Genomic DNA, 56,555 nt, shown 5'->3' with positions numbered 1-56,555 from the left:
CTTGCACTGGGCAAAGGTGTCGAACTTCTCCAGTGTCCCGGTCAACGCCTCGGCCATGATCTCGCCCATGATGTGGCTGGTGGCAATGCCGTGCCCCGAATAACCCTGGCAGTACCACACGTTGTCCGACAGCTTGCCCAGCTGCGGGATGCGGTTGACCACGATGCCCATGGCGCAGCTCCACTGGAACTCGATCGGCACCCCCTTCAACGCCGGGAAGGTGCGCTCGATGCACGGGCGCAGTTCGCCTTCGATGTCGCGTGAATCCTTGCCTGAGTAGTTGGCGCCACCCCCGAGCAGCAGGCGTTTGTCGGCGGTCAGGCGGTAATAGTCGAGCACGAATCGGCAGTCGTACACCGCCAGGTCCTGCGGGTTGATCTGCTCGGCCAGCTCACCCAACGGCGCGGTGGTGACGATGCCGCCCATGGCCGGGAAGATCTTGCCCTTGAGCTGGCGCTTTTCCAGTTTGTGGTACACGTCGCCGGCCAGCATCACCTGGCGTGCCTCGACCCGGCCGTGGGCGGTAACCACCGCTGGTCGCGGGCCGTGGACGATGTCCAGCACCTCGGAGTTTTCGAAGATCAGTGCACCCAGGCTGTGGGCAGCGCGGGCCTCACCCAGGCACAGGTTGAGCGGGTGCAGGTGCAGGTTGCGCAGGTTCTTCAACGCACCCAGGTACAGCGGGCTTTGCAGGTGCTCGGCCACCGCCGCGCGGTCGAGCAGTTGCACCTGCTCGCCCATGCCCCGGCGCTGTGCCTCGGCCTCGAATGCGCGCAGCTCGTTCATGTGCGAGGGCTTCATCGCCGCATGCAGGTGGCCGTGCTTGAGGTCGCAGTCGATGCCATAGCGCGCCACGCGCTGTTCGATCACCTGGTGCCCGCGCCAGCGCAGGTGCCAGATGAAATCGTCGACTTCGGTGCCCAGGTGGCTACGCATCTGCGTGCGCATGGCCTCGTCGCCCGACAGGCTGCCGGTGACCTGGCCGCCATTGCGCCCGCTGGCGCCCCAGCCGATGCGGTTGGTTTCGACGATGGCCACCTTCAGGCCACGCTCGGCCAGCTCCACCGCCGTGGCCACGCCGGTGAAGCCGCCACCGATGATGGCCACATCCACCTGCACCGTGCCCTTGAGCTGCGGGTACTCGGTGTGGTCGTTGAGGGTGGCGCTGTAGTAGGACGGCGCACGCTGCGCCGGGCCTTTGTTCAATGCTGCGTTCATGGATGTTCCTTGTTATGTAGGGGCTCAGGCCTGGTGCAGGTACCAGCGCCAGTCCTGCTCGCTGACTTCGGCCATGAACTGGCGGTACTCGGCGCGTTTGACCTTCAGGTACACGCCAAGGAAGTCTTCGCCCAATGCTTCGCGGGCCCAATGGGAATGGTGCAGGGCGTCGAGGGCGGTCAGCCAGTCGGTGGGCAGGTGTTCGGTGGCCTGGGCATAGCCGTTGCCTTCCACCGGTGCGCCCGGGTCCAGCTGTTCGCGAATGCCCCGGTGGCTGGCGGCGAGGATCGCCGCGGCAGCCAGGTAGGGGTTGGCATCGGCGCCGCAGATGCGGTGCTCCACATGCCGGCTGTTGGCCGGACCGCCTGGCACGCGCAGGCTCACGGTGCGGTTGTCCACGCCCCAGGTCGGCGCAAGCGGCGCATAGCTGTTGGCCTGGAAGCGGCGGAACGAGTTGGCGTTGGGGCAGAACAGCAGCAGCGACTCGCGCAGGTGGCGCAGCATGCCGGCCACAGCCTGGCGCAGCAGCGGGGTGCCGGCTTTGTCTTCACTGGCGAACAGGTTGTTGCCAGCGCTGTCGGCCAGGCTCAGGTGCATGTGCATGCCGGTACCGGCCAGGTTGGCAAACGGCTTGGCCATGAAGCAGGCCTGCATGCCGTGGGCATGGGCCACGCCTTTCACCAAACGCTTGTAGCGCACGGCCTGGTCCATCGCCTGCAGCGCATCGCCGTGCTCCAGGGTAATTTCCACCTGGCCGGGGGCGTATTCAGAAATAGCGGTACGCGCCGGAATGCCTTGGGCCTTGCAGGCGGCGTACAGGTCGGCGAGGAACGGTTCGATCTGCTCCAGCTCCCGCAGGCCATAGACCTGGGTGGAGCGCGGGCGGCCACCGTCGTTGTCCAGTGCCGGTTGCGGGCGGCCCTGGGCATCGCGTTGCTGGTCGAGCAGGAAGAACTCCAGCTCGCAGGCCATCACCGGGTGGTAGCCGTCGGCTTTCAGCGCTTCGATGGTGCGCAGCAGCACATGACGCGGGTCGGCGATGCTGGCCGGCAGGCCCTCGCTCGGGTGCATGCTGACCTGCACGGCAGCGGTGGGCACCCGGCGCCAGGGCAAGCGCACCAGGCTGCCTTCAAGCGGGTAGGCGCGGCAGTCGATGTCGCCCACGTCCCACACCAGGCCCGAGTTTTCCACGTCGTCGCCGTTCAGGGTCAGGCCAAGGATGGTGCTGGGCAGCGGCCGGCCGGTCTGGTAAACGGCCAGCAGTTCATCACGGTGCAACAGCTTGCCGCGCGGTACGCCATTGGCGTCGAGGATAAACAGTTCGAACAGCTCGATATCGGGGTTTTCGGCCAGGAAACGGGTAGCCTGCTCTACGGGTGCAAAGTGCATGATTGATTCGCTCACGGGCGCACAGGGCCACCGCACAAGCAGGCGGCCCAGTTGAGTCAAACGGCCAGAAGGAGGCCGGGTTTGGTCACAATGGCGTGAGCGAGGTGTCTGGTGGGCGCGCGTGGCGGCAGTGCCACAGGGCCCAGAAGGCGAGGATGATGTGCACCAGCGGATTTTCCCCGGCACGGCTCCGGGCCTTCGGTAGCGAAGGGCGGGACGACGGTGGGGCGATGGGCTGGACGGGAGTCATGCCTTTGATACTCACATGCGGCGTAAGGTTGATTAAAGCAGTGAATGGCAACCTTTACATATGCCCTTGCTAAACTTTCAGCCTCTACACGATCCCTGTAGGAGCGGCCTTGTGTCGCGATGGGCTGCGATAGCAGACCCGGCAATTTGTGCTGGGGCGCAGATCCTGGGGCTGCTGCCGCAGCCCATCGCGACGCAAGGCCGCTCCTACAGGGACCGTGCCAGCCATGACAGCAAAGTAGGCCCAAATCTGCGACAATCGCGCATCCTTCGAATGCCGATCATGAAAAAGCAGGCTCACCTGCATCACTAAAAAGCCCCATGACTGACCACGCCATCGACAAACTGCTGCAAAACCTCGACCACGCCATGATCGCCGACCGCCATCGTCTGCGCCGGCAACTGCACGAACTGCGCAAGCGCCCCGACGAGGCGAAGCTGGCGCAGTGGGTGGAGAAGGTCCAGGCCTCCTGCGCCCAGGTCACCGCGCGCCAGCAGAGCGTGCCGACCGTGCGCTACGACGACAACCTGCCGATCGCCGCCAAGCGTGATGAAATCAAGAAGGCCCTGGCCGAAAACCAGGTGCTGGTGATCGCTGGCGAAACCGGTTCGGGCAAGACCACCCAGCTGCCGAAAATCTGCCTGGAGCTGGGCCGTGGCAGCCATGGCCTGATCGCCCACACCCAGCCGCGCCGGATCGCCGCGCGTAGCGTGGCAGCGCGGGTTGCCGAGGAACTGGGCACGCCCTTGGGCGGGCTGGTCGGCTACCAGGTGCGTTTCGAAGACCAGAGCGATTCCAATACCCTGGTCAAGTTGATGACCGACGGCATCCTGCTGGCCGAAACCCAGCACGACCGCCTGCTGGAGCGCTACGACACAATCATTGTCGACGAAGCCCACGAACGCAGCCTGAACATCGACTTCCTGCTTGGCTACCTGAAGACCCTGCTGCATCGCCGGCCAGACCTGAAGCTGATCATCACCTCGGCGACCATCGACCTGGAGCGCTTCTCCAAGCACTTCGATAACGCGCCAATCATCGAGGTGTCCGGGCGCACCTTCCCGGTGGACACCTGGTACCGCCCGCTGACCAGCGAGCAGGACGAGGAAGGCAACCAGATCGAGGACGACCTCACCGTCGACCAGGCCATCCTCGCCACCCTGGATGAGCTGGCGCACCATGAGCGCAGTGAGGGCAAGGGCCCGGGCGATGTGCTGATCTTTTTGCCGGGCGAGCGGGAAATCCGCGATGCCGCCGAGATCCTGCGCAAGGCGCAACTGCGCCACACCGAGATTTTGCCGCTGTACGCGCGCCTGTCGCCGGCCGAGCAGCAGCGCATCTTCCAGCCGCACACCGGGCGCCGCGTGGTGCTGGCCACCAACGTTGCCGAAACCTCGCTGACCGTGCCTGGCATCCGCTACGTGATCGACACCGGTACCGCGCGCATCAGCCGCTACAGCTACCGCGCCAAGGTGCAGCGCCTGCCCATCGAGGCCGTGTCGCAAGCCAGTGCCAACCAGCGTAAAGGCCGCTGCGGCCGGGTCGAGCCCGGCATCTGCGTACGCCTGTACAGCGAAGAGGATTTCAATAGCCGGCCGGCGTTCACCGACCCGGAGATCCTGCGCACCAACCTGGCGGCGGTGATCCTGCAGATGCTGCACCTGCGCCTGGGCGCGATCGATGCCTTCCCGTTCATAGAGCCGCCGGATGGCAAGGCCATCAGCGATGGCTTCAACTTGTTGCAAGAGCTGTCGGCGGTCAACCGCGAGAACCAGCTGACCCCGATCGGCCGCCAGCTGGCGCGCCTGCCGGTCGACCCACGGCTGGGCCGCATGCTGCTCGAAGGCGCACGCCTGGGCAGCCTGCAGGAAGTGCTGATCGTCACCAGTGCGCTGTCGGTGCAGGACCCGCGCGAACGCCCGCCGGAGCGCCAGCAGGCTGCCGACCAGGCCCACGCACAGTGGAAAGATGTGGACTCCGACTTCGCCGCGCTGGTCAACCTGTGGCGTGGTTTCGAAGAGCAGCGCCAGGCGCTGACGGCCAACCCGCTGCGCAACTGGTGCCGCAAGAACTTCTTGAATTACCTGCGCCTGCGTGAATGGCGCGATGCCCACCGCCAGCTGGCACTGATCTGCCGTGAGCTGCAGTTGACGGTGAACAAGGAACCTTCTGACTACCAGAAGATGCACAAGGCCATCCTCAGCGGGCTGCTCAGCCAGATCGGCCAGAAGACCGAAGAGGGTGACTATCAGGGTGCCCGCCAACGGCGCTTCTGGGTGCACCCGTCGTCGGGCCTGGGGCGCAAGCGCCCGCAGTGGGTAATGGCCGCCGAACTGGTCGAGACCACCAAGCTGTACGCGCGCATGGTGGCCAAGATCGAGCCGGACTGGATCGAGCCGCTGGCCGGCCACTTGATCAAGAAGAACCACTTCGAACCGCACTGGGAGAAGAAGCGCGGGCAGGTGGTGGCCTATGAGCAGATCACGCTGTACGGCCTGATCCTGGTTGGCCGCCGCCCGGTGCACTACGGCCCGATCGACCCGGTCACCTCGCGCGAGCTGTTTATCCGCGAAGGCCTGGTGGGGGGCGAAATCCAGTCGCGGGCCAGGTGCCTGGCGGCCAACAAGCGCCTGCTTGAAGAACTCGACGAGCTGGAGGCCAAGGCCCGTCGGCGCGACATCCTGGCCGACGAAGAAACGCTGTACGCCTTCTACGAAGCGCGCCTGCCAGCGGAAATCCACCAGACTGCGACCTTCGACAGCTGGTACCGCATGGGCAGCCAGAAAGACGCCAACCTGCTGATCATGCGCGAAGAAGACGTGCTGGCCCGCGAGGCCAGCGAAGTAACCGCAGCGCAATACCCCGACAGCATGCAGGTGGGCGAGCTGCGCTTGCCGCTGAGCTACCACTTCGAGCCCGGCCACCCGCGTGACGGCGTGACCGTGCGGGTGCCGGCACCGCTGTTGCCAAGCCTGCCCGGCGAGCGCCTGGAATGGTTGGTGCCCGGCCTGCTGGAAGCCAAGTGCGTGGCGCTGGTGCGCAACCTGCCCAAGGCCCTGCGCAAGAACTTCGTGCCGGTGCCGGACTTCGTCAAGGCTTCGCTGGCGCGCATGACTTTCGGCCAAGGGGCGCTGCCGCAGGCCCTGGGCCAGGAGCTGTTGCGCATGACCGGTGCGCGGGTGTCCGATGAGGCCTGGGACGAATCGGTCAAGCTGGTCGAAGGCCACCTGCGGATGAACATCGAAGTGGTCGATGGCCAAGGTAAGTTCCTTGGCGAAGGCCGCGACCTGGCCGAACTGACTGCACGCTTTGCCGCTGCCAGCCAGGCAGCGCTGGCGGTGCCGCGTGATGCCAAAAGCGAACAGCCGGTGCAGGCCAAAGCCTTCAGCGAAGTGAAACAGACTGCCCAGCAGAAGATTGCCGGCCTGTCGATGACCGTGTACCCGGCGCTGGTGGAAGACAATGGCACTGTGCGCGAAGGGCGCTTCTCGACCCAGGCCGAAGCCGAGTTCCAGCACCGCCGCGCGTTGCAACGGCTGTTGCTGCAGCAACTGGCCGAGCCGGCCAAGTTCCTGCGCGGCAAGCTGCCGGGGCTGACCGAACTGGGCCTGCTGTACCGTGACATGGGCCGGGTCGAGGCGCTGGTCGAAGACATTCTGCTGGCCAGCCTGGACAGCTGCATCCTCGAAGGCGAACAACCGCTGCCTCGTGATGGCGCGGCCTTGGCCGGGCTGGCTGAACGCAAGCGCGGCAGCTGGGCCGAGCATGCCGAGCGCCTGGCGCGCTTGACGTTGGAGGTGCTGAAACTCTGGCATGGCCTGCAGAAGCGCTTCAAGGGCAAGATCGACCTGAGCCAGGCGGTGGCGCTGAACGACATCAAGCAGCAGCTAAGCAACCTGGTGTACCCGGGTTTTGTGCGCGAAACCCCCGGGGCCTGGTTCAAGGAGCTGCCGCGTTACCTCAAGGCGGTGGAACTGCGCCTGGAGAAGCTGGGTTCGCAAGTGCAGAAGGACCGCGTCTGGTCCGGCGAACTGGCCAACCTGTGGGCGCAGTACAAGGCCCGTGCCGACAAGCATGCCCAGGAGGGCAAGCGTGACGAGCAACTGGCTTTGTACCGCTGGTGGCTGGAGGAATATCGGGTGTCGCTGTTTGCCCAGCAGTTGGGGACCAAAGTGCCGATTTCTGACAAAAGATTGAGCAAGCAGTGGAGCCAGGTGGAGGGCTAAACTGCTTCATTTGTGGCAATATTGATGCAATTCGGGGCCGTGCTGCGGCCCCTGTGGGAGCGGGTTTACCCGCGAACGAGGGCGCAGCCCTCGCCCTTAAATTGGCACTAAAGTGCCATTATCCTGTCATATTCCCAGCCAGCGCCCCGTGGCGATGGCCTTTGACCAGAGGAACGACCGTGCATAACGTCGTGATCAGCGGCACCGGCCTGTACACCCCGGCCCAGAGCATTTCCAACGAAGAACTGGTGGCCTCTTTCAACGCCTGGTCGCAGCAGTTCAACCAGGACAACGCCGCCGCCATCGAGCGCGGTGAGGTCGAAGCGGCGCCGGTGTCTGACGCGGCATTCATCGAAAAGGCCTCGGGCATCAAGAGCCGCTTCGTCATGGACAAGGCCGGCATTCTCGACCCGCAGCGCATGAAGCCATGCCTGCCAGAGCGTTCCAACGACGAACCGTCGGTGCTCTGCGAAATGGCCGTGGCCGCCGCTCGCCAGGCCCTGGAGCGCGCCGGCCGCACGGCTGCCGATGTCGACGGGGTGATCGTCGCCTGCTCCAACTTGCAGCGCCCATACCCGGCCATTGCCATCGAAGTACAACAGGCGCTGGGCATCCAGGGCTTTGCCTTCGACATGAACGTAGCCTGCTCGTCGGCCACCTTCGGCATCCAGACCGCCGCCAACAGCGTGGCCCTGGGCCAGGCGCGCGCGGTGCTGATGGTCAACCCGGAGGTGTGCACCGGCCACCTGAACTTCCGTGACCGTGACAGCCATTTCATTTTCGGTGATGCCGCCACCGCGGTGCTGATCGAGCGTGCCGACCAGGCCACCTCGGCGCACCAGTTCGAGATCGTCAGCAGCAAGTTGTGGACCGAGTTCTCCAACAACATCCGCAACAACTTCGGCTTCCTCAACCGTGCGGCGGAAGAAGGCGAAGGTGCGGCAGACAAATTGTTCATCCAGGAAGGCCGCAAGGTGTTCCGCGAGGTGTGCCCGAAAGTGGCCGAGCTGATCGGTGAGCACCTGCAGGAAAACGGCCTGCAGCCGAGCGATGTGAAGCGCTTCTGGCTGCACCAGGCCAACCTCAGCATGAACCACCTGATCGTCAAGAAGCTGCTGGGGCGTGAAGTGGCCGAGGAAGATGCACCGGTGATTCTCGACCGTTATGGCAACACCAGTTCGGCGGGGTCGGTGATTGCCTTCCACCTGTACCAGGATGACCTGGCCAAGGGCTCGCTGGGTGTGTTGAGCTCGTTTGGTGCGGGGTATTCGATTGGTAGCGTGATTCTGCGCAAGCGCTGATTGCCTGGTCTGATCCGAGATAGCCGGGGCCGCTTTGCGGCCCATTCGCAGCACAAGGCTGCTCCTACAAGGGATCGCGTCCCCCTGTAGGAGCAGCCTTGTGCTGCGAATGGGCTGCAAAGCAGCCCCTTGCAATGTCACAGGCAAAAAAAAGCGGGAAACGCCGGATGGGGTCGGCATTTCCCGCTTCAGAGTGAAGCAGAGGAGGGTGTCGCTTAGAACTTGGCTTCCAGGTCCACCTGCAGGGTGTCTACGTCAGCATCGCTGTTCGGCAGGTTGGAATAATCGGTCTTGGCCATCATGTAGGCCGCGCCCAGGGCGAAGTTCTTGTCGATTTCGTAACCCACCTTGAACTTGTGGCCACGGGAACCGGTGAAGCCGTTACCGAAGTCGGAGTCGGTGAACAGGCTGACTACACCGTTACGCTGCACGTCGCGGTAGTTGTAGTCCAGGCTCCAGGCGCCGATCTTGCTTTTCAGGCCGGCCAGCCAGGCCTTGTCCTTGCCGTCGGTGCTTTCGGTGTTCTTGACGAACTGGCCGTAAGCCGACAGCGGGATGGCGAAGCCAGTAAAGTCGACCTGGCCGAAACCTTCCACCAGCTGGAACTCGTTGGTGGTGTTGCCCAGCGAAGCCAGGGCAGCCGAGGCCTTGTCGTTGTCGTAGCCGTAGATGCTGCCGCCAATGGTGACCTTGACGGTGTCAGCCGCATTGAACTTGGTACCCAACTGGGCCGCATACAGCTGTGCGTCGTGCTTGTACTGCACGCCGTCGCCGTCGACGTTGTCCTTCAGGTTGTAGTGGCCGATGCTGCCGAACACTTCAGCCGGGCCGAGGTTGGTCTTGTAGGTGGCCGCCACACCTTCCGGGTTGATGTCGCTGTCCCAGATGATGTCGCCCATGCTCACCCAGGGCTGCATCATCTTGCCGCCGATCAGGTGCAGGTTTGGCACGGCAGTCGGGTGCCAGTCGAGGTAGGCCAGGTCGACCCACAGCGATTTCTTCTCGAAGTAGTTGTCCAGGCTCTGGTTGGTCGAGCGAGCATCGGCGCTGCTGCCGGTGGCCACACGTACACCGGCGTCGACCTGCGGGTTGATCTCGCTATAGAAACCGACACGGGCACGCACGCGCTCACGGTCCTGGTTGCCACTGCGGGAGATCGGATTGTCGACGTTGACGTCTTCGTAACGCAGGCGCACGTCACCCTTGATCTGGGTCTTGGCGGCCCATGCCACTTTTTGTTCAAAGGAGCTCATACGTTCGGACTGAGCTTTCTGGTCGGCCTTTTCCTTGGTTTCTTTTGCCAGGTCGCCTTGCAGTTCGCTGTACTGCGCCTGGTTGATCGAGCCATTGGCGCGGAGCATTTCGAGCAGCTTGGCGTCGACAGCAGCACTGGCCGGGGCGCTCAGAGCCAGCATCATGCCGGTGAGGCTCACTCCGGTAAGTGTAGAAACAAGACGCATAAGGTTCTCCCTACTGAAAAAAAATGGGGGAGGCTCAAGCGCCTGCCCCTGCGTTGGCATGTCTTCGGAAAGGGCCTGAATAGACAGGTTCTGGGGTTCCGGAAAACAGGCGCAAGTATTGCGGGGGCCAATGACAGATTAATGTCTAATTAGTGGCACTGTTGTTAAGTAATTGAGAATAAAAGGATCAGCACGGCGTTCGTCATTTGAGTGCCGGGCGTTCCTTGGGGATACTGAACGCCTTCAGACAGCGAGCCGAAACCGTGACCAGCCTGTATAGCCTTGCCCATCTGCGTGATCTTCCGGCGGCCACCTGGGATGCCCTGGTGCCGGCGGGCCAACCGTTCCTGCGCCATGCCTTCCTCAGCGCCATGGAAGACAGCGGCAGCGTGCAGCGCAACACCGGCTGGGCCGCCGAGCACCTGGTGCTGGAGCGTGACGGGCAGGTGCGGGCGCTGTTGCCGGCGTACCGCAAGTGGCACTCGTTTGGCGAGTATGTGTTCGATCATGGCTGGGCCGATGCTTGTGAACGGGCTGGTATCGCCTACTACCCCAAGCTGCTCGGCGCTGTGCCGTTCAGCCCGGTCAGCGGCCCACGCCTGCTGGCGGCCGATCCGGCCGACGGTTTGTTGATGCTGCAGGCCCTGCCGGAGTACCTGGGCAAGGGCGGCCTTTCCAGTGCCCACATCAACTTCACCGACCCGGCGCTGGACGCGCAGTTGGCCGGCCTGCCCGGGTGGATGGAGCGCCTGGGTTGCCAGTTTCACTGGCAAAACCGGGGCTATCGCGACTTCCAGGATTTTCTCGACAGCCTGAGCTCGCGCAAGCGCAAACAGATGCGCAAGGAGCGTGAGCAGGTGGCGGGGCAGGGCATCGAATTCCGTTGGTACCGCGGTGATGAACTGGACGAGGCACAGTGGGATTTCGTCTTTCAATGTTATGCCAACACCTATGCGGTGCGCCGACGCGCGCCTTACCTGACCCGCGAGTTTTTCAGCCTGCTGGCCGAGCGTATGCCCGAGGCGCTGCGGGTGGTGATGGCCCGCCAGGGTGGGCGTGATGTGGCGATGGCCTTGAGCCTGGTGGGGGGCGACAGCCTGTTTGGCCGTTACTGGGGGTGCCTGGATGAGTTTGACCGGCTGCATTTCGAAACGTGTTTCTACCAGGGCATGGACTTTGCCATTGCCGAGGGTTACCAGCGTTTCGATGCCGGGGCGCAGGGCGAGCACAAGCTGATACGCGGGTTTGAACCGGTGTTGACGCGGTCCTGGCATTACCTGCTGCACCCAGGGTTGCGGCGGGCGGTGGAGGATTTTCTGCTGCAGGAGCGAGAAGGGGTCAAGGGGTATGCCGAGGAGGCCAGGGGGATGTTGCCCTACCGTCGGGACTGAGCATTTTGTGTTGCCTGTACCGGCCTCTTCGCGGGCTTGCCCGCTCCCACAGGTATTGCACAGATCTGATGGCCTGTGGTGAACCTGTGGGAGCGGGCGAGCCCGCGAAGAGGCCGGTGCAGGCGTCAGTCGACCCCGACAAAGCCCCCGGTCTGGTGATGCCACAACCGGGCATACAGCCCTTGCTGCTCCAGCAACTCGGCATGGCTGCCGCTCTCGACAATCCGGCCCTTGTCCAGCACCACCAGCCGGTCCATCCGCGCGATGGTCGACAGCCGATGGGCAATGGCAATCACGGTCTTGCCCTGCATCAGCGTCTCCAGGCTTTCCTGGATGGCTGCCTCTACCTCCGAGTCCAGCGCTGACGTGGCTTCGTCCATGATCAGGATCGGCGCATTCTTCAACAGCACCCGGGCAATGGCGATGCGCTGGCGTTGGCCGCCCGACAACTTGACCCCGCGCTCGCCCACATGGGCATCGAAACCGGTGCGCCCCTGGGCGTCCGACAACTGCGGGATAAACTCGTCGGCGCGGGCGCGACGAACCGCCTCGTGCAACTCGGCCTCGCTGGCGTCGGGGCGGCCATACAGCAGGTTGTCGCGGATCGAGCGGTGCAGCAACGAGGTGTCCTGGGTGATCATGCCGATCTGTGCGCGCAGGCTGGCCTGGCTGACTTTGGCAATGTCCTGGCCATCGATGAGGATACGCCCGCCCTGCACGTCATACAGGCGCAGCAGCAGGTTGACCAAGGTCGACTTGCCCGCCCCGGACGGGCCGATCAGGCCGATTTTTTCGCCCGGGCGAATGTTCAGGTCGAGCCCTTCGATCACATTGGCAGCCTTGCCATAGTGGAAGTCGACATCATCGAAATGCACCGCGCCGCGGCTGACCTTGAGCGCTGGCGCGTTGGGCTGGTCGGTGACGGTAACCGGTTGGGCGATGGTCTGCAGGCCGTCCTGGACCATGCCGATGTTCTCGAAGATGCCGTTGACCACCCACATGATCCAGCCCGACATGTTGACGATGCGGATCACCAGGCCGGTGGCCAGGGCGATGGCGCCAACGGTGATCATTGACTGGCTCCACAGCCACAGCGCCAGGCCCGTGGTGGCGACCACCAGCAGGCCGTTGAGGGTGGTGATGACCACATCCATGCTGGTGATCACCCGCGAGGCCAGCTGGGTTTTCTCGGTTTGCTCGCGGATCGCTTCACGCGCGTACTGCTGCTCGTAGTCGGTATGGGCGAACAGCTTCAGCGTGGCGATGTTGGTGTAGCCATCGACGATACGCCCCATCAGCTTGGAGCGGGCGTCGGATGAGACCACCGAGCGCTCCTTGACCCGCGGCACGAAGTAGAACAGCGCGGCGATGTAGCCGGCGATCCAGACCAGCAGCGGCAGCATCAGGCGCCAGTCGGCCTCGGCGAACAGCACCAGCGAGGTGATGGCGTAGATCAGCACGTGCCACAGCGCGTCCACCGCCTGCACGGCAGAATCACGCAGCGAGTTGCCGGTCTGCATGATGCGCTGGGCGATGCGCCCGGCGAAGTCGCTCTGGAAGAAGTTCAGGCTCTGCTTGAGCACATAGGTGTGGTTTTGCCAGCGGATCAGGCTGGTCATGCCGGGGTTGATGGTCTGGTGCACCAGCAGGTCGTGCAGGCCGAAGAACAACGGCCGCAGCAGCAGGATCACCACCAGCATCCAGATCAGTTCACCGCTGTGCTCGCTGAAGAAGTTTGCGTTTGGCGTGCCCTGGGCCAGGTCGATGATGCGGCTGAGGTAGCTGAACATCGCCACCTCGATCAGCGAGGCGAACAGGCCGACCACTAGCAGGGCGAGGAAGCTTGGCCACACCTGGCGCAGGTAATACAGGTAGAACGGCCACACCGTGGACGGCGGTGACTCGCTGGGCGCTTCGCGAAAAATATCGATCAGTTGTTCGAAACGGCGGTACAGCATGGGTGACAACACTCCTGTTCAACCCGACCCTCAGGCGGTTTCACGTCCTTGTGAAGCCTGCGGTCAGTCGATGCGTTTGGCCGACTTGATGTAGACCGGGTCGGCCGGTACATCGCGCATGCCTTTTTTGATGGTGGTTGGCGAGTTGACGATCTGGTCGACCACCTCCATGCCCTTGGTCACTTTGCCGAACACGGCGTAGCCACGGTCACGCCCCGGGTTGAGGAAGTCGTTGTCGGCCACGTTGATGAAGAACTGGCTGGTGGCGGAGTTCGGGTCCGAGGTGCGTGCCATCGACAAGGTGCCGCGGGTGTTCAACAGGCCATTGCTGGCCTCGTTCTTGATCGGGTCTTTGGTGTTCTTCTGCGCCATCTGGTCGGTAAAGCCGCCGCCCTGGACCATGAAGCCCGGGATCACGCGGTGGAAGATGGTGTTGTTGTAGAAGCCGCTGTCGACGTACTCGAGGAAGTTCTTGGTACTGATCGGCGCCTTCTCGGCGTTCAGCTCGATTTCGACCTGGCCGAAGCTGGTGTCGAGCAGGACGTGCGGGGTCTTGTCGGAGGCCATGACGCTGGTGGCGAAGGCGACCGAGCAGGCGGTGAGCAGGAGTTTTTTCAGCATGGGCTCAAAGATCCTTGAGAGGTGGAAGCGGTTGCGAGGAACTGCAGCAGGGTCTGATTGAAGACCTCGGGTTGATCGAGGGGCGTAGCGTGCCGGGAATCGTCGACGACGGCCAGCGTGGCGTTGGGCATCAGGGCCACGTAACGCTCTTTTAGTTGTATCGGGGTGTAATCGTGGTCGGCGGCGATCACCAGAGTTGGACAGTGGACCTGCCCGATGCGTTCCTGCACGCCCCAGTCGACGATGGCGTCGAAGCTCTTGAGGTAGGCGCGTTTGTCATTGCGTGCCCAACGCTGGGCCATCTTCTGCCGCAGGTCTGCTTGATGGGGCTTGGGGAACAGGCGCTCGGCCAGGCCCTTGCCGACGGTTTCGACGCTGAGCAGGCGCGCCAGGCCCCAGCGCTTGAGCCACCAGAGCCAGTCACTGCGGGTGCGGCGCTTGACCTCGGGGGCGCTGTTGACGATGCACAGGCTGCGCAACCACTGCGGGTGGTCGACCGCGAACTGAAAACCGACCATGCCACCCATGGACAGGCCGACGAAGTGCACGGGGCCTGTGTGCAGGTGTTCGAGCAGGGCCAGCAGGTCGGCACTGAAGGTGGCGATCTGGTAGCCGTCGCGGGGCTTGTCGGAGCGGCCGTGGCCGCGTATGTCCATGACGATCACCCGGTAATGACGGCTGAGCACCGGCACCTGCAACTCCCAGTCCTGGCAGCTGGAGCCCAGGCCGTGCAGCAACACCAAGGGTTCGCCCTGGCCATATTCCTCGTAATGCAGTGCGCATCCTTCGTGTTCGAAATAGGCCATGGGCGCGGTCCTCTCAGGCTTGCGGGGGGGCTGCGAAGGGCACGTCCAGTGGCGCGGTGTCGAAGTTGCGCAGCAGGTCGATGAGAATCTGCGTGGCCGGGCCCAGGGTCTTCTCTTTGCTCGAATAAAGGTAGAACAGTGGGTGGCGGCTGCCACCCTGATCCAGCAGCAGCGGTTTGAGTACGCCCTCAGTCAGCTCGCGCTCGATCATGTGCCGGGGCAGCCAGGCAAAGCCCAGGCCACTGCTGACAAAGGTGGCGGCGGTGCCCAGGCTGCCGACGGTCCAGCGCTGTTCGGCGCCCAGCCAGCCGACGTCGCGTGGCTGCGCGCGGCCGGAGTCGCGGATGACCACCTGCAACTGGCTTTCCAGGTCCTGGAAGGTGAGTTCCCGGCCCAGGCGGTGCAGGCTGTGTTCAGGGTGGGCGACGGCGACGAACTCCACCGCGCTCAGTTCGGCGCCCAGGTAGCCGCCAATGCTGTAGCTGCTGATGGCCAGGTCGGCGATGCCTTCGTGCATCACTTCTTCTACGCCAGACAGCACTTCTTCACGCAGGCGCACCCGGCAGCCGCGGCTTTGCGGCATGAACGCGGCCAGGGCACGTACCAGGCGGGCACTGGGGTAGGCGGCATCGACCACCAGGCGCACCTCGGCCTCCCAGCCTTGCTCCATGTGGTGGGCAAGGTCTTCGAGCTGGCTGGCCTGCTTGACCAGGTGGCGCGAGCGGCGCAGCAGCACGTTGCCGGCCTCGGTGAGCACCGCCTTGCGGCCGTCGATGCGCAGCAGTGGCACGCCCAGTTGTTCCTGCATGCGGGCCACGGTGTAGCTGACCGAGGACTGCGACCGGTGCAGTGCCTCGGCGGCCTGGGCAAACCCGCCGTGATCGACCACTGCTTGCAGGGTTCGCCACTGGTCAAGGGTTACGCGCGGCGCTTTCATCTTTCGCTCCTGTTGTCCTAAGCTGCGCTCTTTCAAGGAGAGCGGCCCATGAAGAAATGTTGTGCGGCAATACTGATGTGCCTGCCCCTCGGGGCCATGGCTTATCCCATCGATGTGGAGAAGGAGCTGACCGGGGTCAAGCTCGACTACACCGCCTATGACACGGCCTACGACATTGGCGCCATTACCCTCAACAACTATGGGCAAGTACCGGCGGCGTGCAAGGTAACCTTCCGCAACGGCCCGGAAGCACCGCGGGTACGCCGGGTGAACGTTCCGGCCGGTAAAAGCGTCGATGTCACTGCCAAATTCAATCGGCAGATCATCAAATTGCGGATCGCCTTGAACTGCAGTGCGGAATAAAACTGATTAATCGATTGATTGAACCCACTTTTTACGCTTTTTTATCGATAGGTCAAGCCTTAATCTCACCTCCATCGAATCGCACCCTTTTTGCCGATGGAGGCACCCCATGTCCCGCGTACTGATCATCGAAAGCAGCGCCCGCCAGCAGGATTCCGTTTCCCGTCAGCTGACCCGTGATTTCATCCAGCAATGGCAGGCCGCTCACCCGGCCGATCAGATTACTGTGCGCGACCTGGCCGTGAACCCGGTACCGCACCTGGACGCCAACCTGCTGGGTGGCTGGATGAAGCCCGAAGAACAGCGCAGCGCAGCGGAACTGGATGCCCTGGCCCGTTCCAACGAATTAACTGATGAATTGCTGGCTGCCGACGTGCTGGTGATGGCTGCGCCGATGTACAACTTCACCATCCCCAGCACCCTCAAGGCCTGGCTGGACCACGTGCTGCGTGCCGGCATCACCTTCAAGTACACCCCCACTGGCCCGCAGGGCCTGCTGACCGGCAAGCGCGCTGTCGTGCTGACTGCTCGCGGCGGTATCCATGCCGGCGCCACCAGCGACCATCAGGAACCGTACCTGCGCCAGGTGATGGCTTTCATCGGCATTCATGACGTGTACTTCATCCATGCCGAAGGCCTGAACATGAGCGGCGAGTTCCACGAGAAAGGCGTCAACCAGGCCAAGGCCAAACTGGCGGCGGTGGCCTGAGGTTTACTGAATTCCCAACCCTGACACCTGTTTTTGCTCCTTTGGGTGTACCTGCCCGGCCATCAGCGCCGGGCTTTTTTTGCCTCGAATTTGCTGGTTGCCTGTGCGGGCCTCTTCGCGGGTAAACCCGCTCCCACAGGTAAATCACAGGTCTCAGGTGCTCTGATATCCCTGTGGGAGCGGGTTCACCCGCGAAGAGGCCGGCACAGCCCCTACATTCCTCATGGTTGAACTCATTTACCGCAACCCGCTAAGGTCGCGGCCTTGATTCATGAGAGGCAACCATGGGCTACCTGATAATCGTCGCGCTGATCCAGGCGTTTTCCTTCAGCCTGATCGGCGAGTACCTGGCCGGGCACGTCGACAGCTACTTCGCCGTGCTCGCACGGGTGCTGCTGGCGGGCCTGGTGTTCCTGCCGTTGACCCGCTGGCGCCAGGTCGAACCGCGCTTCATGCGTTCGATGCTGTTGATCGGTGCCCTGCAATACGGCATCACCTACGTCTGCCTGTACCTGAGCTTTCGCGTTCTTACCGTGCCAGAGGTGCTGCTGTTCACCATCCTCACGCCGCTGCACGTGACGCTGATCGAAGACGCCATGAACCGGCGTTTCAACCCATGGGCGCTGCTGGCTGCGCTGGTGGCCGTAGGCGGTGCTGCGGTGATCCGCTTCGACAGCATCAGCGGCGAGTTCTTCATCGGCTTCCTGCTGCTGCAACTCGCCAACTTCACCTATGCCGCCGGCCAGGTGCTGTACCGCCACCTGGTCGCACGCCACCCCAGTGACCTGCCGCACTACGCCCGCTTTGGCTACTTCTACCTGGGCGCCTTGCTGGTGGTGCTGCCGGCCTTCCTGCTGTTCGGCAATGCCCAGCACCTGCCGAGTACTGATGTGCAGTGGCTGGTGCTGCTGTTCCTGGGCCTGTGCCCGACGGCGCTGGGCCTGTACTGGTGGAACAAGGGCGCCTGCCTGGTTTCTGGCGGCACGCTGGCGGTCATGAACAACCTGCATGTGCCGGTGGGGTTGCTGTTGAACCTGCTGATCTGGAACCAGCACGAGCCGCTGGGCCGGCTGTTCATCGGCGGCGGGATCATCCTGGCGTCGGTGTGGCTGAGCCGGTTGGGCGCACGCGCGCAGGCACCGCTGGCCAACAAGGCCTGACATGCACACGATCTTCGTCATTGTTGCGCCGATCTTCGCCCTGATCCTGGTCGGCTATCTGTGCCGCAAGACCAACAAGCTGGGCGACAAGGCCGCTGCCGAGATCAACAAGATGGTGGTCTGGCTGTGCCTGCCGGCATTGCTGTTCAAGGTGACCGCCACGGCCACCTGGAGCGAAATCTGGCACCCCGGCTTCATCGTCGCCTTTGGCGCAGGCGCCCTGGCCATGTTCGTGGTCACGCTGCTGTGGCGCCTGTACAGCGGCCATGGCCTGGTGGCGGCGAGCATCGACGGGCTCAGTGCGGGGTATGCCAACACCGGCTACATCGGTATTCCGTTGTGCCTGCTGCTGTTCGGCCAGGCGGGCTTGCAGCCGGCGCTGATCTCGTCGTTGATCGTGGTGTGCCTGGTGTTCGCCATATCGCTGACCTTTATCGAGGTCGGGCTGCAGGAAGAGCGTCAGGTCGGCCGGGCGATGCTGGTGGTGAGCAAGGCGTTGGCGAAGAACCCGCTGGTGATTTCACCGCTGGTGGGGGCAGGCTGGGCCATGAGCGGTTTGGGGTTGGCCGAGCCGGTGCTGCATTTTCTCGACATGCTGGCGTTGGCCACCACGCCGTGTGCCTTGATATCGCTGGGTGCATTCCTGGCCGAAAAGCGCCCGGGCGCGCAGGCCAGCCCATGGCCGCTGGTGGCCATGAAACTGGTGGGGCAGCCAGCGCTGACCTGGGTGCTGGCGTACAAGGTGTACAGCCTGCCGAGCATGTGGGCGGCTTCGGCGGTGCTGTTGGCGGCACTGCCGACCGGCACCGGGCCGTTCATGCTGGCGGAGTACTACAACCGCGAGGCGGGACTGATTTCGCGGACGATCCTGTTGTCGACCGTGGCGTCGCTGGTGACCTTGACCGGGTTGTTGTACCTGTTGGGTTACGCGGGGTGATTCGGGGGCGCTTTGCGCCCCATTCGCAGCACAAGGCTGCTCCTACAGGGAACGCGTATCTCCTGTAGGAGCAGCCTTGTGCTGCGAATGGGCTGCAAGGCAGCCCCGGCAATCTCAAGCCTCGCTCATCTCTTCCAGCCGACGCGACACAGGCTCTTGCGCCACACGCCCACTCAACCCCACCCGCATGTCATTGCCACTCGGCTGCTGATACAGGCTCAACCCGAACTCCGGCAACACCGCCAGCAAATAATCGAAAATATCCCCCTGAATCCGCTCATAGTCCGCCCACACCGTGGTAGTGGTAAAGCAGTAGATCTCCAGCGGCACGCCTTCGGCCGTGGTCTGCATCTGCCGCACCATGCAGGTCATGTTCGGGTGCACGTTGGGGTGGTTCTTCAGATAGGCCAGGGCAAACGCGCGGAAGGTGCCGATGTTGGTGAGCTTGCGGCGGTTGGCTGAAAGCTCTGCCACCGGCCCCAGCGCTTCGTTCCAGTTCTGCAGCTCCTGGCGCTTGCCGGCCAGGTAGTCGCCCAGCAGCTGCACCTGGCTCAGGCGCTGCTCCTCTTCGCGGGTCAGGAAGCGCACCCCGGCCGCATCGATGAACAGGCTGCGCTTGATCCGCCGGCCACCGGACTGCTGCATGCCGCGGTAGTTGCGGAACGACTCGCTCATCAGGCGCCAGGTGGGGATGGAGACAATGGTCTTGTCGAAGTTCTGCACCTTCACCGTGTGCAGGGTGATGTCCACCACGTCGCCATCGGCACCCACCTGGGGCATTTCGATCCAGTCACCCACATGCAGCATGTCGTTGCTGGTCAGCTGCACGCTGGCGACGAACGACAGCAGGGTGTCCTTGTACACCAACAGCAGCACCGCCGACATGGCACCCAGGCCCGACAGCAGCAACAACGGCGAGCGGTCGATCAGGGTGGCGACGATGACGATGGAAGCGAAGATCCACAGCATCATCTTGGCCAGCTGCACATAGCCCTTGATGGAGCGGGTGCGGGCGTGTTCGGTGCGGGCGTAGATGTCGAGCAGGGCATCCAGCAGGCACGACAGCGCCATGGTCATGAACAGCAGGGTAAAGGCCAGGGCGACATTGCCGAGGAAGTGCTGGGCAGTGTCGGACAACTCCGGCACCAGCTTCAGGCCGAACTGCAGCACCAGTGAGGGTGTGGTTTGCGCCAGGCGGTGGAACACCTTGTTGTGGCGCAGGTCGTCCAGCCACTTCAGTGCCGGTTGGCGGGCCAGCAGGCGCGCGCCGTGCAGCATCAGGAAGCGCGCCAGGCGGCCGAGTACCAGGGAAATCAGCAGCAGCACCGCCAGGCCAATGGCGGCGTGCAGCATCGGGTGTTGGTCGAGGGTGCCCCACAGGTCGAGGGAGTCACGCCAGATTCGTTGTATATCCATGGGCTTGGGTACAGTCTTGTTGCGAAACGAGGTGCCATTAGAGCGCGGATGGCGACAAAGTTGCCAAAAGAAATTCGGCTAAGGCGGCAGAAAACGTTACCCTATGCAACTGAATTTCCCGCACTTGCCTGAGGTTACCTCCGTGTTCTCCCAATTCGCCCTGCATGAACGCCTGCTTAAAGCCGTGGCCGAGCTTAAATTTGTCGAGCCGACCCCGGTGCAGGCCGCGGCCATCCCCCTGGCCCTGCAAGGGCGCGACCTGCGTGTAACCGCGCAGACCGGCAGTGGCAAAACGGCGGCCTTCGTGCTGCCGCTGCTCAACCGCCTGGTTGACCTGAAAGGCGGGCGCGTCGAGATCCGTGCGCTGATCCTGCTGCCGACCCGCGAGCTGGCCCAGCAAACCTTGAAGCAGGTGGAGCTGTTCTCGCAGTTCACCTATATCAAGGCCGGCCTGGTGACCGGCGGCGAAGACTTCAAGGAACAGGCAGCCATGCTGCGCAAGGTACCGGACGTGCTGATCGGCACCCCGGGCCGCCTGCTTGAGCAGCTCAACGCCGGCAACCTTGACCTGTCCCACGTGCAGGTGATGATCCTCGACGAAGCCGACCGCATGCTCGACATGGGCTTTGCCGAAGACATGGAGCGCCTGTGCAAGGAGTGCGAGAACCGCGAGCAGACCCTGCTGTTCTCCGCCACCACCGGTGGCGCTGCCCTGCGCGACATCATCGGCAAGGTGCTGAAAGACCCTGAGCACCTGATGCTCAACAGCGTCTCGCAGCTGGCCGAAGGCACCCGCCAGCAGATCATCACCGCCGACCACGACCAGCACAAAGAGCACATCGCGCAGTGGCTGCTGGCCAACGAAACCTTCGACAAGGCGATCATCTTCACCAACACCCGCGCCATGGCCGACCGCATCTACGGTCACCTGGTGGCCAAGGACGTGAAGGCTTTCGTGCTGCACGGCGAGAAGGACCAGAAGGACCGCAAGCTGGCCATCGAGCGCTTCAAGCAAGGCAGCTCCAAGGTGCTGGTGGCTACCGACGTGGCGGCTCGCGGCCTGGACATCGACGGCCTGGACCTGGTGATCAACTTCGACATGCCTCGCAGCGGTGATGAGTACGTGCACCGCGTGGGCCGTACCGGCCGTGCCGGTGGCGAAGGCCTGGCGATCTCGCTGATCACCCACAACGACTGGAACCTGATGTCGAGCATCGAACGCTACCTCAAGCAGCAGTTCGAGCGCCGTGTCATCAAGGAAGTGAAAGGCACCTACAGCGGGCCGAAGAAGGTCAAGGCCTCGGGCAAGGCTGTTGGGGCCAAGAAGAAGAAAGTTGATAAAAAAACCGGCGACAAGAAAGCTGCCGCCAAGCGCAAGCCGACTGCCAAACCGCGTGCCAACGCACCGCTGGCCAGCGCTGACGGCCTGGCGCCGCTGAAAAAGCGCAAGCCTGCTGCTGAATAAGTAGCTATCAAGGCCCTATCGCCGGCAAGCCAGCTCCCACAGGGTTTCCATAGACGCTGAATTCAGCGGGATACCTGTGGGAGCTGGCTTGCCGGCGATAGGGCCATTGCTGATAACCCATCACTCAGCCTTCTTCTCCGCCGTTTTCAGTTCCTTGATTCGCTGGTCTATCAGCTGACACTTGTCGGGCAAGTCCTTGCTCGCCGTCTCCAGGTCCATCCCCTGAAGCTCCTCATTGATCTCCTTGGCCTTCTGCGGGTTCTGCTCGGTCAACTGGGTAACCAAACCGGCCAGCTCTTCACGTTTCTGCGTGGCTTCTTCCGGTGTGCAGGCCCAGGCGGGCAGGGCGCAGGACAGGGCAATGGCGCAAGTAATGGGCAGCAGCGGTTTCATCCTTTCTACCTCCAGCGGTGGCTATGCGCAGTGGAGGGTTGCAGCAGCGAGCAAGTTCACCATCGACGACCGATGGCGCAGAACGTTATCAGCCGGCTAGGTGAGGCCGCGCTGTCATGTCTATTCCCAAGGCCTTCATCACGGTGAGAAACGACTTGAGCGTAGGGTTACCATGTTCGCTGAATGACCTGTAAAGCTGCTCTCGGGACAGCCCGGTCTCTTTCGCCAGTTCGCTCATGCCCTTTGCACGCGCTACCACGCCAACAGCTTTGGCGACATAGCTGGCATCGCCGGTCTCAAGTGCATCGGTCATGAACTGCGCGATTGCTTCCGGCGTAGTGAGGTACTCGGCGGGGTCGAATTCAGAGAAGGTTTCAGTCATTTTGCATCCTCCACGAACGCAGAATCTGGTGGGCTGCCTTGATGTCTCGCTGTTGGCTGCTCTTGTCGCCGCCACAAAGCAGAATGACGAATGTGCTGCCCGTCTGATGGAAGTACACCCGGTAGCCAGGCCCATAGTGAATCCTGAGCTCACTGACACCATGGCCAACCGGAGATACGTCGCCAGGCAGACCCTCCATCAACCGGTTGATCCGAGAAATGATTCGGGCTTTGGCGCTGATGTCCCGGAGTCCGGTCACCCAATTTCTGAAACTGCTGGATTCGATTTTCTTCATCGAGTGGATGTAGTTTATAAACTACACGGGACGATGCAGCAAATGGTTTCTGTCTATTGCCGCATCAGCGGCTTCAGACCATGGCATTCCACCCAGCCTTCATCTTTGTGAACACCTCCCCCTGCGACATGTCCCAACCTGTGTACCCCTTCCGTCCACAGCTGGAGCCCATCACCATGAGCATTGCCTACGACTGGGACCTGATCGAACGTTTGCTGCACGAGGTGCAGAACGGCGCCGGTCACAGCTTTACGCCACGCCCCTATGCCGAACAGCACGCCGCGGCCCAGGCCGCAAAGGGTGAGCCGGTGGGCGACCTGGACCACCTGAAAACCCATGCCTGCGAATACGAAAAGCTGCTGTTCGAGCGGGGCTTCATCGAAAGCCGGCCTGAAGAAGAGGGCGGTAATGGCGAAAACTTTGTGCTGACCGAGCGCGGGTTACGCCTGATGAGCCTGATCGACAGCAGCATCCCGGGCTTTGAGCACCCGCGCCAGGTGCTGGACGAGCAGGCGGATGCGCTGGATGAAGCCACCTTCGAACAGGTGTCTTCGAAGGCGCAGATCGCTTGAGGTCGTTTTGAGGCTGGCAAGAGCGGGTAAGGAAACCCGATAATCGGTAGCTTCTGAATACTGCCGAGCCTATGCCCATGCCTTCGATCACCCTACAGGCCCGCTTATGAGTGCGGTCCGCAAGAACCCTGACGCCTTTGCCTTTCAGGTGATGCTGGGGCTGTGCCTGATCTGGGGTTGCCAGCAGGTGCTGATCAAGACCGCCGCCGTCGACATCGCGCCAGTGATGCAGGCAGCGCTGCGCAATGGCATCGCCGCCGTGCTGGTGGCCCTGATGCTGTGCTGGCGCGGTGGCTGGGAACAGGTTGGCAGCACCTGGCGTGCCGGGTTGCTCGCGGGCGGGCTGTTTGGCGTGGAATTCCTGTTCATCGCCGAGGGCCTAAAGTTGACGTCGGCGGCGCACATGTCGGTGTTCCTCTATACCGCACCGGTGTTCACTGCGTTGGGTCTGCATTTCCGGTTGCCCAGCGAGCGCCTGCGGTTGTTGCAGTGGTTGGGGATTCTGTTGGCATTCGGTGGCATTGCCATGGCCTTTGCTGGCGGCATGTCGTTCGAGGAGATGGATGGCAGCATGCTGCTGGGCGATGCCTTTGGCGTGATCGCCGGGCTGGCCTGGGGCGCGACCACAGTCGTGGTGCGCTGCTCGCGGCTGTCGGAAGCACCGGCTACCTTGACCTTGTTCTACCAGCTGGCGGTGGGTTTTGCCGGCCTGTTGCTGATTGCCTTGCTTAGCGGGCAGATCGGCGCTGTATCGCTGACGCCCTTGGCGATGGGCAGCGTGCTGTTCCAGGGGATTGTGGTGTCGTTCATCAGTTACCTGACCTGGTTCTGGTTGCTGCGCAAGTACCTGGCGTCCAACCTGGCGGTGTTTTCGTTCATTACCCCGCTGTTTGGGGTGACCTTCGGGGTACTGCTGCTGGACGAGCCGCTAAGCGTCAATTTCGTCATCGGCGCGTTGTTGGTGTTGCTGGGCGTGGTTCTGGTGAGTGCCGAGCCTTGGGTGAAGCAGCAATTGCGCAAGTTTGTGGGTTGAAGGTTGCCTGCACTGGCCCTATCGCCGGCAAGCCAGCTCCCACAGGAGTACCGCAGGCCTTGAAGCGGTAAGGATATCGGTGGGAGCTGGCTTGCCGGCGATAGGGCAGGTACAGGCAAAATCAATTGATCAGGCTGCCCGGGTTGCTGCCTGGCAACCTTGAATACTCCGCCCGCTGGTCATCACCAGCACGCCCGCCAACCCCAGACCCACCGCGGCCAGCATCAACGCCGGCTGCAGCCCGCCGCTGTAATGGCTGCTGACCGCAGCCAGCAACGGCCCGCTCAACTGCCCCAGGGCAAAGCACGCGGTCAGCAGCCCGGCATTGCGCTGCGTAGCATGCGGTGCCAGCTCCCGCGAGCGCTGCATTACCAGTTGCATGCAGGCCAGGAACGGCCCGCCACACAGCACCACACCCAGCGCCAACCCGACCCCTCCGCCCATCAGGCAGGCCAGCACGCCAAGCCCTTGCAACCACAAGGTGGCGGTGAGCCAGGTCGAGGTGCGGCCACCACGGCGCAGGCTCACCAGCATCACCCCCAGCGCTGCCGAAAGGCCAAACGCCGGCCAGAACAGGTCGGCCATCCACTGCCCACGAAACTGCTGGTTGGCCATCTGCGAGAGGAAGGTGGCCGGCAGGATGTAACCCACGCCGTACAGCGCGTACACCAGCCCCAGGCGGCCAATGCCGACGTTGCGAGTCGGGCCCGGCTGCGCTGGCGACGAGGTGGGTGCAGCTTGCAGCGCGCGTGGCAGCCAAGGCCGCACGGCCAGCAGCATCACCAGCGCGGCCACGGCATAGATCAGCCACAGTGCTGCGGAGCCCAGCCCCAGCATATGCGCCACCAGTGCCAACAGGCCGGTCAGGGCAATGCCCAGGCCGGGCCCTGCAAACACCAAGGCACCCAGCCGTTGGCGGTTGTGCGCGTTGGCCACCTGCTGGCTGAGGCTGGTGATCATCACCAGCACCCAGGCACTGGCCACGCCGGTGCCAAAGCGCAGCAACAGGTGGCCCCAGAAACCGTCGGCGGCCCATGAGGCCAGGGTCAGCAGCACGCACAGCCATAGCCCGCCATGCAGGCGCAGGCGCACCTGGCCGGGTGTACGGGCGAACATGGCGTCCACCGCGCCAATGAAGTAGCCCAGGTAGTTGGCGGCCGCCACCAGCCCGGCGACCGTCAGGTCGAACTGGCCTTCGGCGATCAGTTGCGGCAGTTGTGGGGTGAGGGCGAAACGGCCGATGCCCATGGCCATCATCAGCGCCACGGCGCTGGCCAGCAGTTGGATGAGTGGCGACATGACAGGTCTCCTGCACGGATGTAAGCGATGACTGGCAGGTTAGGGCGGTTTCATTTTCAATAAAATTGAATAATGATGATCAAGTTGTTCTGTTTTGGAGAATGTCGTGGAATTCAGCCAGCTGCGTATCTTCCAGGCCGTGGCCGAAGAAGGCTCGGTCACCCGTGCCGCCGAACGCTTGCACCGTGTGCCATCGAACCTGTCGACGCGCCTGCGCCAGCTTGAGGAGCAACTGGGTGTCGAGCTGTTTCTGCGCGAGCGCCAGCGCCTGCAGCTGTCGCCGGCGGGCAAGGTGCTGCTGGAATATGCCAACCGCCTTTCGGCCTTGCGCGACGAGGCGCTGGCCGCCGTGCGCGGCGGCCAGCCAGCCGGGGATTTCGTACTGGGGACCATGTACAGCACGGCGGCGACTCATTTGCCGGCGTTGCTTGCGCGTTATCACCAGGCCTACCCGGCGGTGAACCTGCAGGTGCGCGCAGCGCCCAGCGGCGAGCTGCTCGAAGGCCTGCTTGGCCACACGTTGGATGCTGCCTTGGTGGATGGCCCGCCGAGCCTGGCCGGGCTGGATGGCGTGCCGTTGTGCGAGGAGCAACTGGTGCTGATCACCAGCCCCGAGCACCCGGCGGTGCACACCGCCAAGGATGTGGCGGGCAAGGCGGTGTTCACCTTCCGCCAGGGCTGCTCGTACCGCATGCGCCTGGAGGCTTGGTATGCCCATGCCCACACACCCATGGGCCGGGTCATGGAGATCGAGTCGTACCAGAGCATGCTGGCCTGCGTGATCGCCGGCGCCGGCGTGGCGATGATGGCCCAGTCGATGCTCGACAGCCTGCCTGGGCGCAACCAGGTAAGGGTGCACCGGCTGCAGGCGCCGTTCGATCAGGCGGTCACCTGGCTGATGTGGCGTCAGGGTATGCGTGGGGCGAATTTGCAGGCGTGGATCGACCTGCAACAAAGCGAAACGATTAACCAGTCGTCGGAATGCGCCGCTACGGCTTGATCCGCGTCAAAATGGCCCTTATCTGTAAGAGCATAGGCATGCGTAATACAGGACATCAGGCTATGATCTGTATGAAACATCCCAGGATTGATTCGCCGTGAGGCTGACCCGTCAAGGGGGCATTATGAATAAACCACTGTCCAACTGGCTCCATGACCTGGCGGTCGCCTTGGGGCTGATTCCACCACCCCTGCAGCCGGTGCCGATCCCGACTGATGAAGAGCAGCGCAAGCGCCAGCCGCGTCGTCGCTGATCCTAATGAAGAGCAAGACAAAGGCCGCAGCACCTTGGTGGGTGCTGCGGCCTTTTTGTTGTCTGCCAGTACAGGCAGCCTGGTTTAATCAGGCCAGATTCACCGCACCAACTGGTCTGCGGGACATCAAGCTAACCACTACAAAGCTCACCAAGCCGATCGCCAGGCTGTAGTAGATCGGCGTGTTGGCTTCCAGCCCGTCCTTGAACATGAACAGCAGCGCGGTGGCAAAGCCCAGCGACATGCTGGCAATCGCGCCGGCGGTGGTGGCACGCTTCCAGAAGATCGCCCCGATCAGCGGGATCAGCATGCCGCCGACCAGCAGGTTGTAGGCCAGGGTCAGGGCGTTGATCACATCGTTCACCACCAACGCGATGCCCAGCACCACCAGGCCGGTGAGCAGGGTAAACAGGCGGCTCATGCCCAGGGTCGACTGCTTGCCGCCACGCAGCTTGGGCAGCAGGTCTTCGGTCACGGTCGTCGAGGCAGCCAGCAGGCCGGCACTGGCGGTGGACATCATGGCTGCCAGGGCGGCGGCCATCAGCAGGCCACGGATGCCATCGGGCAGGGTGCTCTTGATCATCTCGGCAAAGGCGTTATTCGGGTTGGCCAGGTCGGGCATCAGCACATGGGCGGCCATGCCGATGGCAGCGCAGGCCAGGCCGTACACCACGCAGTACACACCGGCGACGGTACCGGCACGCTGGCAGACCTTTTCATCACGGGCGGTGAACACCCGCTGCCAGATATCCTGGCCGATGAGGATGCCGAAGAAGTAGATCAGGAAGTAGGTGATGATGGTGTCCCAGCCAATGGTCGTCAGCTGGAAGCTGGCGGCTGGCAATTTGGCCACCAGGGTGTCCCAGCCACCGGCCTTGTACAGGCATACCGGCAGCAGGATGAACATCAGGCCGACGGTCTTGATCACGAACTGGACGATGTCGGTCAGGGTCAGCGACCACATGCCGCCAATGGTTGAGTACAGCACCACTACACCGCCGCCGAGCATCAGCGAAGCCCAGAACGGCAGGTCCAGCAGCACCTGCAATACGGTGGCCATGGCCAGTGTCGAGGTGACGCCGATCATCAGCGCGTAAGCCAGCATGATCACGGCGCTGGCCTGGCGTGCGGTCGGGTTGTAGCGTTGCTCAAGCACCTGGGTCACGGTGAAGATGCGCAGGCGCAGCAACGGTTTGGCCAGGAACAGGTTGATGGCGATGATGCCCAGGCCCAGGGCTGCGCACAGCCAGAAGCCGGAGATGCCGTGGACGTAGCCCAGGCGCACGGTGCCGACGGTGGAAGCGCCACCGAGCACGGTGGTGGCCATGGTGCCCATGTACAGCACCGGGCCGAGGTTGCGCCCGGCTACCAGGTAGTCTTCATGGGTTTTTGCGCGCCGCATGCCATACCAGCCAAGCCCGAGCATGCCGGCGGTATAGATCATTACAACAATGATGTCCAAGGCCATTGGGGGTCTCCCGATTATCTTTATTATGGCGAGATCGACCACGCGGGCGGCTTACGGCGCCCGGCGGTCTTGTCGTGTTGTTGGCGGGCCTCTGTGGCCCTCCCTCATGGCTCCTGCCGGGGTATTGCAAGTACTGCCAGCTCTTTTGCAGGAGCGGCCGTCGGTCAGCGGCGCACGACGCCTGGTAGCACGCAGAGCATCTCGAACAGCAGGTTGGCGCCGAGCAGCGAGGTGTTGCCGGTGGTGTCGTAAGGCGGGGAGACTTCGACGAGGTCACAGCCGATCAGGTCCAGGCCGTGGCAGCCGCGAATGATCTCCATCGCCTGGATGGTGGTCAAGCCGCCAATTTCCGGGGTGCCGGTACCGGGTGCCCAGGCCGGGTCGATGCCGTCGATGTCGAACGACAGGTAAACCGGGCCGCCGCCAACCTTTTCCCGTACTTCGGCCATCAGTGGCTCCAGCGACTTGTGCCAGCATTCTTCTGCCTGGACCACGCGGAAACCCTGGCGGCGGCTCCAGTTGAAGTCATCGGCGGTGTAGCCCTGGGCGCGCAGGCCGATCTGTACCACGCGGTCGCAATCAAGCAGGCCTTCTTCCACGGCGCGGCGGAAGGTGGTGCCGTGGGCGATCTTCTCGCCGAACATGTGGTCGTTGACGTCGGCGTGGGCATCGATGTGCACCAGGCCGATCTTGCCGTGCTTCTTGTGCAGCGCACGCAGGATCGGCAGGGTGATGGTGTGGTCGCCGCCCAGGGTCATCGGGATGACGTTGTGCTCGACGATCTCGTCATACGCTTCTTCGATGATGCGCACGGCGTCCAGCAGGTTGAAGGTGTTGATCGCCACGTCACCGATGTCGGCCACCGACAGCGAGTCGAACGGGGCGGCACCGGTGGCCATGTTGTACGGGCGGATCATCACTGATTCGGCGCGGATCTGCCGTGGGCCGAAGCGGGTGCCGGAGCGCAGCGAGGTACCGATGTCCAGGGGCACGCCGATGAAGGCGGCATCCAGGCCTTGGGCACTTTGCAGGTGGGGAAGACGGAGCATGGTGGCGATGCCGCCGAAACGCGGCATTTCGTTGCCGCCCAGTGGTTGGTGGAGAGTCTTGTCCACGGTGGGCCTCATCAGTCGGTCGATTGTTGTGTTTGTTCGAACCTGTGCCGCCGCGCGCCTTTCAAGTGTGGTTTTGCCGGCGGGCAGGGACATTTCGGCCAAGTCTGCTCAAGGTAGTGCCGCGAAAGAATCGCTACCGACAAATACTTAGTTCAGGAATTTCTGAACTAAAGGCCGGCAGAGCGGTTAGACTGCGCGCAAATACCCTTGCGGAACCGTTGCACCATGGCCTCGACATTGCCCGACCTGAAACTGCTGCGCATCTTTGTCAGCGTGGCGCGCCACCAGGGCTTCGCCAACGCGCAGCGCGAGCTGAACCTGTCGACCTCGGCCATCAGCACCTACATGAGCCAGTTGGAGGGCGCCCTGGGAATCGTGCTGTGCCACCGCGGCCGTGGCGGTTTCAGCCTGACCAGCAAGGGCGAGCTGTTCCACCAGGAAACCCTGCGGCTGCTGGCCGAACTGGATGGCTTCGAGCAGTATGCCGCTGCCCTCAAGGGCGAGTTGCGTGGCACCCTCAACCTCGGGGTGATCGACTCCACGGTCGGTGACCAGGCCTTGCCGCTGGCCGAAGCCATCGGCGCCTACAGCCAGGAACACCCGGCGGTGCACCTGCACCTGTCGGTGTCCAGCCCGTACGAACTGCAACTGGGCGTGCAGGACAACCGCCTGGACCTGGCCATTGGTGCGTTCTCCTCGCGCATGAGCGGCCTGCTCTACCAGCCGTTGTACCGTGAACAGCACTGGCTGTACTGCAGCAGCCGCCACCCGCTGTTTACCGAGCGGCGCATCCCCGAACAGGTGGTGACCCAGCAGCGCATGGTCGGGCGTGGCTACTGGAGCCAGGCCGAGCTGGCCCGGCATGGCTTCAAGCACAGCGCGGCGACGGTGGAGAGTATGGAAGCGCAGTTGATCCTGATCCTTTCCGGGGCATACATCGGCTACCTGCCGGAGCACTACGCCCAGGCCTGGGTCGACAAAGGCGACTTGCGCGTGCTGTCGCCGTCAACCTTCGGCTACCAGGCACCGTTCTCGCTGATCATTCGCCGTGGGCGTAGCCGTGAACCCTTGATCCAGACCTTCCGCGACCTGCTCAAAAGCCAGCTGAACGTGGGCTGAGAAGCGACACGTTCATGCATTCCGTCGGGCGGCGTTAAATTCCGGCAAAAGCTGACCGCTAACCTGATAGCGCTCTGCTACACATCAACTTGCGCTGATGATTTTTCCCTTATTTCATCCTGCAAGGATCGCCCAGATGCGCATGAATTTGCCCGTCACTGAGCACGAAAGAACCTTCTCCAGCGATCAACGCCTGATTTCCACGACTGACCTCAACAGCCGCATCACTTACTGCAACGAAGCCTTCGTGGCGATCAGCGGGTTTACCTACGACGAGCTGGTCGGCCAACCCCACAACCTGGTGCGCCACCCGGATATGCCGCCATCGGTGTTCGGGCATATGTGGGAGACGATCAAGCAGGGCAAACCGTGGATGGGTGTGGTGAAGAACCGGGCGAAGAACGGCGACTACTACTGGGTCAGCGCCTATGTCACCCCGATTTACGAGCAGGGCCGCATCAATGGCTATGAGTCGGTGCGCTCGGTACCTACGCGCGAGCAGATCCGCCGCGCCGAGGCGCTGTATGCGCGCCTGCGGGCCGACCGTGCTGCTGTGCCGTGGGCGGCGCGGCTGGGGCATGGGCTGGGCCATGGCTGGCCCCTGATCAGCGCGGGCCTGCTGTCGGCGGCCGGTTACCTGTGGCTGCCGCCCTACGCAGCGCTTGGGGTGCTGATGGCCAGCCTGCTGTTGGCCTGGTACCTGGTCGAGCGCCGGCAGAACCAGGCTATCCGCCGCACGTTGGCCGAACACCCCAAGGCCTTCACCAGCCCGTTGGTGGCGCTGACCTACAGCGACAACACGGGCCTGCTGGGCCAGCTTGACCTGGCCATCATCAGCGAGGAAGCGCGCCTGCAAACGGCCCTGACCCGCCTGGTGGACGCCGGGGTCGGGGTGAAGTCGCGGGCTGCGCAGTCTTCCGGTTTGTCCGACGCCCAGGCGCAGATGCTCGACCGCCAGCGCAGCGAGACCGACCAGTCGGCCACGGCCATTGCGCAGATGGCGGCGACCATCCAGGAGGTCACCCACAACGTGCAGAGCACGGCGCATGCGGCCGGCGATGCCGACCAGCTGGCGCAGCAGGGCAGCGAGCTGGCGTTGCAGAGCCTCAAGGCCATGGGCAGCATGAGTGATGCCGTCAACGACATCGGGCAGGCGGTCAATGCGCTGGCCGAGCAGACCCAGTCAATCGGCAGCGTGGTCGATGTGATTACCTCGATTGCCGAGCAGACCAACCTGCTGGCGCTCAACGCTGCCATTGAGGCGGCACGCGCAGGTGAGCAGGGGCGGGGGTTTGCCGTGGTGGCCGATGAAGTGCGTTCGCTGGCCCAGCGTACCCGTGCATCCACCGATGAGATTCACCACATCATCGCCTCGTTGCGCGCAGGGGCAGAGCGGGCGGTGAGCACTGCCAACCGGGGTGAACAGATCTCGCGGGACAGCGTGCACAGCGTCGAGGCAGTGCAGGCGGCCCTGAGCGGGATTGCCCAGGCGGTCAGCCGCATCACCGGCATGAGCCAGCAGATGGCAACGGCGTCGGAGCAGCAGAGCCATGTGGCCGAGGACATCAACCAGCAGATCGTGAGGATTGCCCAGCTGTGTGACCAGAGTGCCGGGCAGGCCAGGCAGGGGGCAGAAATCAGCCAGGACCTGGAGCGCATGGCGGAGTACCTTCACAGCCTGGCGGAACGTTTTAACCGCTGAGATCGCCGGGGCCGCCTTGCGGCCCATTCGCAGGCAAGCCAGCTCCCACAGGATCATCACAGGCCTGAGCCTTGTGCAGTACCTGTGGGAGCTGGCTTGCCTGCGAATGGCCCGCAAGGCGGGCCCCGGTTCTGTGGCAAACTGTTCCCGCCAAGGAGAACCCCATGCCCAGACCCCGCTGCGAGCGCTGCCAGCGCCCGCTCGACCATTGCCTCTGCCCACTGATTCCCGCGCTCGACAGCCGCACCCGCGTCATCCTGCTGCAGCACCCCAGTGAAACCGCCCATGCCCTGAACACCGCGCGCCTTGCTGCCCTTGGCCTGAACAACGCCGAACTGCGGGTAGGCGAGGTATTCGATGACCTGGCTGAATGGCTGGCAACGCCTGGTTACCGGCCGGCTCTGCTTTTCCCGGGCGATGACGCTCAGGTGCTGACGGCCTATGGCAAGGTCGATGACACGCCGTTGTTGCTGATCGTGCCCGACGGCACCTGGCGCAAGGCGCGCAAGCTGCTGTACATGAACCCGCTACTGGAAGGGTTGCCGCGGGTGACGCTGGGGGCTGTGGCACCTTCGCGGTATCGGCTGCGCAAGGCACCGGAAGCGGGGGCGCTGTCGACGATCGAGGCGGTGGTGGGGGCGTTGAATGCGCTTGAGCAGCCCGTCTGCTTCGACGCGTTGCTAGCGCCATTCGAGGCGTTGATCGAGGGGCAAATCAAGGCGATGGGAGTGGAGACTTTTCAGCGTAACCATGGCACTGAGTGAGGGCATGGGGCTGCTTTGCAGCCCATTCGCAGCACAAGGCTGCTCCTACAGGGGATCGCGTACTCGTGTAGGAGCGGCCTTGTGTCGCGATGGGCCGCAAAGCGGCCCCGGCTTTCTCAAGCCGATCAACGCATCTCAGGCAAACGCGCCTCGGTACGCACTTCAGTGGTAGCCAGCGCCTCTGGCGGCAGCGAAATACGCTGTTTGCCCAGCAGCTCACCCATGGTCGCCAGCACGCGGTAGCGCGAGAACTCCTCGGTATAACGCACTTCGGTGTAGCGACGGTCGGCGTTGTACAGCTCGTTCTCACTGTCGAGCACGTCCAGCAGGGTACGCTGCCCCAGACCGAACTGGTCCTGATAGGCGGCACGCACGCGCTTGGTGGTCTCGGCGTATTCACGCGCAGTCGGCAGCTGCTTGCTGGCGTTGTTCATGGCGTTCCACGCCAGGCTCAGGTTTTCGGTCAGCTCACGCAGGGCGTTGTTGCGGATGTCCAGGGCCTGGTTGATCTTGTGCGCGTCAGACTGCAGGCGGGCCTTGTCGCTGCCGCCACGGAACAGGTTGTAGTTCATCTCTACACCGGCCTGCCAGTCGTTGTTGTTGTGGCCTTTTTCGCCGCCGGTGTTGTTGTTGGCACCGGTTGCCAGAATGGCGTCGAAGCGCGGGTAGAAGGTCGACTTGCCCACTTCGTATTGCTGCTCGGCGGCGTTGACGTCAGCCTGGGCAGATTTGATGTAAGGGTTGTTCTGACGCATGCTGTCGCGCGCGCCGTCGAGGGTCTCAGGCACCTCGCCCTTGATGGTCGCCGGGCTTTCCAGCTCGTCCGGGGCACGGCCGACCACGCTGAAGAAGTTGGCCTCGGCATCGGCCAGGTCGACTTCGGCGGTATCCAGGTTGTTTTCCGCCAGGGCGCGACGTGCGCGGGACTGGTCAAGGTCGGCGGTGCTGCCGACGCCGCGCTCGTTACGCAGGCCGATCTGGTCGTTGACGCGCAGGTGGGCTTGCAGGTTGTTCTTGGCCAGGGTTACCAGCTCACGGCGCTTGAGCACTTCCAGGTACACCTCGGTCGCCCGTAGGGCGACATCCTGGGCAACTGCCTGGGTGTAGTAGGCGCGGGAGGTGGAAACCGCTTCGGTGCGGCCCACTTCGTTCGAGGTGTTGAAACCGTCAAAAATCATCTGCCGCAGGCGCAGCTCGGACTGGGTGTAGTTGAGGGTTTCCTTGTTGTGGTTACCCTCGGCACGGGTGGTGGCGTTGTCCGAACGCTGGCGACCATAGCCAGCGACCAAATCCACGGAAGGGTAGTAGCCACCACGCGCAAACTTGACGTCTTCATCGGCCGACAGCTTGCTGTTGCGGTTGGAGCTGACCTGCGGGTGGTAGTCCACGGCGCTCTGGACGGCCTCGGTGATCGACATCGCCTGTACGTTGGCACTCGCCAGGGCCAACAGTAATGCACTGGTGATGGGGTTCAAAACGCGCATGGTACATCTCCCTGATCCTGGAATTGATCCTGCTGCTCGCCAAAAAAATGACGATAAATTTATCGCGTATAGTGTTGCAGGTTTTTAACAACACAGCTAAGTACATTCAACGCGATAGATAAGAAGATTTATTCATATCAAAATGCCATATAAGACATATATTGTCTAACGCGGATGGCTGAAAATGCCGCTGGCAAGTAGGCGATAAGCCACGAAAGCCAGTAAATACAAGGCTTTTGTGCAGTTCCAGAACTATTACCGATAAAGAAAACAGCAGTTAGGCGAAAGTGATATTTGGCGACAAAAAAATGTCACTTCGGCTTATGAAGGGTTTTCTGTCTGACGATGTACAGGCTTACCAGCACGGCGCTGGTCAACATGAATGCGCGCGCCCAGAACAGGGGCACCAGATAGCACGAGAGGCCGATGCTGGCCCACATGAGGCCGATGGCGTAGACCTTGCCCTTGAGGGGGATGCCTTCACCACTGAGGTAGTCGCGGATCCATGGCCCGAGCTTCGGGTGATGGACCAGCCAGTGGTGAAAGCGCGGCGAGCTGCGGGCAAAGCAGGCTGCCGCCAATAGCAGGAACGGGGTGGTGGGCAATACCGGAAGGAAAATCCCCAACACCCCCAGCGCAACGCTGAGCCAGCCGATGGCCAGCAGCAGGTAGCGCACAGGCGACTTAGTGGTGGCGTGGCTTGAGCAGCGCCGGTTTTTCGTCAGGGGCGTGCAGCAGCAGGAACAGTGCGCTCAGCGCCTCGGGGATCTGTACGATCATGTCGTCCTGCAGGTTGGCGTTGCTGGCAATGTCGGCGAACTCTGGCTGTTCGTCGAACAGGCCCGAGCCAACCATGATCGGCAGCAGCATCTCGCTGACTTCTTCTTCGGCGTTCTCGAACCAGGCCTCTTCACGCAGGAACACGCCTTCCATGAAGCCGATGCACCAGCCGCGCAGGTCGGAATCGTCCGGCTCGTCGGTCAGGTCGAGGTCGCATGGCAGGTCGAATTCTTCATCGCTTGCCAGCTGACGGGCGATGTGCGCTTTCAACGCCACCAGGGTGGCCTCGATCTCGGTGCGCTGGGCCTCGCTGGCGTAGTGCGGCTCTTCGGCGAACAAGGCATCGATCCATTCGCGCTCGGGCACATCTTCGGCGTTGATCGACAGGGCGGTGAGGTAGCCGTGGGCGGCGACGTAGTCCAGCGCCTCTTCATGCAGCTCGTCGGCGTCGAGGAAGGCTTGCAGGCGGGTCAGTTGCTCGGCGAAGGACATTACAGGGCTACCTTGGGGAATAAACGATACCGAATTCTAGCATCAAGCAAGGGTGGCGGGGTAAAGGGAACGTCTATCGCCGTGGTGCCCTGTGCAGTGCAGTGCTGCGGTATACTCCGCGATTTTTCATCCAGGGGCAGATTTTATCGGCGCCTGGCAAAAACCGCTTACGCATTTGGCGTGTGCGGAGCGGGTTTTTCGTCCAGCCTGTATCCAGGATGGTACGGCGATTTGTGGAGTTGCACATGCTCGAACAGGCTCAGCGCGTTCTCAAGGACATCTTCGGCTACGACAGTTTCCGTGGGCGCCAGGCAGCAATCATCGAATGCGTGGCCAATGGCGGCGATGCCTTGGTGCTGATGCCCACCGGTGGCGGCAAGTCGCTGTGTTTCCAGGTGCCGGGGCTGCTGCGCCCGGGCCTGACGGTGGTGGTCTCGCCGCTGATTGCGCTGATGGACGACCAGGTCGCCACGCTGGACGAACTGGGCGTATCGGCCGCCGCGCTGAACTCTACCCTGACGGCGGAGCAGCAGCGTGAACTGGCCGGGCGCCTGCGCCGTGGCGAAGTGAAGATGCTGTACCTGGCGCCGGAGCGCCTGGTGCAGCCGCGCATGCTCGATTTCCTGCGCGAGCTGGACATCTCGCTGTTTGCCATCGACGAGGCGCACTGCGTGTCGCAATGGGGCCACGATTTCCGCCCCGAATACCTGCAACTGGGGCAGTTGGCCGAGCTGTTCCCGCATGTGCCGCGCATTGCGCTGACCGCCACCGCCGACATGCGAACCCGCGAAGAGATCGTCCAGCGCCTGCACCTGCAAGGCGCCGAGCGCTTCCTGTCGAGCTTCGACCGGCCGAACATCTTCTACCGCATCGTACCCAAGGAAGCGCCGCGCAAGCAGCTGATGGCCTTCCTTGGTGAGCGTCGCGGCAACGCCGGCATTGTCTACTGCCTGTCGCGCAAGAAGGTCGACGAAACCGCTGCCTTCCTCTGTGAGCAGGGCTTCCCGGCGCTGCCGTATCACGCCGGCCTGGCCGCCGAGACCCGTTCGGCCAACCAGCACCGCTTCCTCAACGAGGAAGGGCTGATCATGGTTGCCACCATTGCCTTCGGCATGGGCATCGACAAGCCCAACGTGCGCTTCGTTGCCCACCTCGACCTGCCCAAGTCGCTTGAGGCCTATTACCAGGAAACCGGCCGTGCCGGCCGTGACGGCCTGCCATCCGATGCCTGGATGGCCTACGGCCTGCAAGACATGGTAATGCTCAAGCAGATGCTGCAGAACTCCGAAGGTGACGAGCGCCACAAGCGCATCGAGCAGCACAAGCTCGACGCCATGCTGGCGCTGTGCGAAGAAACGCGCTGCCGTCGCCAGTCGCTGCTGGCCTATTTCGACGAAACCCTCGAACAGCCGTGCGGGCACTGCGACAACTGTGTCGACAACATCCAGACCTGGGACGCCACAGAGCCGGCCCGTCAGGCGCTTTCGGCGGTGTTCCGTACAGGCCAGCGCTATGGCGTCGGCCACCTGGTCGATGTGCTGTTGGGCAAGGACAACGAGAAGGTGCGCAATTTCGGCCACGAGAAGCTGTCGGTGTTCGGCGTCGGCAAGGGCCTGGCCGAGGTCGAGTGGCGTTCGCTGTTCCGCCAGCTGGTGGCGCGCGGCCTGGTCGATATCGACCTGGAAGGCTACGGCGGGCTGCGCCTGTCCGACAGCTGCCGGCCGCTGCTGCGCGGCGAGGTGACCTTGCAACTGCGTCGCGACCTCAAGCCGCAGACCACGGCCAAGTCCTCGTCGTCCGGTGGCGGCAGCCCGGCCAGCCAGTTGGTGCGTGCCGAAGAGCGCGAGCTGTGGGAAGCGCTGCGTACCCTGCGGCGCAAGCTGGCGGAGGAGCACAGTGTGCCGCCCTATGTCATCTTCCCCGACTCGACGCTGCTTGAAATGCTACGCAGCCAGCCGGTCAGCCTCAGCGACATGGCCCAGGTCAGCGGTGTGGGCGCGCGCAAGCTGGAGCGCTATGGCCAGGCGTTCCTCGAAGTGCTGAACAACAGCGGTGGCACCGAAGAGGCGCCGAAAGTGGTGCTCGACCTGCGCCACGAACTGGTCAGCCTGGCCCGCGCCGGCATGACCCCGGCGCAGATTGCCGGGCAGCTCAACTGCAGTGAGAAGAACGTTTATAGCCTGCTGGCCGAGGCGCTGGGCCGCCAGGAGCTTAGCCTTGACCAGGCGCTCGACCTGCCGGAAGACCTGCTGATGGAAGTGCAGGATGCCTTCCTGGATGGCGAGGGCGAGCTGCCGCCGGTGTCGGCCATTGCGCCGCAGTTTGCGGGCCGGGTGCCGGAGGGTGTGCTGTATTGCGTGCGTGCGGCGCTGGCGGCCGAGTTCGAGATGTGACGGGCAGCCGGATCGAGGGCAGAACCGCCATCTGCTGACCCTTGTCATGCTTTTTGACGATTATCGAACAATGAAGGGCGCGCGAGCCTTGCCTCGTGGGGCGGGGCATGGTTAGCTGCCTAATAATTAGATCTGTTCAATGAGTTGCTTATGCCCCTGACCGACAACCAACACCGCTTCGGCATGCAGCTGGCCCAGATGTCCCGGGGCTGGCGTGCCGAACTGGACCGCCGCCTGGCCGGGCTCAACCTGTCCCAGGCGCGCTGGCTGGTGTTGCTGCACCTGGCGCGTTTCGAGGAAGCCCCCACCCAGCGTGAGCTGGCCCAGAGCGTGGGCGTTGAAGGCCCGACCCTGGCGCGCCTGCTCGACAGCCTGGAAGCACAAGGGCTGGTGCGCCGGCAGGCCGTGGTAGAAGACCGGCGGGCGAAGAAGATCTTGCTGTGCCCGCCGGCCAAGCCGCTGATCGACCAGATCGAAACCATCGCCAATCAACTGCGCGTAGAGCTGTTTACCGGGGTGGACGAGGCAGAGTTGCAAGTGTGCATGCGCGTGCATGCCACGATCCTGGCCAACCTCGAAAAATCCTGAAGGCCGTTGGGGCTGCTTTGCAGCCCTTCGCGGGCATGCCCGCGAAGGGCCGCAAAGCGGCCCCAATGTTCAGAAGGTATGCCCCAGGTTCAGGTACACCGCCTGCTCATGCGCACTGTTGGTGCCATAGCTGAAGTTAAGCGGCCCCAGCGGCGTCTCCAGCCCCAGGAAGATGCTCGCCGCATTGATGTAGCCGCTGTCGAACTCGTTGTCGTTGTTCCACGCGCGGCCGCGTTCCAGCGACCCGCCAATGTACAGCGGGAAGTCCAGCGGTACGTAGGCCCGCGGCGTCAGCCGGCGGTAGTAGACCATGCGCAGCAGGCTCACGTTCTGCCCTGATACCGAGTCCTGGCGGAAGCCTGACAGTTCCCGCGCCCCGCCCATCACGAAGCTGGATGTCACCACTTCGGTGTCATCCAGCGTGCGCCCGTAGCGCCCGCCCAGCACGAACGTGTTCGGCCCGCTGCTGATGGCCTTGTCCAGGTTGAACAGCCACTGTCGGTAATCCTGGTCGGAGTCCAGCGACTTGTCGTACTTGCGCAAGGTCAGGCTGATGTCCTCGCCACTGTGCGGGAAGTACACGTTATCGAGGGTGTCGAACGAGTACTTCAGCTCATAGAAGCCTTCGTTGAAGCTGACCTTGGGCAGGTCCTGGTCGCCGATTCGCACTTCGGCCTCGCCCCAGGCCTTGCCCACGCCCAGGCGTACTTCACCGTTGGTGCCAATCTGCCGCCCGACGTTCAGGCCAAGGCCGTAGCGCTCCAGGCGGTACTCGGCGACGGGGTCGTTGTCCAGGGTGGCTTCGATATTCTGTGAGCTGAAGTCCAGATACGGCGCGATGAAGTAGCGCGAGCCCACGTCCAGCGGTTGGTAGAACTCGCTGTACAGTTCTTGCTGGTCACCGATCTGGCCACGGGTCAGCCACTCGGCACCCAGGCTGTTGATGCCGTTGACCCGGTAGCTGGCGCCCAGGTTGAAGGCACTGTCACCGCGCAGGTCGTCCGACAGGTTCAGGCCCAGGCGCAGGTAGTCGGTGCCGCCGCGTCGGCCGCGAGCGTTGATCACCAGGGTGTTGTCGTTGCCCTTGTGCACCACGCGGTACTGCACCCGGTCGAAGTAGTCCAGGCCGTACAGCGTGCCCATGTCGGTCTGCAGCCGGTCCAGCTCCAGCGGAGCATCGATTGGCTGGCGAATGTACGAGCGGATGACGTCGTCGCTGACCTTGGAGTCGTTCTCGATTTTGATCGCGGTGATTACTGGCGTGCGCTGGCGCGGCGAGCGGGCCACGGCCAGGCTGCTGTCGCCCTCGGGCTGGCGCAGGGCGGCAAGGCGCGGGTCGAGCAGCCGGGTGGCGCGGTAACCGGCGTCGATCATGTCCCGGGCACGGCCGAAGTCGGTCACGCCAAACGCGGTCAGCGACGGCTGGATGAGGATATCGTCGCGGTGCAGGCTGGCCAGTTGTTCTTCCGAATTGCGCCGGGTCATCAGGGTGATCGACTGGTTGAGCACATCGACCACCGTGGCCAGTTGCTTGCGGTCACGCAGCGGGGTACCGATGTCGACTACGATGGCCAGGTCCACACCCATTTCCCGGGCCACGTCGACCGGGATGTTGTCGACCATGCCGCCGTCCACCAGCAAGCGGCCGTCCAGTTCGACCGGCGCGAAAACGGCAGGGATCGACATGCTGGCGCGGATGACCTGGGGCAGGTGGCCACGGCGGAACACCACCTTTTCGCCACTGGCGATATCGGTGGCGACTGCGCGGAAGGGGATGGGCAGCTTGTCGAAGTCGCGGGTATCGGCGGTGTGCGCCAGTTTGCTTTCCAGCAGCAGTGCCAGGTTCTGGCCCTGGATTACCCCCAACGGCAGGCCCAGGCTGCCGTCGTCGCGAAAGCTGAGCTTCTGCTTGACCAGAAAGTCGCGGTCATCCTGCTTGCGCCGGAACGGCACGTCCTTGCGCGGCGGGGCATCGGACAGCGCCTGTTGCCAGTCGAGGGTGGTGGCGAGCTTTTCCAGCTCCTCGACACTGTAGCCCGAGGCGTAAAGGCCGCCGACCACTGCGCCCATGCTGGTGCCGGCGATGGCGTCGATACGCACGCCCTGTTCTTCCAGGGCCTTGAGCACACCGATGTGGGCCAGGCCACGGGCTGCACCGCCCGACAGCACCAGGCCGACCTTTGGCCTGGCAGGTTCGGCGGCCATGGCCGTAAGCGAGGTGAGAACGAGCAGAAAACAGAACAGCAAACGGCGCATCGTGAGTCTCAAACCGTGGGCTAAAGACCGCTAGTATAAGCGGCCCCTCACCTGGAGATGCCTCAGCATGGCCGACAACAAGCCCGAAATCGTCATTACTTATTGCACCCAGTGCCAATGGCTGCTGCGTGCCGCCTGGCTGGCCCAGGAGCTGCTCAGCACCTTCGCCGACGACCTTGGCCGGGTGGCGCTGGAACCTGGCACCGGAGGTATCTTCCGCATCACCTGCAATGGCGTGCAGATCTGGGAGCGCAAGGCCGACGGCGGCTTCCCCGAAGCCAAGGTGCTGAAGCAGCGGGTGCGCGACCAGATCGACCCGCAGCGTGACCTTGGCCACAACGATCGCTGATCAGGCGCTCTCGGCCAAAGGCCGTTGCTTGGGCGGTTGCTCGGTGGCCATGCGGCTGGACAGCACGATGGCGAAGATGATCAGCGCGCCGCCCAGCAGCATGCGCAGGGTCGGGGTTTCGGCAAACACCGCCCAGGCCACGGCAATGCCGTAGACCGGCTCCATGCCGAACACCACGGCGGCGGTGCGCGCCTTGATCACTGCCAGGCTGGCGACGAACAGGCTGTGCGCCACGCCGGTGCAGAAGATGCCGAGCAGCGCAATCCACAGCCAGTCCATGGTCGCCACGCCTGCCAGGCCGGGTGCTGCGAACGGCAGCAGGCACAAGCCCACGACCAGGTTCTGCCACAGCGCTGCCTGTACCGCAGGCAAGCGCCCGGAGCCGGCGCGGTTGGTGAGGGAAAGCAGCGAGAACAGCAGCCCCGACAGCAGTGCCCAGAGCAGGCCGCCAGTGGCCTCGCTGGCCAGGTCGAAGGCCGGCGTGACCAGTATCAGGCCGATGCTGACCAGCAGTACCAGCACGGCCTCGTTGCGGCGGATGCGCTCGCGGAACAGCAGGCCTTCAAGGATGACGGTGAAGGCCGGGAAACTGGCGAACCCGAGGGTGGCGATGGCCACGCCGCCGACTTTGACGGCGATGAAGAAACTGACCCAGTGGCCGGCCAGCAGCACGCCACCGAGCAGCAGGCGGCGGATGTCCTGGCCGTTCAGGCGTTGCCAGCCCGGGCCGGTCAGGCTGGCGAACAAGGCCAGGGCGACTACGGCGAAAGCGGCGCGGCCGAAGACGATGATCGCCGGGCTGGCGCTGGCGGCCAGCTTGCCGAAGACGCCGGTGAGGCCAAAGAACAGCGCGCCAATGTGCAGGGCGCCGAGGGCGGTGCGGTGGTTCATGATGGGTCCTTGCTCAAGATCTCTACTGACTGTACCGGCCTCTTCGCGGGCACGCCCGCTCCCACAGGTTTCGCACCGTTTTCGAAACCTGTGCAGTACCTGTGGGAGCGGGCGTGCCCGCGAAAGGGCCGGTACTGGCAAAGTGTATAGGTTCAGGCAAACCCGTTCTGTCGCAAGACTGCTGTCAGTTGTCGCCAGACTCTCGCCGCAAGGCCAATGGCGTACACCCGAACGCCCGCAACATCGCCGCCGAAAACGCACTCTGCGAGCCATACCCTACCTGCGCCGCAATTTCCCCCATCGGCAACAAGGTCTGCACCACCAGCCGCCGCGCCTTCAGCAAGCGCCGCTGGCGAATGTAGTCCATCGGCGTCATCCCGCATTCCGCGATAAAGCGCGCATGCAACCGGGCACTGGACAGCCCGGCCAGCCGCGCCAGGTCGGCCACTTGCAGCGGGTAGGCGGCATGTTGCTCGATATGCGTATCGAACGCGGCATAAGGTAAGCGCTGGCTGGCGCGCACGCTGGCCGCTGCCGTTGGGTTCAGGCTGGCCAGCAACAGCGCTGCGCCTTGCCGGGCAATCAGCGGGTCCTCCATGGGGCTGGCCGCCAGCCAGTCGACCAACTGCTGCTGACGGTTGTCCAGGCCCAGCGCGGCGGGGCGGTCGAGCAGGCGGCGGCTGGCATCGGCATGTTCGCCCAACTGCTCGTGCAACCACTGCTCCCCCGGCACATCAAGCACCAGGCAGTGGCTGCCGGCATCGCTGGCGCAGGTGTGATGCGCGCCCGCCGGTACCACCACCAGCCCTTGCCGGTCGATCCCGGCGCCTTGCCCCTGCACCTCGAACTCCAGGCGGCCGCGCAGGCCAAACACCAGTTGCGGGTGTTCGTGGCTGTGGGCGATCAGGCTGTCGCGATAGTGGCGCAGCGAGAGGATCGGGCCGGCGGTCATGGGGGCGTCCTCGCAGGGCAGATGCGCATTGTGCCTCATTCCCTGCAGGCCATCACTCGTAACCGTTTTGCCACGGCGCTGTCATGCGCGCCTGCCAGTCTCCAGCAAACTGCGCCGGAGCCTGTCCATGAGCCATGCCGAACTGTCCCGTCCCTTGCGCAAGCAACGCGTGCGTACCTTGTGGATTTCCGATGTGCACCTGGGGACCCGCGACTGCCAGGCCGAACACCTGTCGCAGTTCCTCAAGGGCTACCAGGCCGACCGCGTGTACCTGGTAGGCGACATCATCGATGGCTGGAAACTGCGTGGCGGCATCTACTGGCCGCAAGCCCACACCAACGTGATCCGCCGCTTGCTGACCATGAGCAAGCGCGGTACCGAGGTGATCTACGTCACCGGCAACCATGACGAATTCCTGCGCCGTTACTCCAAGCTGATCCTGGGCAACATCCAGCTGGTGGATGAAGCCGAGCACCTGACCGCCGATGGCCGCCGACTGCTGGTGATCCATGGCGACCAGTTCGATGTGATTACCCGTTACCACCGCTGGCTGGCGTTTCTCGGGGACCGTGCCTACGAGTTCACCCTGGTGCTCAACCGCTGGCTCAACCACTGGCGAGCGCGGTATGGCTATGGTTACTGGTCGCTGTCGGCGTACCTCAAGCACAAGGTCAAGGGCGCGGTGAACTTCATCAGCGACTTCGAGGATGCCATTGCCCACGAGTGCACCCGGCGTGGTTTTCATGGGGTGGTGTGCGGGCATATCCACCATGCCGAGATCCGCAAGGTGGGGGAGGTGGAGTACCTCAATTGCGGGGACTGGGTGGAGTCGTGCACGGCGCTGATCGAGCACTGGGATGGCAGCATCGAGCTGTACCGGCTGGCCGATGCCCAGGCGCGGGAGGCGCAGGCGGTAGCGACGTTGCGCGAGCCGGCGTAGGGCTTGAGGGCCATGGGGCTGCTTTGCAGCCCATCGCGACACAAGGCCGCTCCCACAGGGACCGCGAAAGGCCAGGTTTTACGCGGATTTTTACAGGCTGATCTTGCCCAGCAGGATATCCCTGAACATCACGAAATCCCCGGCCAGGCTGTACAGCGGGTAGGTGAAGGTCGCCGGCCGGTTCTTTTCAAAAAAGAAATGCCCGACCCAGGCAAAGCCGTAGCCGAACAGGGGCACGGCCAGCAGCAGCAACCATTTGCCACTGCCGATGGTATAGGCCAGCAGCGCTATCACCAGGCTGGTGCCGACAAAGTGCAGCCGGCGGCAGGTGGGATTGCTGTGCTCCCCCAGGTAGTAGGGGTAGAACTCGGCAAAACTGCGGTACTGCGCTGTGCGGTTCATGGCAGTGCTCCGGGATTAATACTTCTGGACAAGATGCACGGCGTGGAGCCTGATTCGAGTCTAGAGTGACTGACGGGGCCTACCAGTGACAATAGGCGCCAAATGAGTATCCTTGGGGTTCACCGCAGGAGCGGTCGGTAAAAAGAAGCCTGTCATGAGCGAAAGAACCACGTCAGCCAGCTGGGCATCAGGGATTGTGAAGGCGCTCGAACTGGAAGGGCTGGACTGCCCGTCCATGTTCAAGCAGCTGGGGCTGGACTTCGCCGCCCTCGACGACCCCGATGCGCGTTTCCCGCAAGATTCCATGACCCGGCTCTGGCAGCTGGCGGTGGAGCTGTCGGGCAACGAAGCCATCGGCCTGAACATGGCACGAGTGGTACGCCCTGCGTCGTTCCATGTGGTGGGCTATGCATTGATGTCCAGCCGCACCCTGGCCGAGGGTTTCCAGCGGCTGGTGCGTTATCAGCGCATCATCGCCGAAAGCTCTGACCTTAGTTTCGTCCTTGGCGCCGAAGGCTACTCGCTGATCCTGACGGTGCATGGCGACCACTTGCCGCCGACCCGGCACAGTGCCGAAGCATCGCTGGCCTGTGCGCTGGCGCTGTGCAAATGGCTCAGCGGTCGGCCGGTGCAGCCGCGCCGGGTACTGGTGCAGGGGCCGCAGCCAAAGAATGTCGAGCCGTACAAGGTGGCGTTCCATTCGCCCCTGGTGTTCGGTGCGCCGCACGATGCGCTGGTGTTCGAGCGGGCCGACATGGAGGCGCCGCTGCCGACTGCCAACGAGGCCATGGCGGTGCTGCACGACCGTTTTGCCGGGGAGTACCTGGCACGCTTTTCCGAAAGCCGGGTTACCCACCGCGTGCGCCAGGTGTTGTGCCGCATTTTGCCGCAGGGTGAACCCAAGCGCGAAACCCTGGCCCAGGCCCTGCACCTGTCGCAGCGCACCTTGCAGCGGCGGCTGCAGGAGGAGGGCACGAGTTTCCAGACGTTGCTCGATGACACCCGTCGCGAACTGGCCGAGCAGTACCTGGCCCAGCCGGGCATGACACTGCTGGAAACCGCCTACCTGCTGGGCTTTGCCGACCCCAGCAACTTCTACCGGGCGTTCCGTCGCTGGTTCGATGTCACCCCAAGCGAGTATCGCAACCGCCTCGGCGCGGACGCCGAAGTGGTCAGTGACGCCAGAACGCCGGCATACACAGCACCAGCACCGTAATGATTTCCAGGCGGCCAAGCAGCATGCCGGCTGCCAGGATCCACTTGGCCGCGTCCGGCAGCGTGGCATAGTTGCCCGACGGGCCAATCACTTCACCCAGGCCCGGGCCCACACCCGAAACCGTGCCGGCGGCACCGGTCAATGCGGTCATCCAGTCCACGCCCAGCAACGACAGCAGCAGGGCCATGACGCAGATGGTGATGGCGAAGAAGAACGAGAACGTCAGAATCGAACGCACGATGTCTTCGTCGAGGCGGTGGCCGTTGTATTTCTGCTTGATCACCGCACGCGGGTGAATCAGTTGGTTGAGGCTGGCCTTGAGCAGGATGTAGGCCACCTGGAAGCGGAAAATCTTGATACCGCCTGCCGTCGAGCCGGAGCAGCCGCCGACGAAGCCCAGGTAGAAGAACAGCATCAGCGAGAAGTTGCCCCACAGGCTGTAGTCGCCCAGCGCGAAGCCGGTGGTGGTGACCACTGAGGTCACGTTCAACGCCACGTGGCGCAAAGCGTCGAGCCAATGCAGGTTGGTGCTGTACCAATACCAGGTGCCCAGTACCAGCCAGGTAACGACCAGCATGCCCAGCAAGCCCTGCACCTGCTGGTCACGGATCAGTGCCTTGCGGTTGCCGCGCAGGGTCGCTACGTAAAGGGTGAACGGCAGGCTGCCCATGATCATGACCACCACCGCAACCCAGTGCACGGCCGGGATATCCCATTTTGCCAGCGACTGGTCGGAGGTGGAGAAGCCGCCGGTGGAGATGGCCGACATGGCGTGGTTGATCGCATCGAACGGGCTCATGCCCGCCCACCAGAAGGCCAGCGAGCCGAGGATCGAGAAGCCGACGTACACCCCGACGATCGACTTGGCGACCATGTGCGAGCGCGGCATGACCTTTTCCGAGCGGTCGGACGATTCGGTCTGGAACAGGCGCATGCCACCGATGCGCAGCAATGGCAGGATCGCTACCGCCATGGCGATGAAGCCGATGCCGCCGAGCCAGTGCAGCATCGAGCGCCACATGAGGATACCCGGTGACATGGTATCCAGCCCGCTGAGTACGGTAGCGCCGGTAGCAGTAATGCCCGACATGCTCTCGAAGAAGGCGTCGGTGTAGCTGATGTGCTGGGTCAGCAGGAACGGCAGGGCGGCAAACACGCACACCACCAGCCAGCTGCTGACCGTCAGCAGGTACATGTCACGCGGGCGCAGGTGCACATGCTCGGGGCGGCCCGGCACCACCAGGGCCAGGCCGGCGATGAAGGTGATCAGGCTCGACCAGAGGAAGGACGGCATGTCACCGGTGCGCTCGAAGATCACCAGGGTCGCCATGGGCACGGCCATGCCGACGGCGAGGGTAATCAGGAAGATGCCGATGATGAAACCAATGATCCTTAAGGTCGGCAACGCCATGTGATCTGCTCTGACTCGAAACGGAAGGGCGCCATTCTACCTATGGGTCTGGTGATGTAAACGCTAGAATGGCCGCACATTCAACTGCCAGGAGGGTAGCCGATGGAGGCTCTCGACGCATTGCTCAACCGTGTTTCCGTGCCACGCCTGACCGACCCGGCACCCAATGCCGCCCAGCGAGAGGCGCTGTTCCAGGCGGCCTTGCGCGCCCCCGACCATGGCCAACTGCGGCCATGGCGTTTCCTGACCGTCGAAGGCCAAGGCCGTGAAAAGCTGGGCGAGCTGTTCGCTGAAGCCGTGCAGAACAAGGGCGATGCCAGCCAGGCAGCGCTGGACAAGGCCCGTGCCATGCCACTGCGGGCACCGTTGCTGATCGTGGTCATCGCCAAGCTGCAGGACCACTTCAAGGTGCCCAAGTCGGAACAGCGCCTGGCCGCGGGCTGTGCGGCGCATGGCATTCTGATTGCCGCGCATGCGCAAGGCGTCGGGGCGGTATGGCGCACCGGGGACATGGCGTTTGATGCCCATGTGAACAAGGGGCTGGGGTTGGCCGAGAATGAAGAGCTGATCGGTTACCTGTATGTCGGCACGCCGTTGACCGAGCCGCGTACTGCGCCGGTGCTGGAAACGGCCGAGTTCGTCAGCGCCTGGGGCGAGTAACGCAGCCTTGGGCTGATTGTTGTTTCAAGGCCACTGGCCTCTTCGCGGGCACGCCCGCTCCCACAGGTGCGGTGCAAGTCTCAGGCATCGCACAGTACCTGTGGGAGCGGGCGTGCCCGCGAAGAGGCCGGATGCCTTTACATCACATCAACTGCCAGCCGCCTCAGCCAAGGGTAACTCCAGCCTGGCCACAAAGCCCCCCTGTGGATGGTTGCCCAGCACAAGACTCCCGCCATGGCGCTCCGCCGCCTTGCGCGCAATCGCCAGCCCCAGCCCATGCCCCGGCGCGTCCTGCCCCGGCGCGCGGAAGAACGGTTCCCCCAGCTGAGCCAGGTGTTCCGCTGCCGCCCCTGGCCCATGGTCGCGCACGCTGATCACGATACGGTCCTGCTCACGCACGGCACTCGCTTCGACCGGCTGCCCGACCGGATTGAAGCGCAAGGCGTTGCGCAGCAGGTTGTCCACTGCACGCTCGATCAGCGTTGGCCAACCCTGCAAGGTCAACCCAGGCTGCGCTTCAAGGCGCACATCCTGATCGGGCGCGCTGAGCAGGGCGTCCTTGCGTACGCTGCCGAGCAGGGCATTGAGGTCGACCGGCTCGGCATGAGCCTGCTCGGCATCGACCCGGGCCAAGGCAAGGATTTCGCTGATCAGGTCTTCCAGGCGGTCGCACTCGCGGGTCAGGCGCGGCCACAAGGTTTCGCGCTGCTCGGGCCCGGCGCGCTCGGCCAAGGCCAGGGCGATGCGCAGCCTGGCCAGTGGCGAGCGCAGCTCATGGGACACATCGCGCAGCAACTGGCGCTGGCTGCCGATGGTGCTTTGCAGGCGCGCGCCCATCTTGTTGAAGTCCTTGGCCAGCACGCCAAACTCGTCACGTCGTGCCGCCAGTTGCGCCAGGCTGTTCTGCTGGTAGGTGGTCTGGCCCAGGTCATGCACCGCGCTGCGCAGGCGGCTTAGCGGGCGGGTGATGGACAGGGTGACCAGCAGGCTGAACAGGGTCAGTACCACCAACGCAATCCCCAGGGCACTGAGCGGCCACATCAGGCTTTCGCGGTGCCAGGCATCCAGCGCCGGGTGGGGGATGCGATAGATCAGCAGGTAGGTTTCGCCGGTCTCGGGGCTGGTGTATTCCTCGGTCAGCCGACGCCATGGCAGGCGCCGCTCGTCGTTGTGCTGGCGTGCCTCGAAGGCTGCCGCACGGCGCGGGAAGGTGCCGGGGACCACGGCCTCGCCACTGTCGTCGAGCACCTGTACGTCGATCTTGTAGCGATCTTTGCGCCGTTCCAGAAAGTGCTGCGCCGAATCCAGGCCTTCCTGCTCGTAATGCTTGGCCCACTTGCTGGCCAGGGTATTCAGGCCCGGGTGGCGGCTAAGGATCCAGGCGTCCTGGTTGAGCATGTGGCCCAGCAGGATCGACAGGCCTGCGACCAGGGTGATGGCCAGCCAGAAACTGGCCAGGATGCGCCAGAACAGTGAACGCAAGTGCACCTCCTGTAAACGGTAAAAGCCCGGCCCGCGGGGAGGCGGGCCGGGCATCGGGCGTACAGCTTACTGAGCCTTGGTGCCTTTTTCAGCTTTCCAGGCCTGGAACTCCTGCCACTCGGCTTTCTTTGCGGCGCGTTCCTTTTGCAGTTCGTCGAACTTCTTCTGCTGTTCAGGTTTGAGCAGGTTGCGCACTGCGGTGTCGGTCTTGGCACGGCTGGCTTGCAGCTCGTCCTTCATGGCTTTCTGGTCGGCGGCTGGCAGCTTGGCCAGGTAGCGCTCGTTGATGTCGCGGCGCTGCTGCATCTGCTCGCCCATCAGCTTGCCGATCTGCTGGCGTTGGTCGCGGCTCAGGTCCAGTTGATGGAAAGGCGCATCACCGCGATGATGCGGGCCGTCGTGACGCGGGCCGCCTTCAGGCATGGCCATGGCCACGGTCGGCAGGGCGGCGGCGAACATCAGGGCGATAAGGGTCTTGCGCATGGTGTCTCTCCTTTCATAGGCCGGTGGTTACCGGATGAGCACAGTCTAGGGAGATCACCGTCAAGCGCAGTCAGGGGATGGTAAAGGCTCGGTAAAGATGAACCGGGGCGAGCTGCGGCCCCGGCGATTTCACAGGCAGTAGTAATAGCCACGGCTACGCAGCGCCACGATGCGTGGACGGCCATCGGCATGCGGGCCGATCTTCTTGCGCAGGTTGCTGACATGCATGTCCAGGCTGCGGTCGTACAGGGTCAGTTTGCGGCCCAGGCCGATCTGCGCCAGTTCCTGCTTGTCCAGCGGTTCGCCGGGCTGGCGTAGCAGGGCTTCAAGAATGCGGCTTTCGGACAGGGTGAGGGTCATTTCACGGCCATCGATGCTGGCCACGCCACGTGCGGGGCTGTACACCAGATCGCCCAGTTCCACCTGGCTGGTGGTGGCGGTGGGGTGGCTGCGGCGCAGTACTGCACGCAGACGGGCTGTGAGCTCGCGCGGATCGCAAGGTTTGGCCAGGTAGTCGTCGGCGCCCAGTTCCAGGCCGAGAATGCGGTCCAGCGGCTCGCCGCGTGCAGAGAGCATCAGCACCGGCAGCTCGGTATGCTCGCTGCGCAATTGCTTGAGCAGTTCCAGGCCGCTGCCATCGGGCAGCATCACGTCCAGTACCACGGCCGCCGGCGCGTACTCGGCCAGGGCCTGGCGTGCGCTCTGGCCATCGTGGCAGGCACGCACCGTGAACCCTTCCTGGGTCAGCCAGCTACCGAGCAGCTCGCACAGCTCCTGGTCATCATCAATCAGTAACAGCTCGCTCATGACTCACTCAATTCAACCATTGACGGCGGCTATTCGGCCCGCCAGTGGCAAAGATACCGCAGACTGATGGCAACCGTATAACTGCGGGTGCCGCGTGGCCCCCTTCGCGGGCTTGCCCGCTCCCACAGATACTCCACAGATCCTGAGGCTTGTGGGTTACCTGTGGGAGCGGGCAAGCCCGCGAAGAAGCCGACTCGGTCTCAGATCAAGGCAGTACTTGCTTGAACGGCTTGACGATGACTTTGTCGTACACGCCGGCAGCAATGTACGGGTCGGCATCGGCCCAGGCCTGCGCCGCAGCCAGCGACTCGAATTCGGCAACGATCAGGCTACCGCTGAAACCGGCTTCGCCCGGGTCGTTGCTGTCGATGGCCGGGTGTGGGCCGGCCAGCACCACGCGGCCTTCGGCCTTGAGCTGCTGCAGGCGTTCGATGTGCGCCGGGCGGGCAGCCAGGCGCTTTTCCAGGGAGTTTGCGACGTCGCTGGCGATGATGGCGTAGAGCATGTCAATCCTTGGGTTTGGTAGTAGAAGGGTCGTCGTGCAGGTGGCGCGACAGGTACACGCCTTGCGCCACCAGGAAGAGCACGGTCATGCCCAGGCTGCCGAACACCTTGAAGTCGACCCAGAAGTCCTGGAAGGTGAAGGCGACGAACAGGTTGGCCGCGCCGCAGAACAGGAAGAAGGCGATCCAGGCAACGTTCAGGCGGGACCAGACGGCATCGGGCAGGGTCAGGGCGTGGCCCATGATGCGCTTGATCAGCACCCGGTCACCGATGAAATGGCTGCCGGCAAAGCCCAGGGCGAACAGCCAGTTCACCACCGGCGCTTTCCACTTGAGGAAGGTTTCGCTGTGGAACGTCAGGGTCAGGCCGCCGAACACCAGGCAGGCCACCAAGGTCAGCCACTGGCCCTTTTCCAGCCTGCGCTGGCGCAGGAACAGCGCGCCGTACACCACCAGCGAGCTGATGATCAGCATGGCCGTGGCACTGTAGATGCCGCCGAATTCGAAGCTATGGCCGGCGACTTCCATGGGGCGCGGGTCGAGCTTGTAGACGATGAAGAACAGCAGCAGCGGGATGAAATCGATGAATTGTTTCACAATGGCAGCCAGAATCGGGATGTGACGGCATAATAACAAACATCGAATCCAGCGAAAGCGCTCCTCCATGAATGTTGATCTGCACTGTCACAGTACGGCCTCCGACGGCGCCCTGTCGCCCTCGGTACTGGTTGCCCGGGCCCATGAGCACGGGGTGCAAACGCTGGCACTGACTGACCATGACACCCTCGAAGGCCTGGCCGAAGCACGCCAGGCCTGCACTGAACGGGGCATGCGTTGGGTCAGCGGGGTGGAATTGTCGTGCACCTGGGGTGGCGCGACCATCCATGTGCTGGGTTATGACTTCCCGCTGGACGCGCCGCCCTTGCTGGCGGCGATTGAATCACTGCACCGGGGTCGCTGGCTGCGCGCCGAGGAAATCGACAAACGGCTGGCAGCCAAAGGCATGCCGGGTACGCTCGAAGGCGCCCGCGCCGTGCAGCACGAGCTGGGCGACAGCGGCAACGCCCCGGCGCGCCCGCATTTTGCCGAGTACCTGGTACGTGCCGGGCACGTCAAGGACCGTGGCGAGGCGTTTCGCAAATGGCTGGGTGCCGGCAAGCTGGGCGACGTCAAGCAGCACTGGCCGACCCTCGACGAAACTGTCGCCACCCTGCGCCAGTCCAAAGCCTGGGTGAGCCTGGCCCACCCCATGCACTACGACCTGACCCGCAGCAAGCGCAGAAGGCTGATTGCCGACTATATTCAGGCAGGCGGGCAGGCACTTGAGGTGGTCAACGGGATGATGCCGGCCGAGCAAGTGGGCACGATGTCCATCCTTACGCGTGAATTCGGCCTGCTGGCAAGCGCTGGCAGTGACTTCCACGGCCCCGGCACCTGGGGCGAGATCGGTGCCTACCGGCCTTTGCCCGAGGATTTGCCACCTCTGTGGCGTCGATTCAGCCATGAACAGCCTTTGGCGCTATGAACAGGACGACTACGTGAGCCAATTTTTCCAGATTCATTCGGAGAACCCACAGGCGCGCCTGGTAAAACAGGCCGTCGAGATCATCCGCAAGGGTGGCGTGGTGGTGTATCCGACCGACTCAGCCTATGCGCTGGGCTGCCAGATTGGCGATAAAAGCGCCATCGAGCGGGTTCGGCGCTTGCGCCAGTTGGACAAGCAGCACAACTTCACCTTGCTGTGCTGCGACCTCTCGCAAATGGGGTTGTTCGCCAAGATCGATACGTCTACGTTCCGCCTGCTCAAAGCGCATGTTCCCGGGCCGTATACGTTCATCCTCAATGCCACCCGTGAAGTGCCACGGCTGTTGATGCACGAAAAGCGCCGTACAATCGGGCTGCGCGTACCGTCCAACCCCATTGTTCTGGCACTGCTGGAAGAACTGGGTGAGCCGTTGATGAGCGTGAGCCTGATCTTGCCCGGTGACGAAGAGCCGATGACCGACCCCTACGAGATCCGTCAACGCCTGGAGCACCATGTCGACCTGATCATCGATGGCGGTTTCGGCGACCTCAAGGCGTCGACCATCATTGATCTCACGGGCGATGAGCCTGCACTGATCCGCGAAGGCTGCGGCGACCCCACGCCGTTTCTGGTCAGCGCGTGAGCCAGGTGGAAACGCCCGAGGCGCCGGCTGAACAGGCCGACTCGCCTCGGCAGCTGCAACTGGCCCTGGTCTACGGCGAAGCCCTGACCGAAATGCCGCTGGACCTGTACATCCCCCCGGATGCCCTGGAAGTCATCCTCGAAGCGTTTGAAGGGCCGCTGGACCTGTTGCTGTACCTTATCCGCAAGCAGAACATCGACATCCTCGACATCCCTGTGGCGGAAATCACCCGCCAGTACATGGGCTACGTTGAGCTGATGAAGAGCGTGCGCCTGGAGCTGGCCGCCGAGTACCTGGTGATGGCCGCCATGCTCGCCGAGATCAAATCGCGCATGCTGCTGCCGCGTTCGGCCGATATCGAGGAGGAGGAGGGTGACCCACGCGCCGAGCTGATCCGCCGCCTGCAGGAGTACGAGCGTTTCAAGGCTGCGGCCGAGGGCATCGACGAACTGCCACGGGTGGGCCGCGATGTCGTGGTGCCACGCCTGGAAGCACCGCAGGCCAAGGTGCGCAAGCTGTTGCCGCAGGTCAGCCTGGAAGAGCTGCTGATGTCCATGGCCGAAGTGATGCGCCGCAACGACCTGTTCGAAAGCCACCAGATCAGCCGTGAGACCTTGTCTACCCGCGAGCGCATGAGCCAGGTGCTGGAGCGCCTCAAGGGCGGTAATTTCGTACCGTTCGGCGAGCTGTTTGCCGCCGAAGAGGGCAAGCTGGGTGTGGTGGTGACCTTCATGGCGGTTCTCGAGTTGGTGAAGGAATCGCTGATCGAACTGGTGCAGAATGAACCCTTCGCCGCCATCCACGTGCGGCTTCGCCCAGCGCTTGTTGAAGAACCTGATGAACCTGAATGACCCCCGCGACCTGGCGTCACTGATCGAAGCTTTTTTGCTGGCTTCGGGCAAGCCGCAATCCCTGGAGCGCCTGTACGAGCTGCTCGAAGAGGCCGAGCGCCCCGAGCCCCACGTGTTCAAGCAGGCCCTTGAGGTGCTGGGCAAGTCGTGCAGCGGCCGTGCCTTCGAACTCAAGGAAGTGGCCAGCGGCTACCGCCTGCAAATCCGCGAGGACTATGCGCCCTGGGTCGGGCGCCTGTGGGAAGAGCGCCCGCAGCGTTATTCGCGCGCGCTGCTCGAAACCCTGGCCCTGATCGCCTACCGCCAGCCCATTACCCGTGGCGAAATTGAAGACGTGCGGGGCGTTGCGGTGAACAGCAACATCATCAGGACCATGGTGGAGCGCGAGTGGATCCGGGTGGTCGGCTACCGCGAAGTGCCCGGTCGGCCCGCGATGTTTGCCACCACCAAGGCGTTTCTCGACCATTTCAACCTCAAGAGCCTGGAAGAGCTGCCGGCCCTGGCCGAGTTGCGCGAAATGGAGCCGGAGCCGCTGCTCGACCCGGATGATGCGCCCGTGCCGGCGCACCTGCAGGCGTTGGCAGATGCCAGCCTGGGGGACGAAGAGGTTGCAGAGCCCAAGGACGAAACCAGCTTCCGTAGCTTGCTGGTGGAGCTGGATGCCATGGAAGAGGGGCTGAAGATCGATTTTGATGACTTGCGCGAGGATGAGCCTGAGGCTTCCGTGGAAGAAGAGAGCAAGTTACAGCCCTGATTTTGTTGCTGTCTGTACTGGCCCTTTCGCGGGCTCGCCCGCTCCCACAGGGATACCACATGCCCTGAGGGTTGCGCGGTACCTGTGGGAGCGGGCGAGCCCGCGAAAGGGCCGGCACTGCCATTACACCACCATTAGGCAGAAACCCCTGCCAAAGCCCACAAAACCCTCTAACCTCCAGTGCGTTCCATTGCCGAACCGCGTATGATGCGCGGCCTTTTGGCGCGTTCGTCGCCAAGAACCTGTTTTCATTCCTACACCGGGAGGTGCCCAGATGAGTGAGCAAGACCTGCAAGATACCGAGATCACCCCACCCGCTGGCGAAAAGCTGCAGAAAGTGCTGGCGCGCATTGGCGTGGGTTCGCGCCGTGACGTCGAGGCCTGGATCAGCCAGGGCCGCATCAAGGTCAATGGCGTTGCTGCCACCCTTGGCCAGCGTGTCGACCTGCACGACGCCATTGCCGTAGACGGCAAGCTGATCAAGCGCGAAGAGGCCGCCGAGGCCACCCGCCGGGTGATCATGTACAACAAGCCCGATGGCGAAATCTGCACCCGTGACGACCCTGAAGGCCGTCCGACCGTGTTCGACCGCCTGCCACGGCCAAAAGAAGGCCGCTGGATCAACATCGGCCGCCTCGACATCAACACCACCGGCCTGCTGCTGTTCACCACCGACGGTGAACTGGCCAACCGCCTGATGCACCCGTCCTACGAGATGGACCGTGAGTACGCGGTACGTGTGCGTGGTGAAGTCGACGACGAGATGATCGAGCGCCTGAAAGCTGGCGTGATGCTGGAAGACGGCCCGGCGAAGTTCACCGATATCCAGAAGGCACCGGGTGGCGAAGGCTTCAACCACTGGTACCACTGCGTGGTGATGGAAGGCCGTAACCGTGAAGTGCGTCGCCTGTGGGAATCCCAGGGCATGGTGGTCAGCCGCCTGAAGCGCGTGCGTTTCGGCCCGGTGTTCCTCAACTCCGACCTGCCGATGGGCCGCTGGCGTGAAATGACCCAGGGCGAAATCGACATCCTGGCCGCCGAAGTGGGCCTGCAGCCAGTAGCGCTGCCTGCCATGAAGCTCAAGGCCAAGGACAAGATGGAGCGCCTGCAGCGCAAGTCGACCCGCCCGCTGGGCCGTGGCGAGCGCGTGCGCAACCTGCGCCCGGCTCAGGAAGGTGCCGCCACTGGTGAGCGCCCGGCGCGTCAGCCGCGTGAAGAGGCTCCGCGTAAACCTAACCGTGGCAGCACGGTGGCCGAGCGCCCAAGCGACATGCGCAAGCGCACGGGCAAGCCTGAGGGTGACAAGCCGGCAGGCCGTGGTCGCGGCAAGCCGCGTGGCTGATACGGCAGTGTGGTAATCAAGAAACCAGTCTTCGGACTGGTTTTTTTATGCCTGTGAGAATTTGGGGCTGCTTTGCAGCCCATCGCGACACAAGGCCGCTCCTACAGCTACCGCGTCAATTTGAGGTCTTGCGCGGTCCTTGTAGGAGCGGCCTTGTGTCGCGAAAGGGCCGCAACGCGGCCCCAAGATATTGAACAAAAAGAATTTTTCTGACGACTGGCAAGTTCCTGAACCGCCTTGTAAAGAAATTTATACGGATGTGGCTGTTTTCACCCCGCATTTCAGATCAAGCCCAATGTTGTAAAAAAAAATTGCCGCCGCCGATGGGCAAAAGCAGCCGTCCCCACCC

General features: G+C 63.4%; 53 protein-coding genes (1 of these 53 running past the window's edge). 26 read left to right on the top strand and 27 right to left on the bottom strand.

Features of this window, described 5'->3' with window-relative positions; translation table 11 throughout:
- Both AK81_RS19855 and AK81_RS19850 read right to left on the bottom strand, forming a co-directional pair.
- Positions 1–1,218: the 5' portion of an NAD(P)/FAD-dependent oxidoreductase gene (locus AK81_RS19855; RefSeq protein ID WP_043201677.1), read on the bottom strand. Its footprint begins 90 nt before the window's first position; 1,218 of the gene's 1,308 nt are visible here — the first part of the coding sequence; the start codon lies at positions 1,216–1,218; its stop codon lies off the left edge, out of view.
- Positions 1,219–1,242: 24 nt separating this feature from the next.
- Positions 1,243–2,607, bottom strand: a complete 1,365-nt coding sequence (locus AK81_RS19850; RefSeq protein WP_043201675.1) for a glutamine synthetase family protein — start codon at positions 2,605–2,607, stop codon at positions 1,243–1,245.
- Positions 2,608–3,177: 570 nt separating this feature from the next.
- Between AK81_RS19850 and hrpA the strand changes: the two genes are divergently transcribed.
- Positions 3,178–7,083, top strand: a complete 3,906-nt coding sequence (gene hrpA / locus AK81_RS19845) for an ATP-dependent RNA helicase HrpA (RefSeq protein ID WP_043201674.1) — start codon at positions 3,178–3,180, stop codon at positions 7,081–7,083.
- A 179-nt stretch (positions 7,084–7,262) separates the two neighbouring features.
- Positions 7,263–8,384, top strand: coding sequence for a beta-ketoacyl-ACP synthase III (locus tag AK81_RS19840; RefSeq protein ID WP_043201672.1), 1,122 nt, complete (start codon positions 7,263–7,265; stop codon positions 8,382–8,384).
- Between the two features lie 215 nt (positions 8,385–8,599).
- On the opposite strand, the gene AK81_RS19835 is transcribed toward AK81_RS19840, so the two are convergent.
- Positions 8,600–9,844 carry a putative porin gene (locus AK81_RS19835; RefSeq protein WP_043201671.1) on the bottom strand — a complete coding sequence of 415 codons (1,245 nt, stop codon included), beginning with the start codon at positions 9,842–9,844 and terminating at the stop codon, positions 8,600–8,602.
- A 263-nt stretch (positions 9,845–10,107) separates the two neighbouring features.
- Between AK81_RS19835 and AK81_RS19830 the strand changes: the two genes are divergently transcribed.
- A complete protein-coding gene (locus AK81_RS19830) occupies positions 10,108–11,235 on the top strand; it encodes a GNAT family N-acetyltransferase (protein WP_043201704.1) in 1,128 nt (375 codons plus the stop codon).
- 125 nt (positions 11,236–11,360) lie between these two features.
- Here the strand turns inward: AK81_RS19830 and AK81_RS19825 are convergent, their stop codons facing one another.
- The 4 genes from AK81_RS19825 to AK81_RS19810 all read right to left on the bottom strand — a co-directional run bounded on the left by AK81_RS19825 (position 11,361) and on the right by AK81_RS19810 (position 15,557).
- Positions 11,361–13,193, bottom strand: coding sequence for an ABC transporter ATP-binding protein (locus tag AK81_RS19825; RefSeq protein WP_043201670.1), 1,833 nt, complete (start codon positions 13,191–13,193; stop codon positions 11,361–11,363).
- Between the two features lie 63 nt (positions 13,194–13,256).
- Entirely contained in the window at positions 13,257–13,814 is a 558-nt protein-coding gene (locus AK81_RS19820; RefSeq protein WP_043201669.1) for a peptidylprolyl isomerase, read from the bottom strand.
- The gene (locus AK81_RS19815; protein WP_043201668.1) at positions 13,808–14,620 is read right to left on the bottom strand and encodes an alpha/beta fold hydrolase; all 813 of its coding nucleotides are present in this window, start codon (positions 14,618–14,620) and stop codon (positions 13,808–13,810) included. The genes AK81_RS19820 and AK81_RS19815 overlap by 7 nt, the downstream gene beginning before the upstream one ends.
- A 13-nt stretch (positions 14,621–14,633) precedes the next feature.
- Positions 14,634–15,557: a LysR family transcriptional regulator gene (locus AK81_RS19810; RefSeq protein ID WP_043201665.1), complete on the bottom strand. Its 924-nt coding sequence runs from the start codon at positions 15,555–15,557 to the stop codon at positions 14,634–14,636.
- A 48-nt stretch (positions 15,558–15,605) separates the two neighbouring features.
- Here AK81_RS19810 and AK81_RS19805 point away from each other — a divergent pair, with 48 nt between their 5' ends.
- The 4 genes from AK81_RS19805 to AK81_RS19790 all read left to right on the top strand — a co-directional run bounded on the left by AK81_RS19805 (position 15,606) and on the right by AK81_RS19790 (position 18,726).
- Positions 15,606–15,920: a hypothetical protein gene (locus tag AK81_RS19805; protein WP_012051530.1), complete on the top strand. Its 315-nt coding sequence runs from the start codon at positions 15,606–15,608 to the stop codon at positions 15,918–15,920.
- Positions 15,921–16,029: 109 nt separating this feature from the next.
- A complete protein-coding gene (locus tag AK81_RS19800) occupies positions 16,030–16,629 on the top strand; it encodes an FMN-dependent NADH-azoreductase (RefSeq protein ID WP_043201664.1) in 600 nt (199 codons plus the stop codon).
- 284 nt (positions 16,630–16,913) lie between these two features.
- Positions 16,914–17,789, top strand: a complete 876-nt coding sequence (locus tag AK81_RS19795; protein WP_043201663.1) for a carboxylate/amino acid/amine transporter — start codon at positions 16,914–16,916, stop codon at positions 17,787–17,789.
- A gap of 1 nt (position 17,790) precedes the next feature.
- Entirely contained in the window at positions 17,791–18,726 is a 936-nt protein-coding gene (locus AK81_RS19790; protein ID WP_043201662.1) for an AEC family transporter, read from the top strand.
- Positions 18,727–18,840: 114 nt separating this feature from the next.
- Here AK81_RS19790 and AK81_RS19785 read toward each other — a convergent pair whose 3' ends face one another.
- The gene (locus AK81_RS19785) at positions 18,841–20,142 is read right to left on the bottom strand and encodes a mechanosensitive ion channel family protein (protein ID WP_043201660.1); all 1,302 of its coding nucleotides are present in this window, start codon (positions 20,140–20,142) and stop codon (positions 18,841–18,843) included.
- 103 nt (positions 20,143–20,245) lie between these two features.
- Between AK81_RS19785 and AK81_RS19780 the strand changes: the two genes are divergently transcribed.
- On the top strand, positions 20,246–21,607 hold the full coding sequence (locus tag AK81_RS19780) for a DEAD/DEAH box helicase (protein WP_043201659.1): 1,362 nt from the start codon (positions 20,246–20,248) through the stop codon (positions 21,605–21,607).
- Between the two features lie 120 nt (positions 21,608–21,727).
- On the opposite strand, the gene AK81_RS19775 is transcribed toward AK81_RS19780, so the two are convergent.
- From AK81_RS19775 to AK81_RS19765, 3 genes are all read right to left on the bottom strand, one after another.
- A complete protein-coding gene (locus AK81_RS19775; protein ID WP_043201658.1) occupies positions 21,728–22,000 on the bottom strand; it encodes a hypothetical protein in 273 nt (90 codons plus the stop codon).
- Between the two features lie 88 nt (positions 22,001–22,088).
- Positions 22,089–22,382, bottom strand: a complete 294-nt coding sequence (locus AK81_RS19770; RefSeq protein ID WP_043201657.1) for an addiction module antidote protein — start codon at positions 22,380–22,382, stop codon at positions 22,089–22,091.
- Entirely contained in the window at positions 22,375–22,677 is a 303-nt protein-coding gene (locus AK81_RS19765) for a type II toxin-antitoxin system RelE/ParE family toxin (RefSeq protein ID WP_043201656.1), read from the bottom strand. The genes AK81_RS19770 and AK81_RS19765 overlap by 8 nt, the downstream gene beginning before the upstream one ends.
- A 176-nt stretch (positions 22,678–22,853) precedes the next feature.
- On the opposite strand from AK81_RS19765, the gene AK81_RS19760 reads away from it, so the two are divergent.
- Positions 22,854–23,249 (top strand): hypothetical protein, encoded by a 396-nt coding sequence (locus tag AK81_RS19760; RefSeq protein ID WP_043201654.1) that lies wholly within the window; start codon positions 22,854–22,856, stop codon positions 23,247–23,249.
- A 106-nt stretch (positions 23,250–23,355) separates the two neighbouring features.
- Positions 23,356–24,282 (top strand): DMT family transporter, encoded by a 927-nt coding sequence (locus tag AK81_RS19755; RefSeq protein ID WP_043201653.1) that lies wholly within the window; start codon positions 23,356–23,358, stop codon positions 24,280–24,282.
- 129 nt (positions 24,283–24,411) lie between these two features.
- Here AK81_RS19755 and AK81_RS19750 read toward each other — a convergent pair whose 3' ends face one another.
- Entirely contained in the window at positions 24,412–25,581 is a 1,170-nt protein-coding gene (locus AK81_RS19750; protein WP_043201652.1) for an MFS transporter, read from the bottom strand.
- A gap of 106 nt (positions 25,582–25,687) precedes the next feature.
- Here AK81_RS19750 and ptrR point away from each other — a divergent pair, with 106 nt between their 5' ends.
- Together ptrR and AK81_RS30625 are read left to right on the top strand one after the other, a co-directional pair.
- Positions 25,688–26,581 carry a putrescine utilization regulator PtrR gene (ptrR, locus tag AK81_RS19745; protein WP_043201651.1) on the top strand — a complete coding sequence of 298 codons (894 nt, stop codon included), beginning with the start codon at positions 25,688–25,690 and terminating at the stop codon, positions 26,579–26,581.
- Between the two features lie 124 nt (positions 26,582–26,705).
- Positions 26,706–26,834: a PA1414 family protein gene (locus AK81_RS30625; RefSeq protein ID WP_009683677.1), complete on the top strand. Its 129-nt coding sequence runs from the start codon at positions 26,706–26,708 to the stop codon at positions 26,832–26,834.
- An 88-nt stretch (positions 26,835–26,922) separates the two neighbouring features.
- Here AK81_RS30625 and AK81_RS19740 read toward each other — a convergent pair whose 3' ends face one another.
- Both AK81_RS19740 and speB read right to left on the bottom strand, forming a co-directional pair.
- Entirely contained in the window at positions 26,923–28,302 is a 1,380-nt protein-coding gene (locus AK81_RS19740; protein ID WP_043201650.1) for a sodium:solute symporter, read from the bottom strand.
- Positions 28,303–28,466: 164 nt separating this feature from the next.
- The gene (gene speB / locus AK81_RS19735; RefSeq protein WP_016498452.1) at positions 28,467–29,417 is read right to left on the bottom strand and encodes an agmatinase; all 951 of its coding nucleotides are present in this window, start codon (positions 29,415–29,417) and stop codon (positions 28,467–28,469) included.
- A gap of 225 nt (positions 29,418–29,642) precedes the next feature.
- On the opposite strand from speB, the gene AK81_RS19730 reads away from it, so the two are divergent.
- The 3 genes from AK81_RS19730 to AK81_RS19720 all read left to right on the top strand — a co-directional run bounded on the left by AK81_RS19730 (position 29,643) and on the right by AK81_RS19720 (position 33,002).
- A complete protein-coding gene (locus tag AK81_RS19730; protein ID WP_043201648.1) occupies positions 29,643–30,536 on the top strand; it encodes a LysR family transcriptional regulator in 894 nt (297 codons plus the stop codon).
- 136 nt (positions 30,537–30,672) lie between these two features.
- A complete protein-coding gene (locus tag AK81_RS19725; RefSeq protein ID WP_043201646.1) occupies positions 30,673–32,238 on the top strand; it encodes a methyl-accepting chemotaxis protein in 1,566 nt (521 codons plus the stop codon).
- A gap of 164 nt (positions 32,239–32,402) precedes the next feature.
- Complete coding sequence (locus tag AK81_RS19720; protein WP_043201644.1) at positions 32,403–33,002, top strand: tRNA-uridine aminocarboxypropyltransferase; 600 nt, start codon at positions 32,403–32,405, stop codon at positions 33,000–33,002.
- Between the two features lie 125 nt (positions 33,003–33,127).
- Here the strand turns inward: AK81_RS19720 and AK81_RS19715 are convergent, their stop codons facing one another.
- The 3 genes from AK81_RS19715 to AK81_RS19705 all read right to left on the bottom strand — a co-directional run bounded on the left by AK81_RS19715 (position 33,128) and on the right by AK81_RS19705 (position 35,758).
- Entirely contained in the window at positions 33,128–34,486 is a 1,359-nt protein-coding gene (locus tag AK81_RS19715; RefSeq protein WP_043201642.1) for a TolC family outer membrane protein, read from the bottom strand.
- A gap of 311 nt (positions 34,487–34,797) precedes the next feature.
- Positions 34,798–35,163, bottom strand: a complete 366-nt coding sequence (locus AK81_RS19710; protein WP_043201640.1) for a YbaN family protein — start codon at positions 35,161–35,163, stop codon at positions 34,798–34,800.
- Between the two features lie 7 nt (positions 35,164–35,170).
- Positions 35,171–35,758, bottom strand: coding sequence for a YecA family protein (locus AK81_RS19705; RefSeq protein ID WP_010955200.1), 588 nt, complete (start codon positions 35,756–35,758; stop codon positions 35,171–35,173).
- A gap of 245 nt (positions 35,759–36,003) precedes the next feature.
- Between AK81_RS19705 and recQ the strand changes: the two genes are divergently transcribed.
- Together recQ and AK81_RS19695 are read left to right on the top strand one after the other, a co-directional pair.
- A complete protein-coding gene (gene recQ / locus AK81_RS19700; RefSeq protein WP_043201637.1) occupies positions 36,004–38,151 on the top strand; it encodes a DNA helicase RecQ in 2,148 nt (715 codons plus the stop codon).
- Positions 38,152–38,301: 150 nt separating this feature from the next.
- Complete coding sequence (locus AK81_RS19695) at positions 38,302–38,739, top strand: MarR family transcriptional regulator (protein ID WP_043201636.1); 438 nt, start codon at positions 38,302–38,304, stop codon at positions 38,737–38,739.
- Positions 38,740–38,808: 69 nt separating this feature from the next.
- Here the strand turns inward: AK81_RS19695 and AK81_RS19690 are convergent, their stop codons facing one another.
- Positions 38,809–40,995, bottom strand: a complete 2,187-nt coding sequence (locus tag AK81_RS19690) for a patatin-like phospholipase family protein (RefSeq protein ID WP_043201634.1) — start codon at positions 40,993–40,995, stop codon at positions 38,809–38,811.
- Between the two features lie 67 nt (positions 40,996–41,062).
- Between AK81_RS19690 and AK81_RS19685 the strand changes: the two genes are divergently transcribed.
- On the top strand, positions 41,063–41,344 hold the full coding sequence (locus AK81_RS19685; protein ID WP_043201632.1) for a SelT/SelW/SelH family protein: 282 nt from the start codon (positions 41,063–41,065) through the stop codon (positions 41,342–41,344).
- On the opposite strand, the gene AK81_RS19680 is transcribed toward AK81_RS19685, so the two are convergent.
- Together AK81_RS19680 and AK81_RS19675 are read right to left on the bottom strand one after the other, a co-directional pair.
- A complete protein-coding gene (locus AK81_RS19680) occupies positions 41,345–42,235 on the bottom strand; it encodes a DMT family transporter (protein WP_043201630.1) in 891 nt (296 codons plus the stop codon). It abuts the gene before it with no gap.
- Positions 42,236–42,419: 184 nt separating this feature from the next.
- Entirely contained in the window at positions 42,420–43,187 is a 768-nt protein-coding gene (locus tag AK81_RS19675; RefSeq protein WP_043201628.1) for a helix-turn-helix transcriptional regulator, read from the bottom strand.
- A gap of 127 nt (positions 43,188–43,314) precedes the next feature.
- Here AK81_RS19675 and AK81_RS19670 point away from each other — a divergent pair, with 127 nt between their 5' ends.
- Complete coding sequence (locus AK81_RS19670; protein WP_043201626.1) at positions 43,315–44,127, top strand: UDP-2,3-diacylglucosamine diphosphatase; 813 nt, start codon at positions 43,315–43,317, stop codon at positions 44,125–44,127.
- A 90-nt stretch (positions 44,128–44,217) separates the two neighbouring features.
- Here the strand turns inward: AK81_RS19670 and AK81_RS19665 are convergent, their stop codons facing one another.
- Positions 44,218–44,529, bottom strand: a complete 312-nt coding sequence (locus AK81_RS19665; protein ID WP_016498465.1) for a DUF962 domain-containing protein — start codon at positions 44,527–44,529, stop codon at positions 44,218–44,220.
- Between the two features lie 154 nt (positions 44,530–44,683).
- Between AK81_RS19665 and AK81_RS19660 the strand changes: the two genes are divergently transcribed.
- The gene (locus AK81_RS19660) at positions 44,684–45,745 is read left to right on the top strand and encodes an AraC family transcriptional regulator (RefSeq protein WP_043201625.1); all 1,062 of its coding nucleotides are present in this window, start codon (positions 44,684–44,686) and stop codon (positions 45,743–45,745) included.
- On the opposite strand, the gene AK81_RS19655 is transcribed toward AK81_RS19660, so the two are convergent.
- Positions 45,702–47,156 carry a TrkH family potassium uptake protein gene (locus tag AK81_RS19655; protein ID WP_043201624.1) on the bottom strand — a complete coding sequence of 485 codons (1,455 nt, stop codon included), beginning with the start codon at positions 47,154–47,156 and terminating at the stop codon, positions 45,702–45,704. The two genes, AK81_RS19660 and AK81_RS19655, sit on opposite strands and share 44 nt — an antisense overlap.
- Positions 47,157–47,258: 102 nt before the next feature.
- Between AK81_RS19655 and AK81_RS19650 the strand changes: the two genes are divergently transcribed.
- Positions 47,259–47,816 (top strand): NAD(P)H nitroreductase, encoded by a 558-nt coding sequence (locus AK81_RS19650; protein WP_043201622.1) that lies wholly within the window; start codon positions 47,259–47,261, stop codon positions 47,814–47,816.
- A gap of 147 nt (positions 47,817–47,963) precedes the next feature.
- Here the strand turns inward: AK81_RS19650 and AK81_RS19645 are convergent, their stop codons facing one another.
- The 5 genes from AK81_RS19645 to AK81_RS19625 form a co-directional block, all read right to left on the bottom strand.
- Entirely contained in the window at positions 47,964–49,304 is a 1,341-nt protein-coding gene (locus AK81_RS19645; protein ID WP_043201620.1) for a sensor histidine kinase, read from the bottom strand.
- Positions 49,305–49,364: 60 nt separating this feature from the next.
- Positions 49,365–49,781, bottom strand: coding sequence for a Spy/CpxP family protein refolding chaperone (locus tag AK81_RS19640; RefSeq protein WP_043201618.1), 417 nt, complete (start codon positions 49,779–49,781; stop codon positions 49,365–49,367).
- A gap of 129 nt (positions 49,782–49,910) precedes the next feature.
- Entirely contained in the window at positions 49,911–50,588 is a 678-nt protein-coding gene (locus AK81_RS19635) for a response regulator transcription factor (protein ID WP_016498471.1), read from the bottom strand.
- Between the two features lie 205 nt (positions 50,589–50,793).
- Entirely contained in the window at positions 50,794–51,093 is a 300-nt protein-coding gene (locus tag AK81_RS19630; RefSeq protein ID WP_043201616.1) for a YciI family protein, read from the bottom strand.
- A gap of 1 nt (position 51,094) precedes the next feature.
- Positions 51,095–51,688: a septation protein A gene (locus tag AK81_RS19625; RefSeq protein ID WP_043201614.1), complete on the bottom strand. Its 594-nt coding sequence runs from the start codon at positions 51,686–51,688 to the stop codon at positions 51,095–51,097.
- Positions 51,689–51,755: 67 nt separating this feature from the next.
- On the opposite strand from AK81_RS19625, the gene AK81_RS19620 reads away from it, so the two are divergent.
- From AK81_RS19620 to rluB, 5 genes are all read left to right on the top strand, one after another.
- Positions 51,756–52,616 carry a PHP domain-containing protein gene (locus tag AK81_RS19620; protein ID WP_043201612.1) on the top strand — a complete coding sequence of 287 codons (861 nt, stop codon included), beginning with the start codon at positions 51,756–51,758 and terminating at the stop codon, positions 52,614–52,616.
- A 13-nt stretch (positions 52,617–52,629) separates the two neighbouring features.
- Positions 52,630–53,259 (top strand): L-threonylcarbamoyladenylate synthase, encoded by a 630-nt coding sequence (locus tag AK81_RS19615; protein ID WP_043201703.1) that lies wholly within the window; start codon positions 52,630–52,632, stop codon positions 53,257–53,259.
- Positions 53,260–53,384: 125 nt separating this feature from the next.
- Complete coding sequence (locus tag AK81_RS19610; protein WP_162491982.1) at positions 53,385–54,110, top strand: segregation and condensation protein A; 726 nt, start codon at positions 53,385–53,387, stop codon at positions 54,108–54,110.
- Positions 54,097–54,864: an SMC-Scp complex subunit ScpB gene (scpB, locus tag AK81_RS19605; RefSeq protein WP_043201609.1), complete on the top strand. Its 768-nt coding sequence runs from the start codon at positions 54,097–54,099 to the stop codon at positions 54,862–54,864. Before AK81_RS19610 ends, scpB begins: the two co-directional genes overlap by 14 nt.
- A gap of 274 nt (positions 54,865–55,138) precedes the next feature.
- Entirely contained in the window at positions 55,139–56,206 is a 1,068-nt protein-coding gene (gene rluB / locus AK81_RS19600; protein WP_043201608.1) for a 23S rRNA pseudouridine(2605) synthase RluB, read from the top strand.
- Positions 56,207–56,555 lie beyond the last annotated feature (349 nt).

The sequence above is a fragment of the Pseudomonas putida W15Oct28 genome (genome assembly GCF_000708715.2).
Classification (GTDB): domain Bacteria; phylum Pseudomonadota; class Gammaproteobacteria; order Pseudomonadales; family Pseudomonadaceae; genus Aquipseudomonas; species Aquipseudomonas putida_R.
The sequence above is the reverse complement of the archived record's forward strand: the minus strand, read 5'-3'. Positions and strand labels throughout refer to the sequence as shown.

Coding starts and splice junctions, on each gene's coding strand:
- AK81_RS19850 (WP_043201675.1), bottom strand. CDS start 2,607: ATGCACTTTGCACCCGTAGAGCAGGCTACCCGTTTCCTGGCCGAAAAC.
- hrpA (WP_043201674.1), top strand. CDS start 3,178: ATGACTGACCACGCCATCGACAAACTGCTGCAAAACCTCGACCACGCC.
- AK81_RS19835 (WP_043201671.1), bottom strand. CDS start 9,844: ATGCGTCTTGTTTCTACACTTACCGGAGTGAGCCTCACCGGCATGATG.
- AK81_RS19825 (WP_043201670.1), bottom strand. CDS start 13,193: ATGCTGTACCGCCGTTTCGAACAACTGATCGATATTTTTCGCGAAGCG.
- AK81_RS19820 (WP_043201669.1), bottom strand. CDS start 13,814: ATGCTGAAAAAACTCCTGCTCACCGCCTGCTCGGTCGCCTTCGCCACC.
- AK81_RS19815 (WP_043201668.1), bottom strand. CDS start 14,620: ATGGCCTATTTCGAACACGAAGGATGCGCACTGCATTACGAGGAATAT.
- AK81_RS19810 (WP_043201665.1), bottom strand. CDS start 15,557: ATGAAAGCGCCGCGCGTAACCCTTGACCAGTGGCGAACCCTGCAAGCA.
- AK81_RS19805 (WP_012051530.1), top strand. CDS start 15,606: ATGAAGAAATGTTGTGCGGCAATACTGATGTGCCTGCCCCTCGGGGCC.
- AK81_RS19800 (WP_043201664.1), top strand. CDS start 16,030: ATGTCCCGCGTACTGATCATCGAAAGCAGCGCCCGCCAGCAGGATTCC.
- AK81_RS19795 (WP_043201663.1), top strand. CDS start 16,914: ATGGGCTACCTGATAATCGTCGCGCTGATCCAGGCGTTTTCCTTCAGC.
- AK81_RS19790 (WP_043201662.1), top strand. CDS start 17,791: ATGCACACGATCTTCGTCATTGTTGCGCCGATCTTCGCCCTGATCCTG.
- AK81_RS19785 (WP_043201660.1), bottom strand. CDS start 20,142: ATGGATATACAACGAATCTGGCGTGACTCCCTCGACCTGTGGGGCACC.
- AK81_RS19780 (WP_043201659.1), top strand. CDS start 20,246: ATGCAACTGAATTTCCCGCACTTGCCTGAGGTTACCTCCGTGTTCTCC.
- AK81_RS19775 (WP_043201658.1), bottom strand. CDS start 22,000: ATGAAACCGCTGCTGCCCATTACTTGCGCCATTGCCCTGTCCTGCGCC.
- AK81_RS19770 (WP_043201657.1), bottom strand. CDS start 22,382: ATGACTGAAACCTTCTCTGAATTCGACCCCGCCGAGTACCTCACTACG.
- AK81_RS19765 (WP_043201656.1), bottom strand. CDS start 22,677: ATGAAGAAAATCGAATCCAGCAGTTTCAGAAATTGGGTGACCGGACTC.
- AK81_RS19760 (WP_043201654.1), top strand. CDS start 22,854: ATGAGCATTGCCTACGACTGGGACCTGATCGAACGTTTGCTGCACGAG.
- AK81_RS19755 (WP_043201653.1), top strand. CDS start 23,356: ATGAGTGCGGTCCGCAAGAACCCTGACGCCTTTGCCTTTCAGGTGATG.
- AK81_RS19750 (WP_043201652.1), bottom strand. CDS start 25,581: ATGTCGCCACTCATCCAACTGCTGGCCAGCGCCGTGGCGCTGATGATG.
- AK81_RS30625 (WP_009683677.1), top strand. CDS start 26,706: ATGAATAAACCACTGTCCAACTGGCTCCATGACCTGGCGGTCGCCTTG.
- AK81_RS19740 (WP_043201650.1), bottom strand. CDS start 28,302: ATGGCCTTGGACATCATTGTTGTAATGATCTATACCGCCGGCATGCTC.
- AK81_RS19730 (WP_043201648.1), top strand. CDS start 29,643: ATGGCCTCGACATTGCCCGACCTGAAACTGCTGCGCATCTTTGTCAGC.
- AK81_RS19725 (WP_043201646.1), top strand. CDS start 30,673: ATGCGCATGAATTTGCCCGTCACTGAGCACGAAAGAACCTTCTCCAGC.
- AK81_RS19720 (WP_043201644.1), top strand. CDS start 32,403: ATGCCCAGACCCCGCTGCGAGCGCTGCCAGCGCCCGCTCGACCATTGC.
- AK81_RS19715 (WP_043201642.1), bottom strand. CDS start 34,486: ATGCGCGTTTTGAACCCCATCACCAGTGCATTACTGTTGGCCCTGGCG.
- AK81_RS19705 (WP_010955200.1), bottom strand. CDS start 35,758: ATGTCCTTCGCCGAGCAACTGACCCGCCTGCAAGCCTTCCTCGACGCC.
- recQ (WP_043201637.1), top strand. CDS start 36,004: ATGCTCGAACAGGCTCAGCGCGTTCTCAAGGACATCTTCGGCTACGAC.
- AK81_RS19695 (WP_043201636.1), top strand. CDS start 38,302: ATGCCCCTGACCGACAACCAACACCGCTTCGGCATGCAGCTGGCCCAG.
- AK81_RS19690 (WP_043201634.1), bottom strand. CDS start 40,995: ATGCGCCGTTTGCTGTTCTGTTTTCTGCTCGTTCTCACCTCGCTTACG.
- AK81_RS19685 (WP_043201632.1), top strand. CDS start 41,063: ATGGCCGACAACAAGCCCGAAATCGTCATTACTTATTGCACCCAGTGC.
- AK81_RS19680 (WP_043201630.1), bottom strand. CDS start 42,235: ATGAACCACCGCACCGCCCTCGGCGCCCTGCACATTGGCGCGCTGTTC.
- AK81_RS19675 (WP_043201628.1), bottom strand. CDS start 43,187: ATGACCGCCGGCCCGATCCTCTCGCTGCGCCACTATCGCGACAGCCTG.
- AK81_RS19670 (WP_043201626.1), top strand. CDS start 43,315: ATGAGCCATGCCGAACTGTCCCGTCCCTTGCGCAAGCAACGCGTGCGT.
- AK81_RS19665 (WP_016498465.1), bottom strand. CDS start 44,529: ATGAACCGCACAGCGCAGTACCGCAGTTTTGCCGAGTTCTACCCCTAC.
- AK81_RS19660 (WP_043201625.1), top strand. CDS start 44,684: ATGAGCGAAAGAACCACGTCAGCCAGCTGGGCATCAGGGATTGTGAAG.
- AK81_RS19655 (WP_043201624.1), bottom strand. CDS start 47,156: ATGGCGTTGCCGACCTTAAGGATCATTGGTTTCATCATCGGCATCTTC.
- AK81_RS19650 (WP_043201622.1), top strand. CDS start 47,259: ATGGAGGCTCTCGACGCATTGCTCAACCGTGTTTCCGTGCCACGCCTG.
- AK81_RS19640 (WP_043201618.1), bottom strand. CDS start 49,781: ATGCGCAAGACCCTTATCGCCCTGATGTTCGCCGCCGCCCTGCCGACC.
- AK81_RS19635 (WP_016498471.1), bottom strand. CDS start 50,588: ATGAGCGAGCTGTTACTGATTGATGATGACCAGGAGCTGTGCGAGCTG.
- AK81_RS19630 (WP_043201616.1), bottom strand. CDS start 51,093: ATGCTCTACGCCATCATCGCCAGCGACGTCGCAAACTCCCTGGAAAAG.
- AK81_RS19620 (WP_043201612.1), top strand. CDS start 51,756: ATGAATGTTGATCTGCACTGTCACAGTACGGCCTCCGACGGCGCCCTG.
- scpB (WP_043201609.1), top strand. CDS start 54,097: ATGAACCTGAATGACCCCCGCGACCTGGCGTCACTGATCGAAGCTTTT.
- rluB (WP_043201608.1), top strand. CDS start 55,139: ATGAGTGAGCAAGACCTGCAAGATACCGAGATCACCCCACCCGCTGGC.